At 62.4% G+C, this 56,262-nt stretch carries 56 protein-coding genes (1 of these 56 running past the window's edge); 31 read left to right on the top strand and 25 right to left on the bottom strand.

All coding sequences use genetic code 11. The features are described from left to right. The 6 genes from ABWV64_RS04305 to ABWV64_RS04280 form a co-directional block, all read left to right on the top strand. Nucleotides 1-358, top strand: partial view of a YcjX family GTP-binding protein gene (locus tag ABWV64_RS04305; RefSeq protein ID WP_353343040.1) — the final stretch only. It extends 1,058 nt beyond the left edge of the window; the window shows 358 of its 1,416 coding nt (coding positions 1,059-1,416); the start codon falls outside the window, past its left edge; its stop codon occupies nt 356-358. A 197-nt stretch (nt 359-555) separates the two neighbouring features. Next, the gene (locus tag ABWV64_RS04300; RefSeq protein ID WP_353343039.1) at nt 556-1,065 is read left to right on the top strand and encodes a GNAT family N-acetyltransferase; all 510 of its coding nucleotides are present in this window, start codon (nt 556-558) and stop codon (nt 1,063-1,065) included. A 74-nt stretch (nt 1,066-1,139) separates the two neighbouring features. After that, nucleotides 1,140-2,189: a YcjF family protein gene (locus ABWV64_RS04295; RefSeq protein WP_353344504.1), complete on the top strand. Its 1,050-nt coding sequence runs from the start codon at nt 1,140-1,142 to the stop codon at nt 2,187-2,189. 35 nt (nt 2,190-2,224) lie between these two features. Further along, on the top strand, nt 2,225-5,515 hold the full coding sequence (locus tag ABWV64_RS04290) for a DUF2339 domain-containing protein (RefSeq protein ID WP_353343038.1): 3,291 nt from the start codon (nt 2,225-2,227) through the stop codon (nt 5,513-5,515). Between the two features lie 192 nt (nt 5,516-5,707). Further along, entirely contained in the window at nt 5,708-8,671 is a 2,964-nt protein-coding gene (ileS, locus tag ABWV64_RS04285) for an isoleucine--tRNA ligase (RefSeq protein ID WP_353343037.1), read from the top strand. Nucleotides 8,672-8,817: 146 nt separating this feature from the next. Then, nucleotides 8,818-9,297 (top strand): methylated-DNA--[protein]-cysteine S-methyltransferase, encoded by a 480-nt coding sequence (locus tag ABWV64_RS04280; RefSeq protein WP_353343036.1) that lies wholly within the window; start codon nt 8,818-8,820, stop codon nt 9,295-9,297. Nucleotides 9,298-9,361: 64 nt separating this feature from the next. On the opposite strand, the gene ABWV64_RS04275 is transcribed toward ABWV64_RS04280, so the two are convergent. Genes ABWV64_RS04275 through ABWV64_RS04265 form a run of 3 tightly spaced genes read right to left on the bottom strand, consistent with a single transcriptional unit; the run spans nt 9,362 to nt 11,725 of the window. Further along, nucleotides 9,362-10,060, bottom strand: a complete 699-nt coding sequence (locus ABWV64_RS04275) for a CDP-alcohol phosphatidyltransferase family protein (protein WP_353343035.1) — start codon at nt 10,058-10,060, stop codon at nt 9,362-9,364. Nucleotides 10,061-10,091: 31 nt separating this feature from the next. Continuing rightward, a complete protein-coding gene (locus ABWV64_RS04270; protein ID WP_353343034.1) occupies nt 10,092-11,021 on the bottom strand; it encodes a tyrosine recombinase XerC in 930 nt (309 codons plus the stop codon). Beyond that, the gene (locus ABWV64_RS04265) at nt 11,018-11,725 is read right to left on the bottom strand and encodes a DUF484 family protein (RefSeq protein WP_353343033.1); all 708 of its coding nucleotides are present in this window, start codon (nt 11,723-11,725) and stop codon (nt 11,018-11,020) included. The genes ABWV64_RS04270 and ABWV64_RS04265 overlap by 4 nt, the downstream gene beginning before the upstream one ends. A 217-nt stretch (nt 11,726-11,942) precedes the next feature. On the opposite strand from ABWV64_RS04265, the gene ABWV64_RS04260 reads away from it, so the two are divergent. Further along, nucleotides 11,943-14,150, top strand: a complete 2,208-nt coding sequence (locus tag ABWV64_RS04260; protein WP_353343032.1) for a primosomal protein N' — start codon at nt 11,943-11,945, stop codon at nt 14,148-14,150. Between the two features lie 80 nt (nt 14,151-14,230). Here the strand turns inward: ABWV64_RS04260 and ABWV64_RS04255 are convergent, their stop codons facing one another. After that, a complete protein-coding gene (locus ABWV64_RS04255; RefSeq protein WP_353343031.1) occupies nt 14,231-14,536 on the bottom strand; it encodes a DUF6958 family protein in 306 nt (101 codons plus the stop codon). 58 nt (nt 14,537-14,594) lie between these two features. After that, a complete protein-coding gene (locus ABWV64_RS04250; protein WP_353343030.1) occupies nt 14,595-15,653 on the bottom strand; it encodes a YeeE/YedE family protein in 1,059 nt (352 codons plus the stop codon). A 289-nt stretch (nt 15,654-15,942) separates the two neighbouring features. On the opposite strand from ABWV64_RS04250, the gene ABWV64_RS04245 reads away from it, so the two are divergent. The 4 genes from ABWV64_RS04245 (at nt 15,943) to ABWV64_RS04230 (ending at nt 20,357) form a co-directional block, all read left to right on the top strand. Beyond that, on the top strand, nt 15,943-17,175 hold the full coding sequence (locus tag ABWV64_RS04245) for an MFS transporter (protein WP_353343029.1): 1,233 nt from the start codon (nt 15,943-15,945) through the stop codon (nt 17,173-17,175). Between the two features lie 162 nt (nt 17,176-17,337). Beyond that, nucleotides 17,338-18,921 (top strand): MATE family efflux transporter, encoded by a 1,584-nt coding sequence (locus tag ABWV64_RS04240; RefSeq protein ID WP_353343028.1) that lies wholly within the window; start codon nt 17,338-17,340, stop codon nt 18,919-18,921. Nucleotides 18,922-19,021: 100 nt separating this feature from the next. Continuing rightward, on the top strand, nt 19,022-19,894 hold the full coding sequence (locus ABWV64_RS04235) for a 50S ribosomal protein L11 methyltransferase (RefSeq protein WP_353343027.1): 873 nt from the start codon (nt 19,022-19,024) through the stop codon (nt 19,892-19,894). Between the two features lie 118 nt (nt 19,895-20,012). Beyond that, the gene (locus tag ABWV64_RS04230; RefSeq protein WP_353343026.1) at nt 20,013-20,357 is read left to right on the top strand and encodes a hypothetical protein; all 345 of its coding nucleotides are present in this window, start codon (nt 20,013-20,015) and stop codon (nt 20,355-20,357) included. Between the two features lie 150 nt (nt 20,358-20,507). Here the strand turns inward: ABWV64_RS04230 and ABWV64_RS04225 are convergent, their stop codons facing one another. Next, the gene (locus tag ABWV64_RS04225; protein WP_353343025.1) at nt 20,508-20,711 is read right to left on the bottom strand and encodes a DUF1127 domain-containing protein; all 204 of its coding nucleotides are present in this window, start codon (nt 20,709-20,711) and stop codon (nt 20,508-20,510) included. Nucleotides 20,712-21,083: 372 nt separating this feature from the next. On the opposite strand from ABWV64_RS04225, the gene ruvC reads away from it, so the two are divergent. The 16 genes from ruvC (at nt 21,084) to ABWV64_RS04145 (ending at nt 35,275) form a co-directional block, all read left to right on the top strand. Further along, entirely contained in the window at nt 21,084-21,602 is a 519-nt protein-coding gene (gene ruvC, locus ABWV64_RS04220) for a crossover junction endodeoxyribonuclease RuvC (RefSeq protein ID WP_353344502.1), read from the top strand. Then, complete coding sequence (gene ruvA / locus ABWV64_RS04215) at nt 21,599-22,285, top strand: Holliday junction branch migration protein RuvA (protein WP_353343024.1); 687 nt, start codon at nt 21,599-21,601, stop codon at nt 22,283-22,285. Before ruvC ends, ruvA begins: the two co-directional genes overlap by 4 nt. Nucleotides 22,286-22,288: 3 nt before the next feature. After that, on the top strand, nt 22,289-23,317 hold the full coding sequence (gene ruvB, locus ABWV64_RS04210) for a Holliday junction branch migration DNA helicase RuvB (RefSeq protein WP_353343023.1): 1,029 nt from the start codon (nt 22,289-22,291) through the stop codon (nt 23,315-23,317). Then, nucleotides 23,310-23,636: a pyrophosphohydrolase domain-containing protein gene (locus ABWV64_RS04205; RefSeq protein ID WP_353343022.1), complete on the top strand. Its 327-nt coding sequence runs from the start codon at nt 23,310-23,312 to the stop codon at nt 23,634-23,636. The genes ruvB and ABWV64_RS04205 overlap by 8 nt, the downstream gene beginning before the upstream one ends. 98 nt (nt 23,637-23,734) lie before the next feature. Further along, entirely contained in the window at nt 23,735-24,364 is a 630-nt protein-coding gene (locus ABWV64_RS04200; protein ID WP_353343021.1) for a hypothetical protein, read from the top strand. A gap of 103 nt (nt 24,365-24,467) precedes the next feature. After that, nucleotides 24,468-24,860: a tol-pal system-associated acyl-CoA thioesterase gene (gene ybgC / locus ABWV64_RS04195; protein WP_353343020.1), complete on the top strand. Its 393-nt coding sequence runs from the start codon at nt 24,468-24,470 to the stop codon at nt 24,858-24,860. 113 nt (nt 24,861-24,973) lie between these two features. Next, nucleotides 24,974-25,669, top strand: a complete 696-nt coding sequence (gene tolQ / locus ABWV64_RS04190; protein WP_353343019.1) for a protein TolQ — start codon at nt 24,974-24,976, stop codon at nt 25,667-25,669. Nucleotide 25,670: 1 nt separating this feature from the next. Beyond that, nucleotides 25,671-26,147 (top strand): protein TolR, encoded by a 477-nt coding sequence (gene tolR, locus ABWV64_RS04185; RefSeq protein WP_353343018.1) that lies wholly within the window; start codon nt 25,671-25,673, stop codon nt 26,145-26,147. Nucleotides 26,148-26,157: 10 nt separating this feature from the next. Further along, on the top strand, nt 26,158-27,369 hold the full coding sequence (gene tolA / locus ABWV64_RS04180; protein ID WP_353343017.1) for a cell envelope integrity protein TolA: 1,212 nt from the start codon (nt 26,158-26,160) through the stop codon (nt 27,367-27,369). Further along, nucleotides 27,366-28,691: a Tol-Pal system beta propeller repeat protein TolB gene (tolB, locus tag ABWV64_RS04175; protein ID WP_353343016.1), complete on the top strand. Its 1,326-nt coding sequence runs from the start codon at nt 27,366-27,368 to the stop codon at nt 28,689-28,691. Before tolA ends, tolB begins: the two co-directional genes overlap by 4 nt. Before the next feature lie 203 nt (nt 28,692-28,894). Next, nucleotides 28,895-29,416, top strand: a complete 522-nt coding sequence (pal, locus tag ABWV64_RS04170) for a peptidoglycan-associated lipoprotein Pal (protein WP_353343015.1) — start codon at nt 28,895-28,897, stop codon at nt 29,414-29,416. 13 nt (nt 29,417-29,429) lie between these two features. Next, nucleotides 29,430-30,284 (top strand): tetratricopeptide repeat protein, encoded by an 855-nt coding sequence (locus tag ABWV64_RS04165; RefSeq protein WP_502902612.1) that lies wholly within the window; start codon nt 29,430-29,432, stop codon nt 30,282-30,284. Further along, nucleotides 30,281-31,612: a tRNA lysidine(34) synthetase TilS gene (gene tilS / locus ABWV64_RS04160; RefSeq protein WP_353343014.1), complete on the top strand. Its 1,332-nt coding sequence runs from the start codon at nt 30,281-30,283 to the stop codon at nt 31,610-31,612. The genes ABWV64_RS04165 and tilS overlap by 4 nt, the downstream gene beginning before the upstream one ends. A gap of 230 nt (nt 31,613-31,842) precedes the next feature. After that, complete coding sequence (ftsH, locus tag ABWV64_RS04155; RefSeq protein WP_353343013.1) at nt 31,843-33,756, top strand: ATP-dependent zinc metalloprotease FtsH; 1,914 nt, start codon at nt 31,843-31,845, stop codon at nt 33,754-33,756. Then, nucleotides 33,756-34,535, top strand: coding sequence for a methyltransferase domain-containing protein (locus tag ABWV64_RS04150; RefSeq protein WP_353343012.1), 780 nt, complete (start codon nt 33,756-33,758; stop codon nt 34,533-34,535). The genes ftsH and ABWV64_RS04150 overlap by 1 nt, the downstream gene beginning before the upstream one ends. Before the next feature lie 131 nt (nt 34,536-34,666). Continuing rightward, nucleotides 34,667-35,275: an MOSC domain-containing protein gene (locus ABWV64_RS04145; protein ID WP_353343011.1), complete on the top strand. Its 609-nt coding sequence runs from the start codon at nt 34,667-34,669 to the stop codon at nt 35,273-35,275. A 141-nt stretch (nt 35,276-35,416) separates the two neighbouring features. On the opposite strand, the gene ABWV64_RS04140 is transcribed toward ABWV64_RS04145, so the two are convergent. Next, nucleotides 35,417-35,542, bottom strand: coding sequence for a hypothetical protein (locus ABWV64_RS04140; protein WP_353343010.1), 126 nt, complete (start codon nt 35,540-35,542; stop codon nt 35,417-35,419). A gap of 276 nt (nt 35,543-35,818) precedes the next feature. On the opposite strand from ABWV64_RS04140, the gene folD reads away from it, so the two are divergent. Beyond that, nucleotides 35,819-36,736, top strand: coding sequence for a bifunctional methylenetetrahydrofolate dehydrogenase/methenyltetrahydrofolate cyclohydrolase FolD (gene folD / locus ABWV64_RS04135; RefSeq protein ID WP_353343009.1), 918 nt, complete (start codon nt 35,819-35,821; stop codon nt 36,734-36,736). Between the two features lie 108 nt (nt 36,737-36,844). Further along, a complete protein-coding gene (locus ABWV64_RS04130) occupies nt 36,845-37,612 on the top strand; it encodes a LytTR family DNA-binding domain-containing protein (protein WP_353343008.1) in 768 nt (255 codons plus the stop codon). A 26-nt stretch (nt 37,613-37,638) separates the two neighbouring features. On the opposite strand, the gene ABWV64_RS04125 is transcribed toward ABWV64_RS04130, so the two are convergent. Next, nucleotides 37,639-38,088, bottom strand: coding sequence for a PaaI family thioesterase (locus tag ABWV64_RS04125; protein WP_353343007.1), 450 nt, complete (start codon nt 38,086-38,088; stop codon nt 37,639-37,641). A 174-nt stretch (nt 38,089-38,262) separates the two neighbouring features. Here ABWV64_RS04125 and ABWV64_RS04120 point away from each other — a divergent pair, with 174 nt between their 5' ends. Next, a complete protein-coding gene (locus ABWV64_RS04120) occupies nt 38,263-39,111 on the top strand; it encodes a LytTR family DNA-binding domain-containing protein (RefSeq protein WP_353343006.1) in 849 nt (282 codons plus the stop codon). A gap of 9 nt (nt 39,112-39,120) precedes the next feature. Here the strand turns inward: ABWV64_RS04120 and ABWV64_RS04115 are convergent, their stop codons facing one another. The 15 genes from ABWV64_RS04115 to ABWV64_RS04045 form a co-directional block, all read right to left on the bottom strand. Further along, nucleotides 39,121-39,945: an NAD(P)-dependent oxidoreductase gene (locus ABWV64_RS04115; protein ID WP_353343005.1), complete on the bottom strand. Its 825-nt coding sequence runs from the start codon at nt 39,943-39,945 to the stop codon at nt 39,121-39,123. Nucleotides 39,946-40,072: 127 nt separating this feature from the next. After that, nucleotides 40,073-40,675: a VPLPA-CTERM sorting domain-containing protein gene (locus tag ABWV64_RS04110; RefSeq protein WP_353343004.1), complete on the bottom strand. Its 603-nt coding sequence runs from the start codon at nt 40,673-40,675 to the stop codon at nt 40,073-40,075. Between the two features lie 71 nt (nt 40,676-40,746). Beyond that, complete coding sequence (locus tag ABWV64_RS04105) at nt 40,747-42,066, bottom strand: DUF8689 domain-containing protein (protein ID WP_353343003.1); 1,320 nt, start codon at nt 42,064-42,066, stop codon at nt 40,747-40,749. Between the two features lie 195 nt (nt 42,067-42,261). After that, the gene (locus ABWV64_RS04100; RefSeq protein ID WP_353343002.1) at nt 42,262-42,780 is read right to left on the bottom strand and encodes a prepilin peptidase; all 519 of its coding nucleotides are present in this window, start codon (nt 42,778-42,780) and stop codon (nt 42,262-42,264) included. A 9-nt stretch (nt 42,781-42,789) separates the two neighbouring features. Continuing rightward, nucleotides 42,790-43,641 carry a tetratricopeptide repeat protein gene (locus ABWV64_RS04095; protein WP_353343001.1) on the bottom strand — a complete coding sequence of 284 codons (852 nt, stop codon included), beginning with the start codon at nt 43,639-43,641 and terminating at the stop codon, nt 42,790-42,792. A 33-nt stretch (nt 43,642-43,674) separates the two neighbouring features. Beyond that, the gene (locus ABWV64_RS04090) at nt 43,675-44,244 is read right to left on the bottom strand and encodes a tetratricopeptide repeat protein (protein WP_353343000.1); all 570 of its coding nucleotides are present in this window, start codon (nt 44,242-44,244) and stop codon (nt 43,675-43,677) included. Then, entirely contained in the window at nt 44,245-45,228 is a 984-nt protein-coding gene (locus tag ABWV64_RS04085; protein ID WP_353342999.1) for a type II secretion system F family protein, read from the bottom strand. 12 nt (nt 45,229-45,240) lie between these two features. Next, nucleotides 45,241-46,209, bottom strand: coding sequence for a type II secretion system F family protein (locus ABWV64_RS04080; protein ID WP_353342998.1), 969 nt, complete (start codon nt 46,207-46,209; stop codon nt 45,241-45,243). Nucleotides 46,210-46,214: 5 nt separating this feature from the next. Beyond that, nucleotides 46,215-47,648 carry a TadA family conjugal transfer-associated ATPase gene (locus tag ABWV64_RS04075; RefSeq protein WP_353342997.1) on the bottom strand — a complete coding sequence of 478 codons (1,434 nt, stop codon included), beginning with the start codon at nt 47,646-47,648 and terminating at the stop codon, nt 46,215-46,217. A 19-nt stretch (nt 47,649-47,667) separates the two neighbouring features. Beyond that, entirely contained in the window at nt 47,668-48,903 is a 1,236-nt protein-coding gene (locus tag ABWV64_RS04070) for a CpaE/TadZ family protein (protein ID WP_353342996.1), read from the bottom strand. 452 nt (nt 48,904-49,355) lie between these two features. After that, complete coding sequence (locus tag ABWV64_RS04065; RefSeq protein WP_353342995.1) at nt 49,356-50,009, bottom strand: OmpA family protein; 654 nt, start codon at nt 50,007-50,009, stop codon at nt 49,356-49,358. A gap of 16 nt (nt 50,010-50,025) precedes the next feature. Continuing rightward, nucleotides 50,026-51,450 (bottom strand): type II and III secretion system protein family protein, encoded by a 1,425-nt coding sequence (locus ABWV64_RS04060; RefSeq protein ID WP_353342994.1) that lies wholly within the window; start codon nt 51,448-51,450, stop codon nt 50,026-50,028. Between the two features lie 231 nt (nt 51,451-51,681). Next, the gene (cpaB, locus tag ABWV64_RS04055) at nt 51,682-52,542 is read right to left on the bottom strand and encodes a Flp pilus assembly protein CpaB (RefSeq protein WP_353342993.1); all 861 of its coding nucleotides are present in this window, start codon (nt 52,540-52,542) and stop codon (nt 51,682-51,684) included. A 388-nt stretch (nt 52,543-52,930) separates the two neighbouring features. Beyond that, nucleotides 52,931-53,107, bottom strand: coding sequence for a hypothetical protein (locus ABWV64_RS04050; protein ID WP_353342992.1), 177 nt, complete (start codon nt 53,105-53,107; stop codon nt 52,931-52,933). A gap of 152 nt (nt 53,108-53,259) precedes the next feature. Further along, nucleotides 53,260-53,445: a hypothetical protein gene (locus tag ABWV64_RS04045; RefSeq protein ID WP_110795703.1), complete on the bottom strand. Its 186-nt coding sequence runs from the start codon at nt 53,443-53,445 to the stop codon at nt 53,260-53,262. A 374-nt stretch (nt 53,446-53,819) separates the two neighbouring features. Here ABWV64_RS04045 and ABWV64_RS04040 point away from each other — a divergent pair, with 374 nt between their 5' ends. Beyond that, nucleotides 53,820-54,662 (top strand): lytic transglycosylase domain-containing protein, encoded by an 843-nt coding sequence (locus ABWV64_RS04040; protein WP_353342991.1) that lies wholly within the window; start codon nt 53,820-53,822, stop codon nt 54,660-54,662. Between the two features lie 119 nt (nt 54,663-54,781). Here the strand turns inward: ABWV64_RS04040 and ABWV64_RS04035 are convergent, their stop codons facing one another. Further along, nucleotides 54,782-55,411, bottom strand: coding sequence for a CoA transferase subunit B (locus tag ABWV64_RS04035; RefSeq protein WP_353342990.1), 630 nt, complete (start codon nt 55,409-55,411; stop codon nt 54,782-54,784). Beyond that, nucleotides 55,411-56,115 carry a CoA transferase subunit A gene (locus tag ABWV64_RS04030; protein ID WP_353342989.1) on the bottom strand — a complete coding sequence of 235 codons (705 nt, stop codon included), beginning with the start codon at nt 56,113-56,115 and terminating at the stop codon, nt 55,411-55,413. Before ABWV64_RS04030 ends, ABWV64_RS04035 begins: the two co-directional genes overlap by 1 nt. Nucleotides 56,116-56,262: the final 147 nt, after the last annotated feature.

Genomic DNA, 56,262 nt, shown 5'->3' with positions numbered 1-56,262 from the left:
CCTGCTGCGTGAGGCCGAGACCCGCGCCTCTTTCGCCGGTGCGCGCTGCGAAGCCATGTCGATTGCCGCCCTGCGCGCCACCACCGAGGAAACCGTCACCCATGAGGGCCAAGACCTCGATTGTGTGCGCGGCACGCTGCTCGGCAGCGGCAAGCGCGCTGCCTTCTATCCGGGCGAACTGCCCGAAGACCCCGCGCGGCTGATGTCGGCGGCGCGTCAGAGCGCGCAGGCGTGGCTGGATGCGCAGTATGAGGTCATGCGCTTTGCCCCCGCGCCGCTCACCTTGCGCGCGGGCGAGGGGCCGCCGCATATCCGGCTCGACCGCGCCGCGCAATTTCTATTGGGGGATCGGTTGTGATCGGGGCGCGCGCCCTTGCGCCGTTGCGCCGCGTGATCTCTGCGTCTGCGCCTGCGCGCAGGTCCGGCCCCGCGTCCGGCCCCGCGTTTGGTCCTGAGTCTGGCCCCGCGTCTGCCCCTGCGCCCATCCCTGCTACCATCCCTCTATCTGTGCCCGCGCCCCAGCCGATGCGCGCGGCGCTATGGGATGTGCCCGCCATGGCGCGCATCTTGTGGCAGTTCGAGCGCGAGGCCGATTGGTTGCCGCGCGTGCGCAGCCCTTTGACCGAATTGCGGGTTCTGGCTTGGGCGGTTTTGCGCGGCACGGTGCGGGCGGTGCGCGTCCCCGATGCACGCGGCAAGCTGCGCGCGCAGGCCTTTATCATCCGGCGCGGCGAGCGGATTTTGGCGCTCTATACGTCGGGGGCGGCGCGGCGCGCGGGCTATGGGCGGATGCTGGTCCAAGAGGCGCAAAGGCAGAGCGCGCGCTTGCAGCTTTTCGCCGCCCAAGACAACGCGGGCGCGCGGCGGTTCTATGCGGCGATGGGCTTTGCCGAGGCGGCGCGCAGCGACGGGCGTTACAATGACGAGGGCCTGCCGGATATTCATTTCGTCTGGACCCGCGCGCCCAGCGGCATCGCGCGGGCGCAGATCGGACAGGCCGCATCGGCAGGCCAGGGCGCAGAGGCACCGCCCCAAGCGGGTATGGGGCACAGGAGCGGATCATGAGCACCTCGGACAACAGCAATAGGGGTAAAAGCGGCGCGGGCAAACGCAGCGCGGGGCCGAAAACCGGACCGGTGATGATTGAGGAGGCCGCGAAGCGCGCCGCGCCGCCGCCCGCGCGCGGGCCGGTTTTGATCGAGATGCAGACCCCCGCCGACGAGGGGCCGGAGCGCGCGCCGCCAGTCCCCGATGCGCCCGATGCATCCGATGCGCCCCAAGACGGGGCCTATGAGGGGCAAGCCATGCAGATGGCGGCGACATTGGCGGCGCGCAAACCCTCGCGTTTGGGGCGGTGGTTTTGGGCGCTGGCGGGGATGCTCTTGACCACCCTCGTGTCACTGGCGGCGTGGAATTACGTCACCGGATTGATCGCCTCTGTGCCGCTGTTGGGCTATGCGGTGAGCGTGATGCTGGCGGCTTTTGTGGTGGTTCTGGCGGCGATGGCCCTGCGCGAGCTGGCGGCCTTCGGGCGGCTGGGGCGCATTGATGCGCTGCGCCGCGCCGCCGATGAGGCCTTGGCCGCGCAAGATATGAGCGCCGCCTCACAGCTGTGCGACAGGGTGCTGGCGCTCTATGCCCGCCGCCCCGATACCGAATGGGGCCGCGCGCGATTTGCCGAGCGGCGCGGCGATCTCTTCGACGCCGAGGCGGTTTTGGGCCTTGCCGAGCGCGAGGTGATGGCCCCGCTGGACGCGCAGGCCCTGCGCGAGGTCGAAGCCGCCGCGCGCCAAGTGGCGACGGTGACCGCCTTGGTGCCGATTGCCTTGGCCGATGTGGTCGCGGCGATGACGGCCAATCTGCGGATGATCCGCCGCATCGCCGAAGTTTACGGCGGGCGCTCGGGCACATTGGGCAGCTGGCGGCTTTTGCGCGCGGTGATGACGCATCTGGTGGCGACGGGGGCCGTGGCGGTGGGCGATGACATGCTTGAGCCGATCATCGGCGGCGGGATTTTGGCCAAACTCTCGCGCCGGTTCGGCGAGGGCATGGTCAACGGCGCCCTGACCGCACGGGTCGGCGTGGCCGCGATCGAGGTCTGCCGCCCCTTGCCCTTCACTGTGGCAAAACGGCCAAGCGCGGCGAGCATCGTGCGCCGCGCGCTTGCGGGATTATTTAGCAAGACCTAGGCTTTGCAAAATTTTTGCAAAGGATTTGATGCGCGATGGGCGGTTTGATTGTTCTGGTTATCTGTGTGCTTGTGGCGATCCCGCTGATGAGCATCATTGCCCTTGTGCGCGCCGGCGGCGCCAAATCCGACGTCTTGCGGCTTGAGGAAAAGCTCAAGGCGCAAAGCCGGATGCTGGAGGGGCTCGAGCGCCGTTTGCGCAAGCATGAAAATGCCGTGGCGGCAGGGCCTTCTGGCGCGGCGGATCAGACCGAAGCGCCCCAAACGCCCGCAACGCCCGCAACGCAGGACAGCAAACCCGCCGATCGGGCGGCGCAGGCCGAAGAGGTCGTTGTTGATGCGCAAGCGGGCGATCCGCAAGCCGATGATCCGCAAACGAATGATCCCTTAGGGGACGCGCCGAAAGAGGACGCGCCGCAGATCGCCGCCGCCCGCGCCGAGGCGGGGGATGCGGTGCAGGTCTTTGATGTGTGGTCCAGCACGCCGAGCGCGTCGGCGTCGGCGACCTCCGGCTCTGGCGGCCCCGATGGGCCCGCTGCTCCCTCTGGACCCTCTGGCCCTTCCGGTCCGGCCGAACCCGCAGGCCCCACATGGTCCGATCGCGCGATGGAGTGGCTGGCGGCCAATTGGTTCTTGGCGGCGGCGGCGGCCTCTTTGGCGCTTTCGGGGCTGTTTCTCATTCAATACAGCGCGCAACACGGGCTTTTGTCGCCCTCGATGCGGATTTTGGGGGCGCTGGGCTTGGGGCTGGCCTTGATCGGCGGGGGCGAGGTGATCCGCCGCCGCATGGGCGCGGGCGAGCAGGACGCGACGGGCAGCGCCGCCGATTACCTGCCCTCGACCTTTGCGGGGGCGGGACTGTTTACGCTCTTCGGGGCCGTGGTGGCGGCGCGGCATATGTATGAACTGATCGGTGCGCCGCAGGCCTTTGCGGGGCTGATTGCCACGGCGCTTCTGGCGGTGCTTTTGGGGTGGTTCTACGGGCCGTTTCTGGCGGCTGTCGGGATCGTCGCGGCGGCTTTGGTGCCCTTTGTGGTTGGCGGCGGGACGGGGGCGGAGCCATTGCTTTTCGTCTATTACGCGGTGCTGGCGCTGGCGGCTTTGGGGGTCGATAGCTTGCGCCGCTGGGTCTGGGTGTCATGGACCGGTGTGGCGGCCTGCCTCGGGGCGAGCGCCCTGCTTTGGGCGCTATGGAACGGCGCGCGCGACAGGGCGCAGGCGGTGGATGTCTCCTTGTGGTGGCTGGCGGTGCTTTTGGTTATTGCGGCAGGGGCGGCGATCATTCCCAAACGCCGCCTGACGCCTGTCTTTGGCGGCGCGTTGGCGCGCGATCCGCAGGCGTGGCTTTTGGGCGCGGCGATCTTGGCGGCAAGCTTTGGCACGGTGGCGGTGCGGATGGCGGTCGCGGATGTCGGGCTTTACTGGATGGCCGTTGCGGCGCAGGTCTTGATCGCGCTGGGCCTGTTGGTCTGGCTGCGCCGCTCGGAGGGGCTGGCATGGCTGGCGGCTTTGCCGATGGCGGGGTTTGCTTTGGCGGCGCTGACCTATCCCGAGCGCGCGCCGCGCTATACGGCACTGACCGCCGGTGAGGGCGAGGCTATTGCGCGCGAGGCCGTGGGCGCGGTGCAGCTTGGCCTGCCCTATCCGGCGGCGCTGCTGCTGGTGGCGGCGTTTTACACGGCGCTGGCCTTTTGGCGGATGCAGCGCGCGGCGGCAGGGGCGCGGCCCGTGATCCGCGCGCCGCAGCCCCAGATCGACGCGGCACCCGAAGGCGCAATGTTGCATGAGGTGATCGACCGGCTTGCGCGCCGTGCGCGATCGGCGCTGGCGGGTATGGACGGCGCAATGGTTTGGGCGCTGGTCGCGGCGGGGTTTGCGCCCGTGATCGCGGGGCTTGTCGAATTGCGCTGGCTCCCTTCCAAAGTCATGGGGCGCGAGATTTGGGCGCTGTCGGTGATGGCGCTGGCGGCGTTGATGGTGCTTTTGTGTGAGCGCGCGATGCGCGGCACGGCTCAGGAGGCGCAGGGTCAAGACGGAGAGGCCAGCGCAGAGGCGGGCCAAGGCGCCCGTGCCCGCGCGGCGCTCTTTGCCGTGGCGGCGGGGTCGATGATGTCGCTGGCGCTGACGGTGATGCTCTCGGATCTGGCGCTTTCGGTGGCTTTGGCGGTCATGGTGGTCTTGGCGGCGCTGACCGACCGCAAATTCAACCTGCCGGCCTTGGCGGTCTTTGGCCAGATCGGCGCATTGATCGTCGGCCTGCGGCTCATTGCCGAGGCGGCGGGCGCGGGGGTGATCATCACCTCGCCGCAGGTGCCGTTGATCGAACTGTGGCTCTGGGCGGGCGTTTCTATGGGGCTGCTTTGGGCGGGCTGGCAGATGTTCGGCGCGGCGCAATCGCGTGCCGAGCGCAGTGGCGCTCGCATCACCATCGAAAGCGTGATTTGGGTGATGACCGGCGTGTTGATCATCGAGAGCATCGGGCGGATTTGGGGAGATGTCTTGCCCAAGCACGCGCAATCGGGCCTTGGGGCGGCGGTGCTGTTTTGCCTCATGGGCGGGCAATTGTGGCGGCTGCAAAGCGGCGGCGCGATCATGCAAATGGTGCGGCAGATTTTAGCGGGGATCTTCGGGGTGTTCGGCGCCTTGGCCTATCTGGGCGTGGCGACGGGCGAGAACCCCTTGCTGACCCCGCGCGCGGCGCTCAAGGGACCGTTCATATTGGACAGCGCGCTTTTGGCCTTGCTGCTTCCGGCGGCGATCCTTGCGGTGATCGTCTGGCGCATGGCGCATTTGCCGCGCAGCGCGCGCCAAGCGGGCGCCGCCGTCAGCGCCGCAGGCGCGGCGATCTATGCATGGATCGAGTTCCGCCGCCTGTGGCACGGGCAAAATGTGGCCTTGACCGGCGGCTTCGAGCAAAGCGAGATTTACGCCTATACGGTGTTGATGCTGATCGCGGCGGCGGGGATGTTCTATGCGGCCTTCGCGCGCCGCTCGGTGATGTTGCGCAAGGCGGCGACGGGGATCGTGGCGGTGACCATCGCCAAGGTGTTTTTCCTTGATGCGGGGGGGCTGGACGGGTTGTGGCGCGTGGCCTCCTTCCTCGGGCTTGGCCTTGCGCTGGGCGCTTTGGCGTGGCTGACGCGGCTGATGAGCGCGCAGTGGGAGCGCGGCGCGGCGGGCGCGGATGACGGCGAGGATGCGGGCGATGATCGGGGGGCGGATAGCGGCGTGGATGACGGCAAGGATCGCGGCGCGGAGCAGGGCGATGACACGGGCGATGACACGGGCGACGACGAGGGCGATCCACCCGATCCACCCAAGGCGTAATCCGCGCTTTACGCCCCATGCGCGCGGGCCTATAACGCGCCCATGACATGGCTGTTTTCGACATGCGACCGCGCGGCGGGCATTATTCGAATTACTGGCCCGGCGCTCTGAGACGAGCCGCCGGGACAAGGCGCATGAGCGATCCGCGCCGCCTGCCATCTTGAACATCCGACCATTCGAAGGACGCCCCATATGTGCGCCGATACGACCGACACGACCGCCGATCTTCCCGATTATAAATCCACGCTGAACCTGCCGCAGACCGATTTCCCGATGCGCGCCGGATTGCCCAAACGCGAGCCGGAATGGCTCGAAAAATGGGCGCGCATCGGCATCTATGACCGCCTGCGCGAGACCGCAGGCGAGCGCAAACCGTTCATCTTGCACGACGGGCCGCCCTATGCGAACGGGCATTTGCACATCGGCCATGCGCTCAACAAAATCCTCAAGGATTTCATCACCCGCTCGCAGCAAATGCTGGGCCGCGATGCGCGCTATGTGCCTGGGTGGGATTGCCACGGCCTGCCGATCGAATGGAAGATCGAAGAGCAATACCGCGCCAAGGGCAAGAACAAGGACGATGTGGATGTGGTGGATTTCCGCCGCGAATGCCGCGCCTTTGCCGACAGCTGGATCGACGTGCAGCGCAGCGAATTCAAACGCCTTGGCGTGACGGGCAATTGGGCCGATCCCTATTTGACGATGGATTACCACGCCGAAGCGGTGATTGCGGGCGAGTTCCAGAAGTTCTTGATGAACGGCACGCTCTACCAAGGCTCCAAACCCGTGATGTGGTCGCCGGTCGAGAAAACCGCATTGGCCGAGGCGGAGATCGAATATCACGATCATAAATCGCACACCATCTGGGTGCCGTTCCGTATTTGGATGAGAGGACAAGATGACAATCTTGACCTGAACGAGACGGCTTACCTTGACGATGCTCGTATCGTGATCTGGACCACGACCCCTTGGACGATCCCGTCGAACAAGGCCGTCGCCTATAACCCCAAGATCAACTATGGCCTCTATCGCGTTGACAGCACAGAAGAAGAAAGCTGGACCGCGGCGGGCGATCTTTATGTGTTTGCCGACACGCTGGCCGAAGAAGCGCTCAATAAAGCACGTGTAACGGCGTTTACGCGCGTTCGCGATGTTCCCTCCGAGCATCTCGCGGGACTGGGCCTGCGCCACCCGTTCAACGGTCTGGACGGCGCGGAGGGGTTTTGGGACTACGACGTGCCGATGATCGACGGCGATCATGTCACCGATGATGCGGGCACGGGGTTTGTGCACACGGCCCCCAGCCACGGCGCCGACGATTACGAATGTTTCGTCAAGCGCAACTGGATCGACCGGATGACCCATAACGTGGGCGAAGAAAGCGAATTCCTGCCCCATGTGCCGTTCTTTGCGGGGCTGCAAGTCTTTGACCGCAAAGGCAAAGAGGGCAAAGCCAACAGCGCCGTCATCGCCAAACTGGTCGAGGCGGGCGGCATCATCGCGCGCGGGCAGGTGAAACATTCCTATCCGCATAGCTGGCGCTCCAAGGCCCCTGTGATCTTTCGCAACACGCCGCAATGGTTTGCCTCGATCGACCGCGAGGTCGGCGACGGGCAGGATACCTACGGCAAGACGATCCGCACCCGTGCGCTGACCTCGATCGACGAATTGGTGGAATGGACGCCGAAAACCGGCCGCAACCGTTTGCATTCGATGATCGAAGCGCGGCCCGATTGGGTGCTCTCGCGCCAACGCGCGTGGGGCGTGCCGCTGACCTGTTTCATCAAAAAGGGCGCTTTGTCGACCGATCCGGAGTTTTTGCTGCGCGATGCGGGCGTGAATGCGCGGATCATCGAAGCCTTTGAGGCGGACGGCGCCGATGCGTGGTATCTGGACGGGGCGAAAGAGCGCTTTATCGGCGATGCCGCCAATCCCGACGATTACGAGCAGGTTTTCGACGTGCTCGACGTGTGGTTCGACAGCGGCTCGACCCATGCTTTCGTGATCCGCGACCGCGCCGACGGCAGCCCCGACGGCATCGCCGATCTCTATCTGGAGGGCACGGACCAACACCGCGGATGGTTCCATTCGTCGATGCTTCAGGCCTGCGGGACCAAGGGGCGCGCGCCCTATCGCGGGGTGCTGACCCACGGGTTTACGCTTGATGAAAAGGGCATGAAAATGTCCAAATCCATCGGCAATACCATCGTGCCCGAAACCGTCGTCAAACAATATGGCGCCGATATCTTGCGCCTGTGGGTGGCGCAAACCGACTATACCGCCGACCAACGGATCGGGCCGGAAATCCTCAAAGGGGTCGCCGACAGCTATCGCCGTTTGCGCAATACCCTGCGGTTCATGCTGGGCGCTTTGTCGGCCTATACGCCCGCCGACGAGGTGGATGTCGCCGATATGCCGGAGCTGGAGCAGTTTATCCTGCACCGTTTGGCGGAATTGGACAAGATCGTGCGCGAGGGATACGAAGCCTATGACTTCCAAGGCGTTTTCCAAGCGCTCTTCCATTTCTGCACCATCGATCTGTCGGCGTTTTATTTCGATATCCGCAAGGATGCGCTTTATTGCGATGGCGACACATTGGAGCGGCGCGCCGCGCGCACGGTGATGATGCGGCTTTACGAGCGGCTGACCACATGGCTGGCGCCGATCCTGACCTTTACGATGGAAGAGGTCTGGCTGGAGCGCAATCCTGGCGATGATAGCTCGGTCCATTTGCAAGACATCCCGAGCACGCCCGCCGCATGGCTCAACCCTGCGCTGGCCGAGCGGTCGGTCAAGGTGCGCATGGTGCGCCGCGTGGTCACGGGCGCGCTTGAAGAGCATCGGCGCGACAAGACCATCGGCTCTTCGCTGGAGGCCGCGCCGGTGGTGCATTTGAGCGCGGAACTGGCGCAGATCATCACAAATCCCGCCACCTTCGCCGATCTGTGCATCACCTCGGGTGTGACATTGACCACCGATGCGGCGCCGTCGGGGGCCTTTACCTTGCCCGACGCCGATGGCGTGGCGGTGGTCTTTGCCAAGGCCGAGGGCGAGAAATGCCAACGCTGCTGGAAAATCCTGCCCGATGTCGGCACCCATAGCCATGCGGCGACCTGCAAGCGCTGTGATACGGCGCTGAGCGAGGCGGGGGCGTAAATCACGGGGCCTGCACGGTTCATACACTCTTAAGATTTGAGTCGAAGAAGGCGGGGCAAGCGATTGCTTCGCCTTCTTTTTTCGCGCCTACGGGCGCGCGCGGATGCGCTCTTGATTGGAGGGGCGCGCGGGCGCAGACTGGCGCGATGAAACGGCATTCTTTTGACACGCCCTTGGGGCATATGCACATCGCGTGTGAGGCGGGGGCGATCACGCGGCTGTCTTGGGGCTGCGCGGCAGATTTGGGCGCCGAGCAGGGCGCAGGTGCCGCGCCGGAGCCGATTGCGGCCGAGGCCGAGCGGCAAATCCGCGCCTATTTTTCCCATGAGTTACAGGTGTTTGACCTGCCCCTGCGGGTGGCAGGCAGCGACTTCCAAGGCGCCGTTTGCGCGCAGATCTCCGCCATCCGCTTTGGCGAAACGCGCACCTACGGCGATCTGGCGCAGGTGCTCGGCGCGCCCGCGCAAGCGGTCGGGCAGGCCTGCGGCGGCAATCCGATCCCCTTGATCATCCCGTGTCACCGGATTTTGGGCGCAAACGGGCTAGGCGGTTTCTCCGGTTCGGGCGGGGTGGAGAGCAAGGTCCAGCTCTTGCGCCATGAGGGGGCGGCGGGCCTGCTCATTTGAAGATATGTTCGATTTGGATAAGCCAAGGCTTGATTTCTGTGGGTAAATATCCGCAGAGGGTCGACTAATCCTTGCTCCGCATGGGGATGATCTGTTGTGCAATTCCCGCAAACAGCAGGTAAATGCTGGTCACCACGAGGCCCCAATGCGCCCAGCTTTGCGGATGAAAGGCGACCCAAGCGGCCCAACCGGCAAAAAACGTCCACGCCAGCGCCATGGGCAGCGAGACCACGCGCCAGCGTTCGGTGCGCACCGGATGGATGAATTTGAGCGGCAAGAACATTGCCACCGCCAAAAGCGCGACCAAAGCCAGCGTGATCCAGTAATTGGGGTCCGTGGCAAAGAGAACCAGCACCAGCATATTCCAGCATCCCGGAAAGCCGGAGAATGAATTGTCCTTTGTTTTCATGCGTGTATCGGCGAAATACATCGCACTGGCAAAGGTGATGATGATGATGGCGAACCATCCCGTCCATCCGGGCAAAAGCCCTGATTCAAACAGGGCAAAGGCGGGGATGAAGACATAGGTCAGGTAGTCGATGATCAAATCGAGCAACACCCCGTCGAAGGTCGCCGCATGGGTTTTCACGTCGTATTTGCGCGCCAAAGGCCCGTCGATTCCATCCACCGCAAAGGCGATGACCAGCCACAAAAACATCATCGGCCAATCGCCCTTGACCGCTTCGAGCAGCGCCAGCATGGCGAAAACCGCCCCCGTGGCGGTGAGAAGATGCACCGATAAGGCTTTCATTTCTTTGGTCATTTTTTGTCCTTACCGAATGATCTGCCGCGCCCTATCGGCGCTGTGCGCGCGGGTGGCTGGCTTCGTAAACCTCCATCAGGCGGGCGGTGTCAACCGCTGTATAGGCCTGCGTGGTCGAAAGCGAGGCATGACCCAAAAGCTCTTGGATCGCGCGCAGATCGCCGCCCGCGTTGAGCAGATGCGTCGCAAAGCTGTGGCGCAAGGCATGGGGCGTGGCGGAGGCGGGCAGGCCAAGCTGCGCGCGGGTGTCGGCCATGACCTGTTGGATGATGCGCGCGCTGAGCTTGCCGCCGCGCACACCGCGAAACAGCGGCAGATCATCGGCGAAAATATGCGGGCACAGGCGGGTATAGGCCTCGACGGCGGCGCGCGCGGCGGGGATGACGGGCACGATCCGCTCCTTGCCGCCCTTGCCGGTGATGCGCAACACCTGCGGCAGCGGCGCGTCGCGCCCCATCAGGCCAAGCGCCTCGGAAATCCGCAAACCGCAGCCGTAAAGCAGGGTCATCACCGCCGTATCGCGCGCCGAAACCCACGGTTCGCGCGATTGGAACTCGGCGGTTTGCAGCACCTGACGGGCCGCATCCTCGGCCAAGGGGCGGGGCAGTTTGCGTTGGAATTTCGGGCTGCGGGTGGCCAAAACGGCGGTGGCGTCAAAGCCTTCGCGTTCTGACAGCCAGCGGAAAAAACTCTTTACTGCCGATAGTTTACGCGCCAAAGACCGCGCGCCGATATCGCCCGATCGCATGTCGGCCATCCATGCGCGCATGTCCGAGATGCCGATTTGCGACAGCGGCGCAAGGCCTTGCGATCCGCCTTTGTGCAGGTTCAAGAACCCCAAAAACCCCGCCACATCGCGCCGGTAGGCCTCGATGGTGTTATCGGCCGCGCCTTTGAGGGCGCGCTGCGCCTCAAGCCAGTCAAACAGCGCGGCGCTGGCGGCCTCGGAGGGCTGGCTCATGACAACCAGCGGCGCATCGCTCTTTCAAAGACGCCGCCGAAAAATCCAAGCAGGTCAGTGCCTTGCTGGGGTGTGAAGTGATGCGGATCCTCGGAGCCCATGACCAGCAAACCGGGCAGGCGGCCATCGCCGAAATCGAGCAGCAGGCAGGCTTCGGAGCGCATGAAGGGCGCGGCCTCGCCGTAGATCGGCTCGGTGCCTTCGCTGAGCTGGCGCAGGGTGACTTGCCGCGCCGGATTGCCGCGCGCCGCGCCCAGATAGCTTTCGATATAACCCGGTTCGGCCACGGACAGCACATCGCCCAGCCGTTGCACCGCAGGGTCTTCTTCGTTTTGCAGCGATTCCAGCACCAGTTTGACGCTGTCGACGCGCAAAATCTCGGCCACTTCGCCGCCCAGATCGCGCAGGAAATCTTCGAATTGCACCGGATCGAGCATGCGCAAAATCGCGCGGTGCACCTGATTGGTGCCGGCAAGGTTTTCATAGGCGGCGGCGATCACGCTGCGGTGCGTGTCTTCGAGCCGGTCGAGCCGCGCCTCCAAACGCTCCATCGCGATGCCGCGCAGATCGACGATATTGCCGCCCATCGCGCGTTCGTTCGCCGCGATGAGCGCCTGCATAACGGCTTGATTTTCAAGAATAAGGTCGGGTTGCGAGATGATTTTTTCGCGCAATTGGTCGTCGATTTCGGGGCTGCTGCTCATCATATGCCTCTTTATGCTTTATGCGTTTTTGAGCAGTTTATAACATGGGCCAAGGATAATTTGAGGCTTTTTTCCGCCTCGGCGGGAATTGTCTTATCGGGTGTGGCTTTGGCGCGGGGCGCGCGCGGGCCATCGCGGCGATTGGGGCTTGGGATTTGCCGCGCCACGCTTTACCTACAAGGGCCAATACCAACCCCATTGCCTTGCGGAGCCGCCCTTGTCCGATCGCCTACACGATCCTGATGTCTTTCCCGAAGGGGCGCTGGTGGGCGTGTTGACGGCGCAGCCCTTGGACCGGCTTCTCGATTACAAATCCCCCGTGGGCGCGTGCCGTTTGGGGGATTTTGTCGAGGTGCCGCTTGGCCCGCGCAAGGTGCTTGGCGTTGTGTGGGGCAAGGGGCGCGGGGAGTTCGACATCACCAAGGTGCGCTCGGTTCTTCGGGTGCTTGATGTGGCGCCGATGCGCGCCGAGATGCGCGAATTCTTGCGCCGCGCCGCCGATTACACGCTGACGCCGATGCCTTCGATGCTGCGTCTGGCCAGCCGCGCGCCGGGGCTGGGCGATGCGCCGTCAATGCGCAAGGTCTACCGTTTGGGCCATGGCAAGGTCAGCCGCGAGACCGAAGCGCGCGCCCGCGTGATGGCGGCGCTGCGCGATTATGGCAACCTGTCCTTCACCTTGGGCGAATTGTCACAAATGGCGGGCGTGACCGCCTCGGTGGTCAAGGGATTGGTCAAACAAGGCGCGGTGACCGAGGAGGACAGCCCGCGCGATCTGCCCTTTGCGCGGCTTGATCCGTCTTACGGCGGCAAGGAATTGACCGCCGATCAAGCCGCAGGGGCGCAGGCTTTGGCCGCAGGGGTGCGGGCGCAAACCTATGCAACGACGCTGTTGCGCGGGGTGACCGGATCGGGCAAGACCGAGGTTTATCTCGAAGCGGTGGCCGAGGCGATCCGCATCGGGCGGCAAGCCCTTGTTATGTTGCCCGAAATTGCCCTTACGGCGGAGTTTTTGACCCGCGTCGAGGCGCGGTTTGGCGTGCGCCCTGCCGAATGGCACAGCGGCGTCACCATGACCGAGCGGCGGCGGGTGTGGAAGATGGTCGGGCAGGGCGAGGCGCAATTGGTCGTCGGCGCGCGCTCGGCGCTGTTTTTGCCCTACCGCGATCTGGGGTTGATCATCGTCGATGAGGAGCATGACACCTCTTATAAACAAGAGGACGGCGTGCTTTATAACGCCCGCGATATGGCGGTTTTGCGCGCCTCGATCTGCGGCGCGCAGGTGGTTTTGGCCTCGGCCACGCCGAGCCTCGAGACATGGGCCAATGCCGAGGCGGGCAAATACAGCCGCATTGATCTGGCCTCGCGCTATGGCCCTGCGGTGATGCCTGCGATGCGCGCGATTGATATGCGTGATGAAAGCCTGCCGTCGAACCGGTGGATTTCGCCCAGCTTGCAGCGCGCCGTCGAGACGCGGCGCGCGCGCGGCGAGCAATCGCTCTTGTTCATCAACCGGCGCGGCTATGCGCCTGTGACGATCTGCCGTGCCTGCGGGCATCAGATCGGATGCGATCATTGCGATGCGCGCATGGTCGAACACCGGTTTCTCAAACGCCTTGTGTGCCACCAATGCGGCGAGACGAAACCCATGCCCGAGGCTTGCCCGTCCTGCGAGGTCGAGGGCAAACTGGCCGCCGTCGGGCCAGGGGTGGAGCGTTTGTCCGAGGAGGCGGCGCAGGTTTTCCCCGAGGCGCGGATTGCGACGCTGAGCTCAGACATGTTCGGCTCGGCCCGCGCGCTCAAGGCCGAGATCGAGGGCATCGCGGCAGGGGCGGCGGATATCATCATCGGCACGCAACTGGTGGCGAAGGGGCATAATTTCCCGCTGCTGACGCTGGTCGGGGTGATTGATGCGGATCTGGGCCTGCAAGGGTCGGATTTGCGCGCCGCCGAGCGGACCTTTCAATTGATGCGGCAGGTCGCGGGGCGGGCAGGGCGCGCCGAAAAACGCGGCGAGGCGATGCTTCAGACATTCCAGCCCGACCACCCCGTCATTCGCGCCATTCTGGCCGGCGATGAGGAGGGGTTCTGGAGCGCCGAGGCCAGCGGTCGGCGCCATGCGGGCGTGCCGCCCTACGGGCGTTTGGCGGGGATCATATTGTCCTCGCCCGATGCGCAGGAAGCCTTTGATTTCGGGATGGAACTGGCGCGGCGCGACGGGCCGCTGCGGCAGGTCGGCGCACAGGTTTTCGGCCCCGCGCCCGCGCCGATTGCCCGTGTGCGCGGGCGGCACCGCGTGCGGCTTTTGGTCAAGGCGCCCAAGGGCGCGGCTTTGCAAGGGGCGGTAGCGCAATGGATCGGGCAAATGGCGGTGCCAAACCGGTTGCGGCTGGCCGTCGATATTGACCCGCAGACGTTTTATTAGCGCCGCCGCGCGCGGCTGCGGCGCCTGTTGCGTCCCGCTCCGTCATGCCTCGCCGCCGTGGGGGCGGTTCACGCAGAGGGTTAGCGTTTGGTGCGGCTAAAGGTCAGCGGCTTGGTGTCGTGGCGCTGCATCACGCCTTTGGCCTCAAGGTCAAGCTGCACGCATTTTTGCCACCAGCCTGCGGTCTTGCCCTCGGGGAAAAACAGCTCGTCCAGATGCGGCAGAAGCGCCTCTTTCAAATCCGCCGCCGTCATTGGCGCGCTGCCTTCGGGCAGGGCGGCAAAGATCGCCGCGCGCATGACATAGTATTTGTCCTTGTCGACCATATGGGTTTTGCCCGGATGGTTGATGTTTTCGACTTCGATGGTTTCGGACGCTTTGGCCATGATGCGCTCTCCTGTTTGGATCGGTGTAGGGCGCGGCGGCGGGCGGTGCAAGCCTTGCCTAGGCGGGGGCAAGGCGGCGTTGGTCGAGCAGCAGATCGGTCGCCATCGCGCCGATCCACATGCACAAGAGCGCCAGCCATGCGGTGCCCGCAAAGATCGACCCGCCGGTGACGCCCGCGCCAATCGCGCAGCCCCCCGCCAGCATGCCGCCAAATCCCATCAGCGCCGCACCGATCATCGCGCGGCGCATGTTGCTTTCGGTCTCGAAGCCTTGGAATTGGAATTCGCGCGTTATGGCCGCCGCGAGGAAAGAGCCGATCACCACCCCCGGCACGAGGCCGATGTCGAATTCAAGCACCGCGTTGCGGTCGAGGAAATACATCAATGTATGCGCCGAAGGCCCTGTAAAGGTTGCGCTTTCGATCTGCACGGGGTCAAAAGCGATCTGGCTGAGCGAGAAGGTCAAAACCCATCCGACCGCCACGGCAAAGCCGACGCCGGAGGCAAAGACCAGCCGCGCCGCGCCGATGCGGTTGCACCGCGAGATCTCCAAAGCCAGCGCCGCAATCGCCACTCCGATCAGCAGCCCCGTAAAGGGGGGCAATCCGGCGGCGGCGAGCAGGTTCATATTGCGCCCGCCCGAGGTGATCCACAGGCCCGCCAATTGGTCGCGCAGCGGCGAGAGCACGCCGCCAAGGCTCATCTGCGCCACCACCGCAAAGATCAGCCCAGAGACCACAGAACGCAGGTTCCCCGTCGCCGCCAGAACCAAAAGCCGCCCCGAACAGCCGCGCGCCATCACCATGCCCACGCCAAATACCAGCCCGCCGATCACCGCCCCCGACCAGCTTCCCGAAACGGCCATCATCCGCGCGTCTTGGCTTTGCATCAGTCCCAACAACTGCGCCCCTTGGACCCAGACCACGGCGGTGGAAAAGGTCAAAAGCCAGACCGCCACGCGCTCGCCCATCTGCCCGCGGGCAAATTCCACCGTCGCGGCGCGCAGGCAAAACCGCGAACGCTGTGCGGCGATGCCAAAGATCAATCCGGTGACAAGCCCCATGACCGCCGCCGTCGGGGCTTCGCCGATCCGTTCGACGAGAGAGAGGATATCCATCAGCGGACCTTTCATTGAGAGGCCAAAGGGCAGGTAATACAAAGCGCCGCCATGATCGCAGGGCGGGCGGCGTCTTGATAACAACAACATATTCGAATTTCATTGATTCAGATCAGATGCGGGTGATCCGGCTCTGCGTCGCTCGGGGAATGGCGGGAGTGGCGGGGCGGCGGTGGGGGAGTGGCGGTGCTGGGCAGAGCAGGGCCATGCCCGAGGCGCGCCCCCGCCCGCTGCGGCTTGCGGAAACTACGGCCTCGCCTTAGGCGCGCTTTGGGCGTAATCAATCCGCATGACACAGTCTTACCCCCTTGAGCGCGCTGCGGATTTACCGCTGTGGCGCCGCCCGATGACCTTGCTGTTTGTGATGGCGGCGCTGATGCCTGTGGCCTTTGCCACGTGGTCGGCGCTGCTCAATAATTTTGTGATCGAGGCGGCGCATTTCGACGGGCAGGACATCGGATGGCTGCATTTTGTGCGCGAGATTCCGGGGTTTTTGGCAATCGGGGTGATCGCGATCATCATCTTCATCCGCGAGCAGGTGGTGGGGTTGGTCTCGCTGGTTCTGTTGGGGGTAGCGACGGCGTTGACGGGGTTTTTCCCTTCCTTGGGCGGCATCCTCACCCTCACGATGCTCAGCTCGATCGGCTTTCATTATTACGAGACGGTCAACCAGTCCTTGCAATTGCAATGGCTGCCCAAAGAGCGCGCGCCGCAGATTTTGGGGCGGCTTTTGGCGGTTGGCTCGGCGGCGACGGGCGTGGCCTATGTGCTGATCGTGATGACGTGGAAGGCGTTCGATCTGAGCTATAGCAGCGTCTATATGGTCGCGGGCGGGGTGACGGCGGCGGGCGCCTTGTTTTGCCTGATCGCCTATCCGGTCTTCGAAAGCCCGCATCCGCAGGTCAAGAAGATGGTGCTCAAGCGCCGCTATTGGCTGTATTATGCGTTGCAATTCATGGCTGGTGCGCGGCGACAGATTTTTGTGGTCTTCGCCGGTTTCATGATGGTCGAGAAATTCGGCTATGAGGTGCATGAGCTGACTTCGCTTTACCTACTGAACCTTGCGGCGAATATGGTGCTTGCGCCGGTCTTTGGCCATGCGGTGGCGCGGTTCGGCGAGCGGCGGACCTTGATGTTTGAATATGCCGGATTGATCGGCGTGTTTTTGGCCTATGGCGGGGTGTATTATTTCGGCTGGGGCGTGTTGGTGGCGGCGGCGCTATATGTGATCGACCATATGTTTTTCGCGCTGGCTTTGGCGCTCAAGACCTATTTCCAAAAGATCGCCGATCCGCAAGACATCGCGCCGACGGCGGCGGTGGCCTTTACCATCAACCATATCGCCGCCGTGGGCCTGCCTCCGGTCTTGGGCTTTATGTGGATGATTTCTCCGGTTTCGGTCTTTGTGATGGCGGCGGCGATGGCGGGAGGATCGTTTGTTTTGGCGCTGCTCATCCCGCGCCACCCCGAAAAGGGCAACGAGACGGTCTTTGCCAAATTCCGGCCCGCGGCCGCCGAATAGGGTGCGCGCGGGCGCGGCGGGCGGCTTTGCGCTGTGCGCCTCTGCGCAGCTTTGCGCCGCGGGCGGGTTTTGTGCATTTGCGCACAGGGCAATCTGCATGGGGCGAATTTCGTAAGTTTTCTTCCGCTCGGCGGAATTTGGCGGCGCTCGGGGGCAAACTAATTGCGCCGCAACCCTGTTCGCGGCGGATTTGGCGGGCTAGATTTCAAAACCAGATACAAAGCGGACCGCCAGTTTTCGGCGGCAGGACCCGAATTGAATACCCAAGCCAAATTCCTCACCGGCTCGACCATGCGCCATGTGATCGTGATGACGCTCACCGGCTCGCTCGGTCTGAGCTTTATGTTCCTTGTGGAGTTTCTGGCCCTTTGGTGGGTCAGCCAGCTTGGCGATGAATTGCTGATCACCGCCATCGGCTTTGCTGGCACGATCCAGTTTTTCGTGGTCTCGGTCGCCATTGGCATGATGATCGGCGCGGTGGCTTTGGTCAGCCGTGCCTTGGGATCGGGCGACGGGGCCGAAGCCAAACGCATCGCCAGTTCGGCTTTGGTCTTTGCGGTGACGATCCTTACGATCCTGTCGGGGGCGATGTTCGTGTTTCGCCACGAGATATTGGAGATGACGGGGGCCTCGGGCGAGGCGCTCGAAGTGGCTTCGGATTTCCTTGCCATCACCTTGCCGTCGTTGCCGTTCGTGGCGGCGGGCATGTGTTCGTCGGCGATTTTGCGCGCCATGGGGGATGCGTGGCGCTCGATGATGGTGACGATGGTGGCGGGGCTTTTGGCCTTGGTGATTGACCCGATTTTGATCATCTGGATGGATCTGGGGGCGGTGGGCGCGGCGATTTCCATCGTGATCTCGCGTTTGGGCATGACGGTTTTGGGTCTGTATTGGGTGATCCACACCCATAAAATGTTCGGCCGTCCCAGCCTTGTGGATATGAAATTCTATATGCGGCCCTATCTGGCGATTGCGATTCCGGCGATTGCGACGCAGGTCAGCACCCCTTTTGGCAATTGGGTCGCGGTGCGCGCGATTGCAGAGCACGGCGACAGCGCCGTGGCGGGATTGGGCGTGGTGATGCGGTTGACGATGTTGCTGTTTGGCGGGATTTTCGCCCTGTCGGGCGCGATCGGCGGGATCATCGGACAGAACTACGGCGCGCGGCAAATGGACCGCGTGGCCTCGGCCTACCGCGATGCTTTGGTGTTTTGCTTTGTCTATACGGTGGTGGTCTGGGCGGTCTTGGCCTTGTCGGCGGGCTTTGTGGTGCGCAGCTTTGGCTTGCATGATGACGGGGCCGATGTGGTCTATCTCTTCTCCTATTATATGGCGGGAGCCTTTGTGTTTACCGGCGCGCTGTTTGTGTCCAACGCGGCCTTCAACAATCTGGGCCGTCCGCTTTGGGCGACGGTGGCCAACTGGCTGCGTGACGGGGTGTTGATGTTCCCGCTGACCTTCGGGCTGGGCGCCGTTATGGGGGCGGGAGGCGTTGTCACGGGCAATGCCCTCGCCAATGTCATTGCAGGCGCCTTTGCAGGGCTTTTGGCGTGGCGCTTTATCCAGCGCAAGCGCGCTGGCATGGCGCCGGAGGGCGGCGTAGCGCCCCATAGCCCTGCGATGGGCGCGGCGGGGGCCAAGGCGGCGACCATGGCCGCGCATGTCTCGATGCCGCCCGCCGCCGCGTCGTCCGCCGCCGCGCCGCCCGCCGCCCAATCGCACGGGACGGATGCGCCAAAGTCATAAGCGCCGCGCGGTTTTTCGCCCCGCGCAGGTCACGACAGTTGACGCTGCGCCCGCATCGTCCTAGGCGGGCGCTACATGCTTGCAGATGCCGGAGAGACCGATGCCGACCTATACCGCCCTGACGACCCTGTTTGGAAAAGAGCCTGCCGAGGCGTTGGGCCTTGCGATGGAGCGCCTGAGCCCCGAACCCACCGGCATCGGGGTGTTCGAGATCGAGGATGACACCGGTCTTTGGGAAGTGGGCGGCTATTTCACCGATGCGCCCGACGAGGCGGGGCTGGCTTTGCTGGCGGCGGCTTACGGGGCAAAACCGTTTTTGGTGTCGCAACTGCCCGAAACCGATTGGGTGGCCAAGGTCAAACGCGACCTGTCGCCGGTCGCGGCGGGGCGGTTCTTTGTCTACGGCAGCCATGATGCCGAAAAGGTGCCGCAGGGGAGCGAGCCTCTGTTGATCGAGGCGGCGATGGCCTTTGGCACCGGCCATCACGGCACAACGCGCGGCTGTCTGGAGGCGCTGGACCGTTTGGACAAAGGCGGGTTTATCGGCCAGAGCGTGGCCGATATCGGATGCGGCACCGCCGTTCTGGCGATGGGCGCGGCGCGGATCTGGCCCCAGACGGTGATTGCCTCCGATATCGACGAGGTCGCCGTCGAGGTGGCCGAGGCCAATGTGATCGCCAATGATCTGGCCGGACGGGTGATTTGCGTCGAGGCGGCGGGCTTTGACCATCCCGATCTGGCGGCGCGCGCGCCCTTTGATCTGGTCTTTGCCAATATCCTCAAAGGCCCGCTGATCGACCTCGCGCCCGACATGGCGGCGCATATGACGTCGGGGGGCTATGCGATTCTCTCGGGGATTTTGCACGCGCAGGCTGATGAAGTGATCGAGGTTTATGCACGATCCGGCATCAATCTGGTCCATCGGGCCGAGATTGGTGACTGGACGACGCTAACGCTACAACAAAACGCCTGACAGAAACCCGTTTTGGGTCTAACTCGGCTGCCGTGACACAATGCTGCCTCAATCGTGGTTTACCTATGGTTAAGTAACCTGTGTGTGTAAGTCCGAATTTTTGTTACGGGAGAGAACGATGGCTGATAGCTTTGCAGACTTTGACAACCGACTAAAGAATATCGACCGCGCGCATCGCAAGATGGATGGCGGCTATACCACCCATGTGGGCAAGGACGGGTTGATCGTCGTGCGCCCGCGCCGCGGCGGTGTGCGCTTGCCGGTCAAGGGGATGATGATACTCGCTCTGGGGTTTTTCGGATTCAAGGGCGCGCTTTTGGGGCATCTTGGCCCGCAGACCTATACCGACAAAGTGGCCGTGCTTGCGGCCGGCTCAGCGGTGGAACAATTCGGTGCATGGGCGATGTCGCCCGATCCTGCCACGCAGGTGATCGCCAAAACGCTGGCGCCCTATCTGCGCTAGGGCGCCGCGCTCGATACCCCGCTGCGATCCCTCCAGATCACCCAAAAAAAGAACCGCCCTGGCCGGATGCCGAGGCGGTTCTTTGTTATTTGCACTCCGAGACGCATTCCCATCAGCGCGGCCCGCAACGGGGCCCGCGAGGGGCGCGCGTTAGAAAACGGTGGTGCGGGCGCGGACGTCGGCGCGGTTCAGGCCGATGTCTTCAAGCTGGGCATCGCTCAGCGCCAAAAGCATCGCGCGGGTTTTGCGCGCGGCGAGGGTCTCGCGGATCAGGGCAACGCTGCGCACGGCGACATAGGCCGCGCGAGAGATGGACCCCGACAGGGCGGGGGTGTTTGTGTGCATGGCCGACATGGGACAGCTCCTTTGGAATATATGCGAAAACGCGCCTCGGATGGTGCGTGACGCCCACATAGGGGCGCGTTCTGCGCCGCACCACTCCTTGTTTTCGCATATCGCCCATGCAATATGCGCAATGCTTAAAAATGTAGCAAACTGGCGCCCATGGCCCTGTTTTAAAGGGGTTTGCGCAAAGCGACGGATCGCGGCCCGCGCGCGACAGTTTTGCGCATTTTTGCCGCCTCGCGCGCAATTTTCTTGGCCTATGTTCTTGTTTCGTGCTAATCCGCGTTAACAAAGCCCTCCGGCGCGCGCATCGAATATGCGGCGCGTGCAGGCGGGGCCAGCAAAAACACGCGTCAATCGCGGCGAGGGTAGGGCAGAATGATCAGGGTTTTGGGCATCGATCCGGGGCTGCGCAACATGGGCTGGGGCGTCATTGACGTGGACGGCTCGCGGCTGAGCCATGTGGCGAATGGCACCTGTCATTCGCTGGGCAAGGATCTGGGGCAAAGGCTTTTGTCGCTGCATGAACAGTTGACCGATATTGTGCATCGCTATCGCCCCGATACGGCGGCGGTGGAGCAGACCTTTGTCAACAAGGACGGCGCGGGCACGCTCAAGCTTGGCCAAGCGCGCGCCATCGCGCTTTTGGTGCCGGCGCAGGCGGGGATCACCATCGGCGAATATGCTCCAAATTCGGTGAAAAAAACCGTGGTGGGCGTCGGTCATGCGGCCAAGGAGCAGGTGCAGCATATGGTGAAAATGCAGCTTCCGGGGGCCGATCTGACCGGCCCTGATGCGGCGGATGCTTTGGCGATTGCGATTTGTCATGCGCATCACACGGCCTCGTCGGGGGCCTTGGCGATTGCGATGGCGGCGGCGGATGCGAGGGCGCGGGCATGATTGGCAAACTGTCGGGCCGGATCGAGTATCGCGCCGAGGACCATATTTTGATCGATGTGCGCGGGGTGGGCTATCTGGTCTATTGCTCTGACCGCACCATGGCGGCGTTGCCTGCCGTGGGCGAGGCCTGCGCGCTTTTTACCGATCTGGTGGTGCGCGAGGATTTGATGCAGCTTTTCGGCTTTCCGACGCTGCTGGAGAAGGAATGGCACCGTTTGCTGACCTCGATTTCCGGCATTGGGGCCAAGGCCTCGCTGGCGATTCTCGGCACGCTCGGCCCCGACGGTTTGGGCCGCGCCATTGCCTTGGGTGATTGGAACGCGGTCAAGGCGGCCAAGGGCGTCGGCCCGAAAACCGCGCAGCGGGTGGTGCTGGAACTCAAGGATAAAGCGCCCTCCGTCATGGCGATGGGCGGCACGTTGATGGCGGCCCAAGGCGAGCAGCAGGCCGAGGTCATCGATGCAGGGGATGCGCCCGCACGCGCGCCCGCCGCCGCGCCCAAACCCGCCGCCGCCAATGCCAGCGCGGCGGCGCAATCCGAAGCGCTCTCGGCGCTGACCAACCTTGGCTATAGCCCCTCCGAGGCTGCAAGCGCCGTGGCCGAAGCGGCAGGCGCAGCGCCCGAGGCCTCCACGGCGGAATTGATCCGCGCGGCGCTGAAGCTTTTGGCGCCAAAGGGGTAGGACATGGAGGCACCGGACCCGACATTGCGCCCCGAAGGATTGGCCGACGACAATGACCGCGCCCTGCGCCCGCAAGAGCTTGACGCTTTCATCGGCCAAGAAGAGGCGCGCGCGAACCTCAAGATTTTCATCGCCTCGGCCAAGCAGCGCGGCGTGGCCATGGACCACACGCTGTTTCACGGCCCGCCCGGATTGGGCAAAACCACATTGGCGCAGATCATGGCGCGTGAATTGGGGGTCAATTTTCGCATGACCTCGGGGCCGGTTCTGGCCAAGGCGGGCGATCTGGCGGCGATCCTGACCAACCTTGAGGCGCGCGATGTGTTGTTCATCGACGAAATTCACCGGCTCAATCCGGCGGTCGAAGAGGTGCTCTATCCCGCGTTGGAGGATTTCGAGCTTGATCTGGTGATCGGCGAGGGGCCTGCGGCGCGCACGGTGCGGATCGAGTTGCAGCCCTTTACCTTGGTCGGGGCGACGACGCGGATGGGGCTTTTGACCACGCCTTTGCGCGACCGGTTCGGGATACCGACGCGGCTACAGTTCTATACGGTTGATGAGCTGCACGAGATCGTCTCGCGCAATGCGGTCAAGCTGGGCGCGCCCTCGGATGAGGGCGGCGCGCGCGAGATCGCCAAACGTTCGCGCGGCACGCCGCGGATCGCGGGGCGTTTGCTGCGCCGTGTGGTGGATTTCGCCATCGTCGAGGGCGACGGGCGGGTGACGCGCGAGATTGCCGATCATGCGCTGACGCGGCTGGGGGTGGATCATCTGGGTCTTGATGGGGCCGACCGGCGGTATTTGCGATTGATTGCCGAGGCTTATCAGGGCGGGCCGGTGGGGATCGAGACCCTGTCGGCGGCTTTGTCGGAGAGCCGCGATGCGCTCGAAGAGGTGATCGAGCCGTTCTTGTTGCAACAAGGTCTGATCCAGCGCACGCCGCGCGGGCGGATGTTGGCACAGGCGGCTTGGACGCATCTGGGCATGGCGGCGCCGCAACCGCGCGGCGGGGGGGATTTGTTCGATGGCTGATCGGGCGGTCGGTGGACCCGATGCGGGGCCTTCGATGGCCGAGATGACGCGGATGGCGGTGCAGGTGGCCGATATTTATGCCGCACGCTTTGGCACGCCCAAAGATACGGGATGGGTCTTGCACAAGATCACCGAAGAGGTCGGCGAGTTGACGGGCGCGTGGTTGCAAGCGCGCGGCGCAGGGCGCGGCGCGGCGACACAAGACGACGTGGCGGATGAATTGGCCGATGCTTTGGGGTTCTTGCTGGTCTTTGCTGCGCGCGAGGGGATCGACCCTGCGCAGGCCTTGGCGCGCAAATGGGGCAAATATCTGGACTAGCGCAGGCGCCCGCCGCTCGGGCGTGATCTGAGCGGCGCGGCTGCAGCCACTTGAAGCGCGGCGCGGGTTTGCGGTAGAGGGCGGGCATGGAAAACCTGATGACACCCGCCCAGATCGAGAGCCATTTCACCCGCAGTGATGGCAGTTTTGCCTTTGCCCGTTGGGGGCGGCCGATTGTGCCGATTGTTTTCGGGGTGGATGATGCCAGCCTGTCGGTGATCAAGGGCGCGGTGGAGGCGGTGGTGGCCTTGGCCGGTCACAAGATGGCCGAGACCGACCCCGAGCTTGGCGCAAACCTGATGGTGTTTTTCGTTGCCGATTGGGGCGAGCTGACCGGTGTCAAAGACCTTGGCGAGATGATCCCCGATTTGCCGCAGCGGGTGGCGCGGCTGCAGGCGGCGGGGGCGCGCCAGTATCGGGCGTTTCGGTTCGACGCGGACGGGGCGATCCGCGCCTGTTTTGTATTTGTGCGCATGGATGAGGCGATGGCGCAGGTTCCGGCGGAGGATCTGGCGCTTGCGCAGGCGGCGCAGGCGCTGTTGCTGTGGTCCGATCAGGCCTTTGCCGAGCGCTCGCCTTTGGGGCGGCTTGAGGACGGGCGGGCGGTGTTGCGCCCCGAGGTCGGCGCGATGATCAAGGCGGCCTATGATCCGTTGTTGCCCAATGCGGATGGCGACAAAAGCTTTGCCTTGCGGCTTTATGCGCGCATCGCGGCGGGCGCGGCCTAGGGCAGGGCGCCTGCGCGGGCGGCTTTGGGCGGGGGCGCGCGGCTGGACATGGGGCGGGGGGCGTCCTATGGCTTGGTCGTTACAACCTTGAGGCCCAGCGATCATGCCCCTTCACCGATTTGCGATCCGTGTCTATTACGAGGATACCGATATGGCCGGTATCGTCTATTACGCCAATTACCTCAAATACATAGAGCGTGCGCGCAGCGATTGGGTGCGCGAGGTGGGCGTTGATCAAAATGCCCTGCGCGAGGGCGAGGGATTGGTTTTTGCGGTGCGCCGCGTCGAGGCCGATTATCTTTTGCCCGCCAAATTCGACGATGTTCTGGAGGTCACCACCGCCACGGTGCAGGTCACCGGCGCGCGGATGGTTCTCGAGCAGCAGGTGCTGCGCGACGGCGAGGTGTTGTTTTCGGCGCAGGTGACGCTTGTGGTGATCAATGAGGCGGGCCATGCGGCGCGCCTGCCGGCAATTATCCGCCGGATGGTGCATTAGGCAGGGCGCTTTGGCGCGCCGATGACGAGATCGTGTTGGCTTTCCCCTGTGACATGCGCTAACCTGCCCGCATAAAAAGGCCCATAAACGAGGCCGCAAAAAAGAGCAGGCAGATGGAAGCAGAAACTCTGGCTTTGGCGCAGGAGATTGATTTCTCCATGTGGGCCCTATTCGCACGCGCCACAATCACCGTTAAACTTGTCATGCTGATGCTGATCGCGGCCTCTTTTTGGTCTTGGTCGATCATTGTGCAAAAATGGATTCTCTACCGTAAGGCGCGGCGCGAGGCCGAAAGCTTTGATCGCGCCTTTTGGTCGGGCGAGCCTTTGGACGCGCTTTATGACGAGATCGGCGCCGATCCGGACGGGCATGCGCAAAAGGTTTTTGCCGCCGGTATGACCGAATGGCGCCGCTCGCACCGCGAGGACGGGGCGATGATTGCGGGGGCCTCGGCGCGGATCGACCGCTCGATGGATGTGGCGATCGCCAAAGAGGCCGAGAAACTGCAAAGCGGTTTGCCGGTTCTGGCCACGGTCGGATCGACCGCGCCTTTTGTCGGTCTGTTCGGCACGGTGATGGGGATCATGAACGCCTTTGTCGAAATTGCGGCGCAGCAAAACACCAATCTGGCCGTGGTCGCCCCCGGCATTGCCGAGGCGCTCTTGGCCACGGGGCTCGGGTTGCTGGCGGCGATTCCGGCGGTGATTTTCTATAACAAGCTCTCCTCGGATGCGGATCGGTTGATCGCGGGCTATGAAGCCTTTGCCGACGAGTTCTCCACCATCCTCAGCCGCCAGTTGGACAGCTGATATGGGCGCCGGAGTGATCCAGAAAACAGGTGGCGGCGGGCGTCGGCGGCGTGGGCGCGGGCGTTCGCGGCCCATGGCCGAGATCAACGTCACACCCTTTGTCGATGTGATGCTGGTGCTGCTCATCATCTTTATGGTGGCCGCGCCCTTGATGACCGTGGGCGTGCCGGTGGAATTGCCCAAAACCGCCGCCAAAGCCTTGCCTGGCGAGACCGAAGAGCCTTTGACCGTGACCATCACGGCAGCGGGCGAGGTGATGTTGCAAAAGACCCCTGTCGCGGTGGGCGATCTGATCACCAAGCTGACGGCGATTGCCGCCGAGCGTGAGGGCGACCGCGTGTTTTTGCGCGCTGACGGGGCGGTGCCCTATGCGCAGGTGGTCGAGATCATGGGCGCGATGAACCGCGGCGGGTTTTCCAACATCGGTTTGGTGACGGAAACCGGCGGGCCGACCTTGACCGGCGGCGCGGGAAACTGAGGCGCAAGGCGTGCTGCATAAAGAGCATATCGGGCATTACGTCTCCGGTGCGGGCCATTTGGGTCTCATCGGCTGGATGCTCTTTGGCGGCTGGCTCAGCCCCAATCCCGACCCTGTCGAGGTTTCCGAGGTTTCGGTGATCTCGGGGGCGGAATATGCGGCATTGGTGGCCGAGGCCGCTGCGCCCAAAGCGACGAGCGAAGCGCCGCAGGTCCCGCAGGCCGCCGCGCCCGACGAGGCCCCCGCGCCGCCGCAGACCGAGCAGGCCGAGCAGGCAGAGCGGCCAATCACCCCGCCCGATGCGGTGCCCGAGCCGCGCGCGGAAACCGCGCCCGATGTGTCGCAACTTGCGCCGCCGCCGCAGGCCGAGGCGCAAGAGGAAGCGCCCGATGCGCCGCCTGCGCCGCACACCGATATTGCCGTTCTGGCCCCTGAGGTCTCGGCGCGCCCGCAGCCGCGCCCCGCGCCGCGCGTAGCCCCGACCCCCGTGGCGCGCCCTGCGCCCGAGGCCAAGGTCGATGATGCGGTTCGCGAGGCCGCAGAGCCAGCGCCGCAAGCCGATGCGCCGCCGCAGGAAAAGCAGCAAACCACCGCGCCGCAGGAGGCTGCGGTCGAGACGGCCTTGGAGAACGAGCAGGCCAAGGCCGCGCCGTTGACCTCGCTGCGCCCCAAATCGCGCCCTGCGCAGGCGGCGCCAAAGCCTGCCGAGGCCGAAAAACCCGTTCAAACCGCCGAAAAGCCCGCCGAGAAACCTGCTGAAAAACCAGCGGCAAACCCCGCGCCCAAACCCGCCGTCAAGGATGCGGTCAAGGATGCTTTGGCCGAGGCTCTGGGCGCGGCGGGCGCGGCGGAGGGGGCCACCTCGCAAAGCGGCGGCAACGGCACGGCCGCCTCCGGCCCGCCCCTGACGGCGGGCGAGCGCGACGATCTGCGCGTGGCGGTCTCGGCCTGTTGGAATGTCGGCGCGCTGTCGTCCGATGCGATGCGCACGACCGTCACCGTGGCCATGTCGATGGGCGAGGACGGCAGGCCGATCACCAATTCGATCCGCCTTGCCGGTTTCGACGGCGGCAGTTCGGCCTCGGCGCAGCAGGCTTTTGACGTGGCGCGGCGGGCGATTATCCGCTGCACCAAGGACGGATACAACTTGCCACGGGACAAATACGCCCAGTGGCGCGACATTGAGATGACCTTCAATCCCGAGAAGATGAGGCAAAGATGAGTAGACTGATTGCGATGTGTTTGATGGCCTTGGGCGCGTTTCTGGCGCCTGCGGCCCATGCGCAAAACGGCCCGCTGAAGATCGAGATCACCGATGGGGTGATCGAACCTTTGCCCTATGCGGTGCCCGATTTCATTGCCGAAAGCAGCGCGGCTGCGGGCATGGCGGCGCAACTGGCGCGGGTTGTGGCCGAAGACCTGAGCGGCACGGGCCTGTTTCGCGAAGTGCCCAAAGAGGCCTTTATCAGCCAGATCACCTCTTTCGCCTCGCCGGTGGAGTTTTCCGACTGGAAGGCGATCAATGCGCAGGCCTTGATCACCGGCGCTGTCGATCTGGCGGCGGGCGGCAGATTGGTGGTGAAATTTCGCGTCTATGATGTCTTTGCCGGTCAGGAGATCGGAACGGGATTGCAATTTGTCGGCACGCAGGACGGATGGCGGCGCATGGCCCATAAGGTCGCGGATGCGGTCTATAGCCGGATCACCGGCGAGGGCGGATATTTCGACAGCCGCGTAGTGTTTGTCGCCGAAAGCGGCCCCAAGAACGAGCGCAAAAAGCGCCTTGCGATCATGGATTACGATGGCGCGAATGTGCAATATCTGACCGACAGCCGCTCTATCGTTCTGGCGCCGCGGTTCTCGCCCACGGGCGACCGTGTGCTTTATACCAGCTACGAGAGCGGCTTCCCGCGCATCTATGTGCTTGATGTGGCCTCGGTGGGCAAACGCGCGCTCGAAAGCCAAGAGGGCACCATGAGCTTTGCGCCGCGCTTTGCCCCTGACGGGCGCACGGTGGTCTATTCGCTGACCCAAGGGGGCAATACCGATATCTATGCGATGGATGTCGCCTCGGGCGCGGCGCAGCGGCTGACCTCTGCGCCCTCGATCGAGACCGCGCCGAGCTTCTCGCCCGACGGGCGCCAGATCGTATTTGAAAGCGACCGCAGCGGCGCGCCGCAGCTTTACATCATGCCCGCGGGCGGCGGCGAGGCCAAACGCATCAGCTTTGGCCAAGGCCGTTATGGCACACCGGTCTGGTCGCCGCGCGGCGATCTCATCGCCTTTACCAAGCAAAGCAAGGGCCGGTTCCATATCGGCGTGATGCGCACGGATGGCTCCGAAGAGCGGCTGCTCACGGCTTCGTTCCTTGACGAGGGTCCGACATGGGCCCCCAATGGCCGCGTGATCATGTTCACCCGCGAAACCCAAGGCGCGGGCGGGCAGGCGAGCCTTTACTCGGTCGATATCACGGGGCGCAACGTCAAACGCGTGCGCACCGAGGGCGGGGCCTCCGATCCGGCATGGTCGCCGTTGCAAAACTAATCTCGCCCGCGCCTTTGCAATAAGGCGCGGGCAGATCACATATGCGGAGGTTGTGTTTTGAATGCACCGCTATATGTGGTAGAAAAGAACAAACCGGCGCGGCGCAGATCGGCGCAGACGGCGGAAGCAGACGAAAACAGGCGGCGCGCCGGTGGGGCAAGCCGCGACAATGACAGAGCAGAACATATATGTGGGGCAAAGACATGACATTCCTGAGCAAAGCGCTTCTCCTGACGGCGGGGCTTTCCTTGGCCGCCTGCACCAATCCCAACCGGTTTGGCGGCGGTGACACGGTCGATTTGAACGGCGCGGGCAGCGCCAATAGCGCGGCCATGGCCGGTTCGGCCTCCGATCCGACCTCGCCGCTGTATTTCCAGCAAACCGTTGGCGACCGCGTGTTGTTCGAGGTGGACCAATCGACCCTGAACGCGGGCGCGCGCGTGACCTTGGACGGGCAGGCCGCGTGGCTTGCGTCAAACGTCGATTACGTTGCCGTTATCGAGGGCCATGCGGACGAGCAAGGCACCCGCGAATATAACCTTGGATTGGGGGCCAAACGGGCCGAAGCGGTGCGCGCCTATCTCGTCTCCAAAGGGGTTTCCAACGCGCGGCTCAAGGTTTTGTCTTACGGCAAGGAGCGCCCGATCGAGATTTGCAGCGCCGAGTCCTGCTATGCCAAGAACCGCCGCGCCGTGACGATCCTGTCGTCCGGCCTGTCGAGCTAAGAGGCCTGCGCGTATGACCCGTTGTTTTGGCCGTGTCGCTGCTTTGATGTTGGGGGCGGCTGTGGCCTTCTCCTCACCCTCGGCGATCATCGCACAGCAGGCAGACCCGCAAACCCTTGCCGATATTCGCCAAGAGCTCACGGTTCTGCATGTGGAGATGCAAAAACTCAAGCGCGAGTTGAGCACCACGGGCACCGCCGGCACCGCGCTGTCGGGCAGCGGTGTGTTGGAGCGGGTCGATGCGATCGAGGCCGAGGTGCAGCGCCTGACCGGCAAGACCGAGGAGTTGGAATTTCGCATCAATTCGGTGGTCAAGGATGGCACCAACCGCATTGGCGATCTCGAATTTCGCTTGGTCGAGCTTGAGGGCGGCGATGTGAGCAAATTGGGCGAGACCACCACATTGGGCGGCGCCTTGCCCGAAGCTCCGGTCGTGGATACGGGCGGGTCGGGCGATGCCACGGTTGATGAGGGCGCGCAGATGGCGGTCGGCGAAGTGGCCGATTTCGAGCGCGCCGAGGCGGCTTTGGCGGAGGGTGATTTTGCCAAGGCGGCCGAGCTTTTCACCGCCTTTGGCGAGGCCTATTCGGGCGGGCCGCTCGGCCTCAAAGCGCAGGTCCTTTTGGGCGAGGCGCGCGAGGGTAATGACGATCTGACCGGCGCGGCGCGGGCCTATCTGGCGGCGTTTTCTGCCGCGCCTGAAGGCGCAGATGCGCCCGATGCTCTGTTCCGGTTGGGCCGCACCTTGGGCCGTTTGGGGCAAACCCAAGAGGCCTGCGTGACCCTCTCCGAGGTCGGCCTGCGGTTCCCGAATGCGCCCAGCGTGCTTGAGGCGCAATCGAGCATGCGCAATCTGGGGTGTCCTTGACGGGCACGGACCAGCTCCTCGTCGAGCGGGTGCGATCTGCCTTGCAGCCGCGCCCGCCGTCGATCATTGGCGTGGCGGTCTCGGGCGGATCCGACAGCGCGGCCTTGCTGCATCTTTTGCATGATTTTGCCAATGACGAGAGCGCCCACGGGCGGCGCATCGCCCTGCGCGCGGTGACCGTCAACCACGGCCTGCGCCCCGAAGCGCTAGACGAGGCCCGCGCGGTGGGGCAGATGGCGGCGGATTTGGGCGTGGCGCATGATATCGTCGATTGGACCTCATGGGACGGCAAGGGCAATCTGCAAGACCGCGCGCGGCGGGCGCGTTATGAATTGATGTCGGCATGGGCGGCGCAGCACGGCATCGGGCATATCGCATTGGGCCATACGGCGGATGATCAGGCCGAAACCGTTTTGATGCGCCTTGGCCGCGCGGCGGGGGTGGACGGGCTTTCGGCGATGTCGCCGCGCCGCCGGATGGGGCCTGTGACCTTGCTGCGGCCCTTGCTGGCGGTGCGCCGCGCGGCGCTGCGCGCGCATCTGGAGCGGCGCGGTGTGGCTTGGGTCGAGGACCCCAGCAATGACAATCCGGCCTATGCGCGGGTGCGGCTGCGCGCCTCTCTGGCGGCGGGCGAAGCGGGGCTGAGCGTGGAAGCTTTGTGCACCGTGGCGCAAAATATGGCCAGCGTGCGCGAGGCGCTGGGATGGCAATGTTTCATGGCGGCGCGCACCAATGTGCGCATCGATGCCGATACGGTTGTGATCTCGCGGCGCGGCTTTCGCACCCTGCCCGCCGAGGTGGCGCGGCGGGTGTTGCAAGAGGCGCTGCGGTGGGTTTCGGGGGCGGAATACGGCCCGCGCGGATCGGGTTTGACGCTGCTGCTTGAGGCGCTGCGCGGCGGCACGGCGATGACGCTCCACGGCTGCCAGATCGTGCCAAGTGGTGATGAAATCAGGGTTTTTCGCGAATACCAAGCGGTCGCGCATCTTGAGGCGGGCTTTGACGGCGCGGGGCGTGCGCTTTGGGACGGGCGGTGGGAATTGCATCTGCCTGATGGCGTATCGGGCGAGGGGCTGTCCTTGCGCGCCTTGGGCGAGCAGGGCGCGGCCGAGTGCCGTGCCTGCCGCGCGCGGGCCGAAATCGAAGCGCAAGCCGCAGGGCGCGAGGTGCCGCCCGCTCCGGCGCGCCCGAGCGCCAGTCTGGCGGCAACCCCCGCCGTTTGGCGCGGGGCGCAGCTTGTCTCGGCGCCCTTGGCGGGCTGCCCCGAGGGATGGGCGGCCACGCTTTGCCGTGATGCCGAAGCCTACTTTGGCGGATTTCTCGACTAATCCGCGCGCGCCTTCGCAAGACCCGCATCCGGACTATTTGTGCCCCGCCGCCGCAGATTCATCATTGGTTAACCCTCTGGGCGCTCTACTGATGGCAGATTGAGGCCCATTGAGGGGTAAATTGCCGCGGCCAACCGCGCAGCGCATTGAAGATGGCGCGATGATCTCTATTTATCATCCAAGCCCCATGTGATAGGCGCAGGGCTGAGAGATTTCTGAGGAGAGTGTCGTTGGGCAACGCGAAAAATATCGCCTTCTGGTTGGTCCTGTTCTTGCTGATATTGGCACTGTTCAACCTGTTTAGCGGGTCGGGCAATACATTGCAGAGCCGCGAGAAGGGCTATTCCGAATTTGTGACCGCTTTGGACAGCGGCAATGTCGCCCGCGCGGTGATCGACGGCGAGCAGGTCCGATGGACCGGATCGGACAATTCCGATTACGTCACCATCGTGCCCGAAGGCACTGATGTTGCTGATAAATTGCTGGCGAAAAACGTGACGGTCACGGCGAAAAGCCAAGAGCAATCGACCTTTCAAGCCTTCCTTTTGTCGATCCTGCCGTTCCTTTTGCTGATCGGGGTCTGGATCTATTTCATGAACCGGATGCAGGGCGGCGGCAAAGGCGGGGCGATGGGCTTTGGCAAATCCAAGGCCAAGATGCTGACCGAGAAATCGGGCCGCGTGACCTTTGATGATGTGGCCGGTATCGACGAGGCCAAGGAAGAATTGGAAGAGATCGTCGAATTCCTGCGCAATCCGCAAAAATATTCGCGCCTTGGCGGCACGATCCCCAAAGGCGCTTTGCTTGTCGGCCCTCCGGGCACCGGTAAAACCCTTTTGGCGCGGGCCATTGCGGGCGAGGCGGGCGTGCCCTTCTTTACGATTTCCGGCTCGGATTTCGTCGAGATGTTCGTCGGCGTTGGTGCAAGCCGTGTGCGCGATATGTTCGAGCAGGCCAAGAAAAACGCGCCTTGCATCGTCTTTATCGATGAAATTGACGCCGTTGGCCGCCACCGCGGCGCCGGATATGGCGGCGGCAATGACGAACGCGAACAAACGCTCAACCAGTTGCTGGTCGAAATGGACGGGTTCGAGGCCAATGAAGGCGTGATCATTCTGGCGGCGACCAACCGCCGCGATGTGCTCGACCCTGCGTTGCTGCGTCCGGGCCGGTTTGACCGTCAGGTCACGGTGCCCAACCCTGATATCAAGGGGCGCGAGAAGATCCTGTCGGTCCATGCGCGCAAAACGCCGCTTGGCCCTGATGTGGACCTGCGCCTGATTGCGCGCGGCTCTCCCGGATTTTCCGGTGCCGATCTGGCCAACCTTGTGAACGAGGCGGCCTTGATGGCCGCGCGTGTGGGTCGCCGTTTTGTCACCATGGTGGATTTTGAAAACGCCAAGGACAAGGTGATGATGGGGGCCGAGCGCCGCTCGATGGTGTTGACCGCCGATCAAAAGGAAAAGACCGCCTATCACGAAGCGGGCCATGCGATTGTGGGTCTGGCTTTGCCCAAATGCGATCCGGTTTATAAGGCGACGATCATCCCGCGCGGCGGCGCTTTGGGCATGGTTGTGTCCTTGCCCGAGATCGACCGGTTGAACTGGCACAAATCGGAATGCGAGCAAAAGCTGGCGATGACCATGGCCGGTAAGGCCGCCGAAATCCTCAAATATGGCGAGGGTGACGTGTCGAACGGTCCGGCGGGCGATATTCAACAAGCCAGCAGCCTCGCGCGTGCCATGGTCTTGCGTTGGGGCATGTCGGATAAGGTTGGCAACGTCGATTACGAGCAGGCCCACGAAGGATATAGCGGCAATGGTGCGGGCGGTTTCTCGATCTCGGCAGCGACGAAAGAGCTGATCGAGGAAGAGGTCAAACGCATGATCGACGAGGCTTACGACGAAGCCTGCCGCATCCTGAACGAGAAGAAGGACGAATGGGAGCGTTTGGCGCAGGGGCTTTTGGAATACGAAACCCTGACCGGCGAAGAGATCGAGCGCGTTGTGCGCGGCGAGCCGCCGCACAAAGGCTCGGACGAGGATGACAGCGGCAATGCGCCTTCGGTCACCGCGATCCCGAAGACCAAATCCAAACCCAAGGCGACGCCGCCCTCCGGCGATCTGGAGCCCGATCCGGCCTGATGAGCGGATCTGCGAATAACGACTGGAATCCCGGGGCCTATAACAGGTTCCGGGATTTGCGTTTGCGCCCTGCGCTGGATTTGATCGCGGCTGTCGGGCAGGTGCCGCAAGGCACGGTTGTTGATCTGGGCTGCGGTGCGGGGGCGGCGGGGGATGCGCTGCGGGCGCGGTTCGGGGCGCGTATCTGCGGGGTGGACCTGTCGCCTGCGATGCTGTCGCAAGCCGAGCAGACCGGTGCCTATGAAGGTTTGAGCCAAGCCGATATGGCGACATGGGCGCCCGATGCGCCCCCCGCGCTGATCTTCTCCAATGCGGCGCTGCATTGGGTCGCGGATCATGCGCAGGTGATGCCGCGTCTGGCGGGCAGCTTGGCCAAGGGCGGCACATTGGCGGTGCAAATCCCGCATCAAAACAACGCGCCCTCGCACCGCCTGTGGACCTCGCTAATGGGCGAGCATTTCGCGGGCCGCGTCGATCTCGAGGCCGGACCGCGCGCTTTGGAGCCTGCGCAATATTACCATATGCTTGAACCCTTGGGCGATCTGACGCTTTGGGAAACCGACTATTACCAGCTTTTGCCCAACAGCGATGACGGCCATCCCGTACGCCGCTTTACCGAAAGCACCTTTGCCAAACCGCTGCTTGATGCGCTGGAGGATGCCGAGCGCGCGCATCTGATCCAAAGCTATGAGGCCGCTGCGGCGAAAATCTATCCCGCCGATGCGCAGGGGCGGGTGCTTTTCCCGTTCAAACGGTTGTTTTTCACCCTGACGGTGTGACCTTAGCCCCCTCATATTTGGCCCGCATTTACGATCTGTCATAGAGGCCATCAAAGATGGTGATTGGCCTGCGCTGCGCCGCTGGGTTAGCGTGAGCCCATCCCTTCGTTTTGATATAAAGGATGCTGCTCATGCCCGCGCTACTGCCGACCGATTTTACCGCCCGCATCACATGGCTTGGCCGTGTGGCGAACCGCGACGCCGCCCTCAAATCCGAAAGCTTGCAGGCGGCGCAGATCGTCTTTGGCGGTATCGAGGGCGAAGCCCATGGCGGGGTCACGCGCCTGTCGTGCAGCCGCGTTCTGTCGCAATATCCGCGCAATACGGTGATCGCGAATGTGCGGCAATTCTCGGTCGTCTCGGCGCAGGATTTGGCGATGATCGCCGACGCGATGGGGGTGGAGCGGCTTGATCCGGCATGGCTTGGCGCCTCGATCTGCCTTGACGGGTTGCCCGATTTGACCAGCCTGCCGCCCTCGTCGCGGTTGCAGGCGCCTTCTGGGGCGACGCTTGTGGTGGATATGGAAAACCGCCCCTGTATGCTCCCGGCCAAAGAGATCGAGGCGATCTATCCTGGCAAGGGCAAAGCCTTCAAAGCCGCAGCCCAGCGGCGGCGCGGGGTGACGGCTTGGGTCGAGGCGGAGGGCGCTTTGAGCGTAGGCGACGAGATGCGCTTGCATATCCCCGATCAACCGGTCTGGCCTCATCTTGAGGCGGCGCGGGCAGGGGCGTCAAAATAGCCGATCCGCCAAAAAAAACGCCGCAGCACCGAGGGATGGCGGGCTGCGGCGTGACAGGCGCGGGGGATATACGCGATGTGGTCGGGACGGGACAGGCCCGCACATCATCCCCGCGCAGGCAACGGCATTAGGTAAAAAGCATCAGGTCAAAAGCACCAAAGCAGAGGCGCCGAGGCCCAAGGCAAATCCGGTAAAGATCGTGACGGTCGCGGAAGACATGCTGTTTCCTTTCGTGTTGCGGCGCGCCCGTTTGGGGCGCTGTTGCATAAGTAACGCCTTCGCTGGGCAAAAAGTTTCATGACGCTGGCAATAATTTTTGGCGCAGGGGTCATGCATCGGCGCGGCGCTTGTCGTAGGGGCGTCGAAATTGGCCGTTTGCAGCCCTGCGGCGGGCGCGGCTCAAGCGTTAAGTCTGCCTCAGCCTTGCGGGTTGATTAGCGGCGCGTGATGGCGCAAAAGAGCGGCGTGCGCGCACCGATGTCGGGCGCGTATTGCTGCCGCCGATTTGCCCGCCAAGCTGCGCGGGCCGCCAAGGAGATGCCGATGACCGAGACTGCCCAAAGCGCGCGCAAGATTGACGGAAAGGCCTTTGCCGCCACCTTGCGCGAAAAGATCGCAACCCATGTGGCGCGCCTCAAGGAGGTGCATGGTCTGACCCCTGGTTTGGCGGTGATCTTGGTGGGCGAGGATCCGGCCAGTCAGGTCTATGTGCGCAACAAAGGCGTGCAGACGGTCGAGGTCGGGATGAACAGCTATGAGCATAAACTGCCCGATGATGTCAGCGAAGAGGTGCTTTATGCGCTGATCGACAAGCTCAACGCCGATCCCGCTGTGCACGGGATTTTGTGCCAGTTTCCGGTGCCCGCGCATTTGAGCGAGACCGAGATCGTGGCGCGGATCGATCCGGCCAAAGACGTGGACGGGCTGAGCGTGATCAACGCGGGGCTTTTGGCAAGCGGGCAAAAGGCGATGGTGTCTTGCACGCCTTTGGGATGTTTGATGCTGCTGCGCGATGAACTCGGGTCGCTGTCGGGTAAATCGGCGGTGGTGATCGGGCGCTCTAACCTTGTGGGCAAACCCGTGGCCCAGCTTTTGCTGCGCGACAGTTGCACCGTGACCATCGCCCATAGCCGCACAGCGGATTTGCCCGCCGTGGTGCGGCAGGCCGATATCGTTGTCGCCGCCGTGGGGCGCGCGCAGATGGTCAAGGGCGATTGGCTCAAAAAGGGCGCGACGGTGATTGATGTGGGCATCAACCGCATCCCCGCGCCCGAACGCGGCGAGGGCAAAATGCGCCTTGTCGGCGATGTAGATTACGACAGCGCCTTGGCGGTCGCTGGGGCGATTACGCCGGTGCCAGGCGGCGTGGGGCCGATGACCATTGCTTGCCTCTTGGCCAATACGGTCACCGCCTGTTGCCGCAGCAACGGATTGCCCGAACCCGAAGGGTTGACTGCCTGAGCGGGCGGCGCGGTGGCGTAAGCTGCCTATCGACCGATAGGGGCGGCGCGGCTACTGTATTGCAATTGGCCCGTGTCGGGCCGCCAAGCAGCCAATAGGGCAGAGCGTATGAGTGCAATGATGACACGGATCAAGGAGCGGGCGCAGCGGCATTTCGTGCCTTTGGCGGCTTGGGCCTTGGTGACGGTGGTGGCGAGCATGGCGGGGCCGTTCGGCACATTTGAGGCGCTGGCCGCACCTGCGCGCGTGCTCTATTGGGCCGCTGTGGTCGGGGCGGCGATCCTCTTGTCGCGGCTGGTGCGCGATTGGTATCGCGGCAAGGCGCTGCGCCGCCGTCTGCTTGGGCGCGCGGGATTTGCCTTGGGGCTTGGCACATTGCTTTTTGCGCTCAATGCGGCGCTGTTCGACGGGATGGGGACGCCGCGGCACTGGCTGTTTTTGGTGCTGGCGGTGGCCGTCGTGGACGGATTGATCGACGCGATGCTTTACCTCATGCGCCATAGTTTCGCCGGACCGGACGCCGAAAACAGTCGCGCTGCCGAGGCCGCCGCGCGGTTTTTGCGGCGCCTGCCGATTGACCGGCGCGGGCCGCTGATCCGGCTGGAGGCGCAGGACCATTACCTCAAGGTGGTGACCGAACGCGGGGCCGAGATGATTTTGATGCGGATGGGCGACGCGGAAGAGGAGCTGCGCGCGCTTGGCGGGGTGCGGGTGCATCGCTCGCATTGGGTCAACCCGCCCGCCGTGGCCCGACACCAGCGCGCCGAGGGGCGTGATGTGCTGCAAATGCGCGACGGATATGATGTGCCGGTCAGCCGCAGCTATCGCAAAGCGGTGATCGAGGCGGGATTGATCGCCAAGAACATCGGCGCCTGACGCGTCTTGGCGGAGTGCCCGCGCGGCTACTTAGGTTTGACGGGTACCAATGTGCCTTGCAACAAGGCGATCATCACCTCTTGGCCGTCTTGCTGCGCGAAGACCTCTGATTGGGCAATCACCAAACGTCGGCCCGCTTTGATCACACGGCCAGCGGCGCGCAATGGCCCGCCGGTGCAGGGCGCGATGAGGTTGATCTTCATCTCGGCTGTGAGCACCTCCATCCCGTCATCCATCATGCTCAGCGCGGCGTAGCCCGCCGCCACGTCCCCCAAAGCAAAGGTCAAAGCCGCATGGCCGAACCCGTGTTGCTGGCGCAGGCCTTCGGCGATCGGCGCGCTCAGTACACAGTGGCCCCGCGTCACCTCTTCGATACGCGCGCCGATGGTCGCCATCATGGTTTGCGCGGAAAAACTGTCGGTGATCTCGCGGCGTTTGGCGGGGGAAATCGGTGCAAAGGCGGCGTGGTCGGGCATGTTTTGTGGTGCTCCTTGTGGCGACGGTTTGCCGCTTATAGGCCGAAGCCTACCGTTAGGTCATCGCAAAAAGCACAATAAAATTATGCGGCAGTGGGTTGTATCTACTTAGCGTCAGGTGCAAATTAACCAATGTGAATGTTTGTGGGGCTTCCGGTCAATGATGTCGCTGGTATGAAGAGCTTTCGGTCCGAATTCTTAGGCCATGTCAGGTCTCGGTTGACCTTGGCAATCTGGTTGGGACTGTCGTTTCTGGCGGCGCTTACGGGTCCTTTCGGGACGTTTTTGGCGATGGGCCCCGCCCGCCGGAGCGTCTATTGGTTCACCGTCATCGGCGTTGCGATCCTCATTGCGATCACCATCCGCGCGCTGGCGCAGAGGTGGCTTGGCCCGCAGCGGCGCAACTTGCGCGATCTGGCGGTGGTCTGCGGCAACTTGTTCATTTTTGCGCCGCTTTTGGTGAATTTCAATCATGCGCTATTTCCCGACGCGACTCCGCCGTTGATGAATTGGAGAAATCTTGTCGTCTATGTTCTGGTGATCAGCCTCGCAGTGGTGGTGATGCGGCGGATGCACGAAAATCGTGCGTTTCGGCAAAATGAATCCGGCAGTGTGAGCCTCGGGGACGCGCGCCGTTTTGCTGTCGATCAGGCGTCGGATTCTCTGGTGGGCGTCCCGTCTGCCGTGCCTGTTCGCGCGCCCTCCGCGCTGCCGCGCCTTGCCGAGAGATTGCCGAAGGGGGAGGACCTTGGCGGGATTTTGCGGCTGACGGTCAAGGACCATTTCGTGGATGTTGTGGGCCGCTCGGGGCGCGAGCGGCTGCGGATGCGCTTTGCCGATGCGATCAAGGAAATGGAGCCTGTCGAAGGTTATTGTATCCATCGCTCGCATTGGGTTGCGGCAGGTGCGATTGACAGCGTGCGGCGCGAGGGCGGCAAGGTTTACCTGTGTTTGACCAATGGTGACGAGGTGCCGGTGAGCCGCAAATACCGGCCGGATCTGGAAGCGGCGGGCGTGCTTTAGAACGTCGGTCTATCCGCGTCTCGGGCGCGGTTTGAGCGCGGCAATTGCGCTTTGCACTTGGCGCGGCAGGGCGGTATCGGCCCCCTCTGGCGCACCATCCAGCGCGCTTTCGACGTCCTTGACCAAAATGCCGATGGAATTGTCGTCTTGCAGCCCGTCGCGGGCAAATTCGATCTCGTCGAAGCCCGAGGCCAGCCAGTTTTGCCCCGAAGAGGTATGGATCAGGTCAAGCAAGGCGCGCTCGTCCAACCCCGCCGCATCGCCCCAATCGAGCACAAGGCGGGTCATGGCGGTGTTTGAGGCGGCCAGAAGGTTGTTGAGCACTTTGGCCTGCATACCGCTGCCGAACGCGCCCATATGATGGAAATGCGCGCCCATGGCGTCAAAGAGGGGCTGCTGCGCTGCGATATCGGCCTCAGCGCCACCGAGCATAAACGATAGGCGTGCTTCGCGCGCGGCGATACTCGCTCCCGACATGGGCGCGTCGATAAGTGTAATAGAATTCGCTATCCTCGCGCGCAGCCCTTTGACGTATCGCGGGCTCAGCGTCGAGGCGACGATGAGGCAGGACAGGTTCGGGGCGTCCAAGCAGCTTTGCGGTCCAAATAGGAGCGCTTCCGTCTGGCTCTGGTCGCGCACCACCGTGATCAGCGTTTCGATAGCCGGCTTGAAAGAGGTTATGTCGGCGGTAACATGTGGGGAAGTCTTGGGGGCGATATCGAACCCGATCGCGGGAAACCCCGCTTGGATCAGCGCCTCCAGCATCGGCAGGCCCATCCGCCCGCAACCCGCGATCCCGATAGAGTTCGGCGTTTGGTGTGACCTTTTGCTCATCGCGCAATCCCTTTGGCAACGCCGGAACAATGGCGCGGCAGGACCGGAAAGAAAAGTGGGAAAGATCCGACATCTATTGGGCTCCTGTGTCCAAAGGGGTTGCGAGACGGGCGAAGGTCATTTCGGGTTATGCGCGTTTTTTGCGCCGCGCCGCCCAACCGAGCGCCCCGAGGCCAAGCGCCAGCGAGGGCAGCGAGGCGGGCAGGGGAACCGGCGCGTAAAGCTCTTCGGCATAGGTGAAATTGTCGGCGATCAGGTAGGGGCTGCGCCCGCCCGTGATGCGCATGTCGATTTCGATTTGCGCGGTGTCAAAGATCACCCCGAAGAAACCGGACGGGGCCGAGGCGCGCTCGCCCCCGACGCGCAAGCGCGCGCCCGAAAAGCTGCCGGGTTGGGCGTAATCAAAGCCAAAGCCGACCACAGCGGTGTCGAAGGTAAAGGTCTGCCCGCCGCGGTAGAACCACAGGTAGCCGGGGTAATCGAAGCCTGCGGCGCTGTTGTCATAGCAACCGCCAAGGACGCAGCCGTAGGTATTGCCGTCCAGCGTGTAATCGCCGCGGTCGATCGATCTGGTATAGCCCTGCGCAATATCGCCGAGCGTGTCGGTGGTCTCGCCTGCAAGGGCGGCTTCGAAGGCCGCGCGGTCGGTATAGGTCACGACGGCGGCATTGGCGGCGCTGGCGGCAAGGCCAAGCGCGGCGGCGAGGGTGAGGTTGGTAAGCTTATTCACTGGTATTCTCCTAAAATTTTACAGATCGGGGCTGGCAGCGCCCGTGTTGAGGGTTGAGTTCAAAATTTGCGTTATTTGACGATGACCTCGTCCTTGACGAACATATTGGCCCATGCGCGGTCGATCAGATCGGGGGTCATCTGGTATGGGATGCCCTCGAATTCGCAAATCGAGCGCATCTGGTCGATCAAGAAGATCGGTTGATAGTTCGCATAGACGTTGTCGATGGTGGGGTATTTGGTTTGCAGCAAATGGATGAGCGATGCCTCGTCCAAAGGCACATTGCGTTTGCGCGCCACCATGGCGAAAATCTTCAGGAAGTTTTCCTGATCCGGCCCGTCGATCTTGATCTTGAAGAAAATCCGGCGCAGGGCGGCGTTATCGAAAATCTCGTTCGGGTGGAAGTTGGTCGAGAAGATAACCAGCGTGTCGAAGGGCACTTCGAATTTCTCGCCCGATTGCAGGGCAAGGATATCCTTGTTTTCTTCGAGCGGCACGATCCAGCGGTTGACCAAAGCCTGCGGCGGCTCGGCCTGACGGCCAAGGTCATCGACGATGAAGATGCCGCCGGTGGACTTAAGCTGTAGCGGCGCCTGATAGGTGCGCGCGGTCGGGTTATAGACCAGATCAAGCATCGACAGCGACAGCTCGCCGCCGGTGATCACGGTGGGGCGTTCGCAGCGCACATAGCGCGTGTCAAAGGTGCGCTTGCGGCGCAGGGAATTGGGGTCGTCCACCTCGACTTCGGCGGCGCTATGCACGATCGGGTCATAGACGGTGATCACCTGACCGGCATATTCAATGGCGCGCGGGACAAAGATTTTATCGCCCATGGCGTCGCGGATGCCGTTGGAGATCGAGGATTTCCCGTTGCCCGGAGGGCCATACATCAAGACCGAGCGCCCCGCCGAAACCGCAGGCCCCAGTTGGTCCAAAAGGTCCGGAGGCAAGATCAGATGCCCCATGGCATTGGTCAATTGATCGCGGGTGATTTGCAGGTTGCGGATCGATTGGCGCTTGATCTGCTCGCGGTAGACATCAAGCGGCACCGGCATGGCGCCGAAATATTCCGATTGCGCCAAAGCGTCGAGCGCGCGCGATTTGCCCGCATCGGTCAATTGATAGGCCATCTCATTGGTGGTCGCCGTCGCGTTGAGCGTGCCCATCGCTTCGAGAAGGCGCTGTTCGCGCGCCATGTCGATCAGCTCTTGCGTGACCTGTAGCGGCAGGCAAATCGCCGCGGCCAGATCGGAGGCATAGTTGATATTCTTGCGAAACAGCGTCTTGAGCAAAATATCCCGCATCATCACGGCAGGCAGCTGCATCTCGCCCAAGGTCTTTGGGGGAGGGGGGGGCTGCACGCCGGTGGGCGGTGTCACTTGCATGTTCATCGTTTCGCTCCGTTACTTGCTCGGCCACATAGGCACAGGCCCCTGCAAACGGGGGCTCTTGACGCTATTAGAGCGATGAAGCATGGCCGAATAAGGGCAAGACGGGGGAAGCATGGCGGCAGTATCGGGGATTTTTTGCGAGATGTGTGCCGCATTACCGGCCGGATCACACGTCAAGCGCGGCGGCTAACCCCTTCAGGCACCGTAATAAATACCCAACAAAAGGTAGATCGCCAAGGTGCCGCCAAGGCACAGGCCCATAGGGAATTTACCATGGCGTTTCCAGCTTTCCCATTCGGGGGCCAAACGCGAGAGGGCCGAGTATTTGACCGCGCGGTGGGTGGCGATGCCCGCCGCCACATTGGCCATAAAGAGCCACAACAGCAGGTTCAGATCGCCCAAGGCGATAAAGGGCGCGGCGGCGGCGGCGAATTTGGCATCGCCCGCCCCCAAAAGCCCCGCCGCATTGGCGAGAATGCCGATCAGCAGCACCACGACCAGATGCACCAGCCGAAAGCCGTAATCGGGCAACGGCAGCACGAAAAGACCCAAGAGTACAAAGATCAAGGCCAGCACGAGGACCGATTTGTTGGGGATTTTCATCCGGCTCAGGTCGCTATAGGCGGCCCAAACGCAGACAGGCAGGACGAAGGGCGCAAACAGCGCCGCTTCGCCCTTGGTGATGGCCATCGACAGATCAATGATCACCGTCATGCCATCAGATCAGGTGTTTTTTTCCAGCGCGCGCAGGGAGCGCACGGCGGATTCGAAATGTTGCGGATGGGTGTCGATCGCTTCGCGCAGCAGACCCTTGCCGGTTTCCACATCGCCTTGTTTGATCGCCGACAGGCCCAGCGTGTGCAACAGTTGCGCGCGCTCGATCTGGCTCATCGGGATCACGGGAAGGTTGTAATTGCGCTGTGCGCCGCGCGCGAGGATCATGTTGTTCTTGGCGGTGAAAAGCGTGTCGTCTTGGGCAATCGCCTCGGAGAACATGCGCTCGGCCCCCGCGAAATCGCCGCGCGTCAGCTTGGAATAGCCCCAGTTGTTCATCACTCCTGCCGGACGGGTGGTCAGGCCCACGGCGGTCTCGTAGAAGCTGTCGGCTTTCTTCCAGTCCTTATTGCTGTCCGCCACCATGGCTTCGAGGCGGTAGCGTTTGAAGGTTTCGACCGTCGGCGGGATGGTGTCGAGTGTGGCTTTTGCGTCCTTCCAATTGCCCGCGCGGATCAAAGCATCGGCATAATCGACCTTATCGTCGGAGGTGCTGTCTTTGTGCTTGACCACATCGGCATAGGCTTTGGCGGCCTCGTCCATACGTTTGGCGCGCACCAAGGATGCCGCCAGACCGCGGGCCAGATCAATGCGATCAGGGTTCTCGCCAAGGGTGCGGCGGAAGTAGACCACGGCCTCGTTCGGGTCCGCGACGGTCAACATGATGTCACTCATATTGCTTTCATCGATGACGTTAACTGCTTGAAAAGCCCGAGAAACTTCCTTGTCGCCCGCTTTTTGGCAACCGCTCAGTGCAACTGTGCCGGACAGGCACAGGGTAAGAAAGATAGATTGGCGCATTTTGCTGCGTCCTTTTACTGCCTTCGCCTCAGATCACTGGATTGAGCGGATAAGGTAGGTGCTACTGCCCCGCCGGACCAGTTTGTAGTCTTGTTCTTGGTCCTCATCATATGACGGATTTTCCGTTTTTGCGAGTGCCAAGCGTAAATTATCACGAATTGAGTCACTTTGGCCATTATCAAGCGCATAGGCGCGCTCGAGGATCTTGGCGGCCTCGGGGGCCTTACCCCGTTCCATGAGCACAACGCCAAGGTTGTTCCATGCCTCGGGGCTGGCTTCGTCGGTCTTGATGGCGCGGCGCAGCAGGCTCTCGGCCTGTCCCAAACGGCCAAGGCCGAGATTGGCGGTGCCAAGCGCCGAAAGCGTGTCCACGGTCAGCCCCTCGCGCGCGGCGGCGCGGGTGAACGCATCGAGCGCCAGCTCATATTCGCCCGCCTCCATCAACCGGTGCCCGACAAGCAATCCATCCACCGGTTCGGCGTCGGCCAGACCAGGGGCAAAGGCACCGCGCGGCGCGTTAAGGCCGCCTGCGGAGCAAGCGGCCAGAAACGGTATCACTGTGAGCAGCAGCGCCCATCGGCGCGCCGGTCTTGCGGGCTGCATCTATTGCAGGCCTCCCATGTTGCCCATCTGGGTAATCCCTTGCACGGACGGGCCGACCAGAATGATCAAAAGCGGCGGCACCGTGAACATCATTGTGGCAAGTGTCATCTTCGTAGGCAACTTGTTTGCGGCCTCTTCGGCGCGCATCACGCGTTTGTCACGCATTTCCCCAGCGTAAACCCGAAGCGCATCGGAGATCGAGGTGCCGAAGGTGGCCGATTGCACGAGCACGGTGACAAAGGAGCTGACGTCTTGGACGCCGCAACGCTCGGACATATCACCCAAAACGCTGATCTTGTCCTTACCGGCCTTCATCTCATGGGCGACCATTTGAAATTCATCGGCCAATGAAGGGTAGGAGGCGCGCAATTCGCCCGCCACGCGGTTGATCGACTGGTCGAGCGATTGACCAGCCTCCACGCAAACCAGCATCATATCGAGCGAGTCAGGAAAGCCGTTGGTGATCTCTTCTTGGCGCGTCTGCACGCGTTTGGTGATCCAGTATTTCGGAAGCATATAGCCCAAGCCGCCAGGGCCGAGGATATACATCGCCATCTGCTGGGTGTTGGTTTCGCCGCCCGATTTGGTGGCGATATAATAGGCGACGCCGGCGATCAAAAAGCCCAGCCCAAGCGCGAATTGCGCAAAGTGGAAATAGCGCACCGCGTCCTTGGAGCGATAGCCCGCGCGGATCAGCTTGAGCCGGACCGCAGAATATTCCTCTTCGGATTTGGGCTCCAAAAAGGAGGCATAACGGTCAAGCTTTTGGTTGCGGCTGTCCACACGCAGGCGTTCGTCGGCCTTGGCGGATTTGGCCGAAACCTTTTGCGCCTTGAGCCGGTCCAGAGGGTCGGCCTTTTTGTTGAGCATCACCGGAAGGGTGATGATGATCATCACCAGCCCGACAAACCCGACCGCCATCAAGGGGCCGAATTCACCGAATTGAGCGACGAGCAGCTCGTTGATCGGGGCAAGAATCTCCATGATTTCGGTTCCTTAGACTTTGATGTTAACGAGCATGCGCATGACGAACAGGTTGGTGGCCAAAAAGCCCCCGACCGCCAGACAGGCCGGAATGAACAGCGCGTGGTCCTTGACGTCGTCATAGTAATGCGGGTCGAGAATGTTGATCACGATCAGAGCGACGATCGGGAAGGCCGACAGGAATTTGCCCGACCATTTCGCCTCGGCGGTGATCGCTTTCACGCGGCGGAAGAGGCGGAAGCGGGCGCGGATCACCTTGGCCAGACCGGCGAGGATCTCGGCCAAGTTACCACCCGATTGCTGTTGAATGGTCACGGCCACCGCAAGGAAGCGCAAATCCTGCATGTCGATGCGTTCGGCCATATCCTTGAGCGCCTCGCCCATGTCGCGGCCATAGGCGGCCTCATCCGCGATAAAGCCGAATTCGGAGGCCAAAGGATCACCGACCTCTTTGGCCACGATGGAAATGGCCGAGGAAAACGGGTGCCCCACGCGCAAGGAGCGCACCATAAGCTCGACCGCATCGGGCAATTGCTCTTCGATCATCGAAATGCGTTTGTTGGCCTTCATCGAGACCCACATATAGACACCGCCGACCCCCATGCCGACGCCGACCAGCGCGCGCACGGGCACCGAGGTTTCGGTGCCGATGGTCATGCCAAGGAAGGCCACCACCGAAAGGCCGGCCATCACCAACATCAATTGCTTGGGTGTAAAGGCGATGGCCGCCTTTTGCGCTTTATCCGCGAGCAGTGAATAAAGCGGGATCGTGCGGTTTTTGCCGTGCTGGTTCATCTCTTTGCGCAGCTTGGCCATGACCTCTTCGCGCCGGTTGCCCTTCTCGATCATTTCGAGACGGCGATTGACGCGGTTGTTGAGGCTGATGGATTTGCCGAAAACCGTCAGATACAGGCCTTCGACGAGCGCCAGCACGCCCAGAAAGATGAGCGCATAGATAATGGGGGCTGAGCTGATGACCATTGTGGTTACTCCGCAGCGATGGGTTCAAAAATGGCAGGGGGCAGATCATAGCCCCACATCCGGAAGCGTTCGGAGAAATGCGAACGCACGCCGGTTGCGGTGAAGTGACCGATGATCTTGTTGTCCGGCGTCAGGCCGACACGTTGGAAGCGGAAAATCTCCTGCATCGAAATCACGTCACCCTCCATGCCGGTGATCTCGGTGATCGAGGTCATGCGGCGCGAGCCGTCTTGCAAACGCGAGGCCTGCACGATCAGGTTCACAGCCGAGGAAATCTGGCTGCGCACGGCTTTGAGGGGCATTTCGATCCCCGCCATGGCAATCATGTTTTCCAGACGCGAGATCCCGTCGCGCGGGTTGTTGGCGTGGATGGTGGTCATCGATCCGTCGTGGCCGGTGTTCATGGCCTGAAGCATGTCGATGACTTCCTCGCCGCGGGTTTCCCCGACGATGATCCGGTCCGGACGCATCCGCAGCGCGTTTTTCAAACAATCGCGCGGGCTGACCTCGCCCTTGCCTTCGACGTTGGGCGGGCGCGATTCCATGCGGCCCACGTGGATCTGTTGCAATTGAAGTTCCGCCGTATCCTCGATGGTCAGGATGCGTTCGGCATTGTCGATGAAAGACGACAGGGCGTTGAGCGTGGTGGTTTTACCCGAGCCCGTCCCGCCCGACACGATCACATTGAGACGCGTGGCGACAGCGGCCTGAAGATAGGCGGCCATTTCCTCGGTGAAGGCCCCGAATTTGACCAGATCGTCAATCCCGAGCTTGTCCTTCTTGAATTTCCGGATCGAGACCAGCGAGCCGTCCACCGCCACCGGCGGCACCATGGCATTGAAACGCGAGCCGTCTTGCAAGCGCGCATCGACGTAGGGGTTGCTTTCGTCAACGCGGCGGCCCACGGCCGATACGATCTTGTCGATGATCCGCAGCAGGTGCTTTTCATCCTTGAAGGTCACATCGCTCAGCTCCAGCTTACCGGCGCGTTCGACGAAAATCTGCTGCGGGCCGTTGACGAGAATATCGTTCACCGTGTCGTCTTGCAGCAAGGTTTCAAGCGGGCCAAGGCCGCGCACTTCGTCGTATAGCTCTTTGGTCAGCTGGGTGCGCTCGTCGCGGTTCAACACGATGCTTTGCGCCTCAAGGTATTCGGCGGCAATGGCGTTGATTTCGCCGCGCAATTCAGCCTCGCTGGCCTTGTCCAGAGCGGCAAGGTTGAGGTTGTCGAGCAATTCGCGATGCAGGTCCAATTTGACCTCGCCCATCCGCTCCTTGCGTTTAAGCTCTTTGTCGGCGGGCGCCACGCGGGCGGCCACCGGCATCGGGCGGCGCATGGAGGCGGCTTGCTCGACGGGGGCGGTTTTGGGGGGCGGAGCCGCCGCAACCGGTTTGGCGGCGGGGCTGGCGGTTCCGTCTTTTTTGTAACGCGAGAACATCTATATAACTTTCTCTTTCTTACGCCGCGGCGGCTTCGGTTTGACCAAGCTCATGCAGCGATTGCGCCAGTTTGGCGATTTCCTTGCGCAGCGGGTTCTTCGGTGTCGAACTTGCCAAAGGCAGGCCGTGATCCGTGCCCTGTGCGACGGGTTTGCCGCCATCGGGCAATTGCAATTCAAAGCTGACCTCAAGGCTTTCGGCCATGCGTTTGACGCGGGCCTTGCCGTTCAGATCGGTGAATTTCGGCGCGCGGTTGAGGCAAAAGCGCAGGCGCTCGACCGGCAGGTCTTCGGCCATAAGCGCGCGTTTGAAGCGCAATGTGTTCTGGGCCGAGCGCATGTCGAGCTCTGTGGTGCAGAAGTAGACATGGGCGGCATGCAGCACGGCCTCACTCCACTGCACGAGGGTCTTGGGCATGTCGATGACGACGTAGTCGAAATTCTGCCGCGCCATTTCCAGCACGCGGTTGATGTCGTCGGCGGTGACCAGATCCAGCGGCAGCATATCCGAGGGCGCGGTGAGCACCTGCAACCGGTCCTCGAAGGACAAGAGCGCCGAGTTGAAGACATCCGAATCCATCGATTCGGTGTCCGAGAGCATTTCATAGACCGCCTCGCGGCAGGGCAGGTCGAGGAAGGTCGACACCGCCCCGAATTGCAGATCGAGATCAATCAGGCAGACCTTCGGCGCGTTGTCCTTGCCCAGAGAGGCCAGCTCCCACGCGAGGTTCACGGCCAAAGTGGTCGCGCCGGTGCCGCCTGCCAATCCGTGCACGGCGAGGATCACCCCGTCATGATCGCCGCTCGACGCTTTGGGTTTCAAAGGGGCTTCGACGGGCGCGGGGGGCGGGGCTTGCAGGCGTTCGATCGCTGCGGCCAATTCGCCCTCGGGCAAAGGATAGGGGACAAATTCATCCGCGCCTTGGCGCAGCAATTGGTGCAAAGCGGCGGGGCTGACGTCCTCGGCGATGAGGATGACCTTGATTTTATGGGCGCGGGCGGCGGCGATAATTTCGCCGAGCATCACCAGCTTGCCCTCGTCGCTGTCATCGATGGCAAGGGCGACAAATTCAAGATCGGCGGCCTCCGGTTGGCTGAAGAAGGCCAAAGCCTCGCCAAACCCCAGATCGCCCCAGCTTTCACCCAAAGCCGTTTCCATGTCCTCGATCAGCAGGTCGAAGTTTTGCACATCACGGCTGATTGTGCAGGCCTTCAACGGATGCGGATCCGATTGTAGTGTTGCTGTACTCGTCATAGCCTCAGTCCTTTTTCAAATCAGGCCCAGCAGGTTTCTTATGCGCCGCAGCGAAGGGCTCGATCCTCCGGTTGCGACACTGTCCTGCGCTGGCCTGCATCCGACTCGCATCGGACGCACTACTCCCATTGACGTTAGAATTGCCGCCAATCTGGGCAACATTTGGGCCAGAATACTGCCTTTGTTTGGTTTATTGAGACAGAGTTAAGCTCTTGCTGAATCGCGCGCCCATGGATGGGGTTTTTGCTATCGCGTTGCTTTTATTCGGTTTTCTTGATCGCTGAGTGTGGTCTGCCGAGGCGAAGGGCGGTTTTGCGGCGCTTTGCGGGGGGCAATAGGCCCGCCGGGTGATCCATATGCGTGAACACAAAGCGGCGCTCAAACGAAAACCGCCGGAGGCGATGCTCCGGCGGTTTTGTAGAGGTCTTGCCGCTTTGGGGCAGGGCCGCGGATCAATCGGTTTTGAACGAATCGCCGGAGATGCCGGTCAGGCCAGAGCGCGGAACGCCCGAATTGACATATTCGCGGTAGACGATCGCCGCGTAGCGGCCGTCGAGAACCGAGGGGTGGTCTTTCACGAAACCAGACACTTCAGTCACGGTGCGCCGGTTGCGCCGCTCGCGGCCTTCGGTCACCACAATCGGCTGCGTCTCGCCAAAGGAGGCGACGGCCTCCAGACGGCTGCGCGAGATGCCCTGGCTGGTCAGATAGCTGACCACAGCCTGAGCGCGGCGCAGACCCAAAGATTTGTTATAGGCGTTCGATCCCACCGCATCCGTATGGCCGTAAACGCGGAACCGCGCTTCGGGGAATTGGCGGATCCATTGCGCCTGTTCGCGCAATGTGTCGCGGGCGCCAGCGTCCAACTGTGAGGAGTTAAAGGCGAAATTGACGTTTGTGAGCACTTCTGCGGCAAAGCGGGAGGCGAGCTCGTAAGTGTAGCTGCGCTCGCCCGACATGATCATCGTGTTGTTCATGGTGGCGTTGCCAAAAGGTCCGGCGGCGGCGACAAAGCCCGCCTCACCATAAAAGGTGTTGGCGACCTGCGAGCCTTGCCCGCAGGCGGCGAGGGCCGTAAGAGCCGCTGTTGCCAGATATTTTTTCATATGCCCACGCATCGTATCAATCCATCACATACCCATAAGAACCGCTGAAGTCCTGTTTGGCAACCTCTCCTGCAGCACCGCGGGTCGGGGTGCGGCTCTTGGCGACTTTGCCAAAGAGGAACAAATCCTTCTCGGTGGGAGGTTTAACCCGATCTGTGGGCAGTGCAAAGGCCTCGCCGCGTTTCGGGGTCACAAGATGGGCGGTCACGATGATGACAAGCTCGGTCTGCTCGCGCTGGTAGTTGGCCGAGCGGAACAATGCGCCCAAGACCGGCACATCGCCGAGCCAAGGGATCTGTCCGTTCACGTCCAAGAAGTCGTCTTGCAACAGGCCCGCGATGGCAAAGCTTTCGCCGTCGCGCATCTCGACCGTGGTCGAGGTCTCGCGGCGGGTGAAGGCGTCGATCTTGAAGGCGTTGATTTCAAAGCCATTATTGGGATCAATCGCCGAGACGGAGGCGTTGAGCTCAAGGTTGATCAAATCGCTGTCAACGACACGCGGGATAAAGTTCAGCGCCACGCCGAAGGGTTTGAATTCCACGGTGATCGCGCCGTTGTCTTGCGCCACGGGCACCGGATATTCGCCGCCTGCGAGGAATTTCGCCTCTTGGCCCGACAGGGCGGTCAGGTTCGGCTCGGCCAAGGTGCGCACAACGCCCTTGGTTTCGAGCGCTTCGAGCAAAATGCCGACCTCGACCGCGCCGGCGTCAAAGCCGAACAGCATCGCGCCGTTGTTTTCGTTGGTCGCGGGGATGTTGCCGCCCAGCGATGTGCCCGCCGCGCCGGAGTTGTTGTTGGTGCCGTTGCCGCCGTTTACGCCGACGTTGCCGCCAAAGATCGACCCGTTCAGCGCCAGCGAAGAGCTGAGCGATTTCGAGACGTTACGCTGCATTTCGGCAAAACGGACCTTGAGCATGACCTGCTGCACGCCGCCCACGCTCATCAAGTTGGAAACGCGCTCTGGCGCGTAGCGTTCCGCCAGATCAAGGGCCCGTTGCAGGCGCGCGGACGAAGAGACCGTGCCCGACAGAACGATGCCGTCATTGGCGGTGCGCACTTCGATCTTCTCGCCAGGCAGGATTTGGCGCAGGCGCTCTTTGAATTCGCTGACATCGGCAGACACGCGGACATCGACGTTGGTGATCAATTGCCCGTTGCCGTCAAGCAGCGTCAAAGTGGTCAAACCGGGCGATTTGCCCAAAACATAGATCGAACGATCCGAGAGCGAGGAAATATCGGCAATCGCGGGGTTGGCGATGCTCAACTCGGCAAAGGGGACATCGCTTTCGACGACCACGGCTCGGTTCATCGGAACGTCCAAGGAAGAGGACATACCGCGTTGCACGACATGGAGATTTTTGGCTTCGGCCATAGGAGCGGCGGCACCAAAACTCAACGTCAGGCCCATCAGGGCCGCTTTCAAGAAACTGCTCTTATACATGTGACCTGCCTTTCTGATCACGCCTCATTTTCGGGTCTTATTGCCCGGATTTTGTCGCTACCATGCGTTAACTTGGCTTTTATTGCAAGAATCAAAGGCTTCGCAGCGAGAGTTTATGTGGATAAGTGGCAACAGCTGCAAAGACGTTGCCCGTTTGCAATAGACAAGGGCGCCCCGATTTGCGGAACGCCCTTGCCCTCTCCCAAAGGGAAGCGGGAGGTGATGTGCCGATCAGTTGGTGCAGGGGATCGGAATTTCGACCACATCCGCGCCGCGGCGTGTGCGGATGGTGCAGACTTTCTCTTCCTCGGCCTGCACGACAACCGGCGCCGCTTCGATGCCCAAAAGCGAGCGCTGGTCGACTTCGATGGCCTCGGCCACGGTGTCGTCCTCATTGCCCACCAAGGACAGCGACAGACGGCCCGAGGATTGCGCTTGCGCGAGGGCCGCGACTTGCTGTGGGGTGGCGGCCACGGTGACGGTGCGCGCGATCATGGTTTCGGAGGCTTCTCCGCTGCTGTCTTGGTCGACGGCAATCAGCTTGATGCCCGCTTCGATCAATTTGGTGACGTCGCCGCGATCGCCGCCTCGTGCACCTGTTTCAATCGCGCCGGTCCAATAGACGTCGACGCGGTCACCAGGGCGCAAGAAGCCGGACACGCCCGAGGCGACATCGACCTTGATCGCAAAGGCGCGTTTGCCGCGCTCAAGCTGTGACGTCAGGCCCGCGCTCTCGCCCGGCTCGGTGACTTTCACGGCGCTCATGGCTTCGTTTTTCTCGATCGTGCGCAAGGCGGTGCGCAGCACATTCTCGCCTTGGGGGAAGAAGGCGGCTTTGCTGGTAAATGTGCCTTCCGGCATGGCGTTTTCTGGGAATTTGACGACGCGGAGGTCTTCTTCCTTGATCACATCGCCGTATTTTAGCTGTTTGTCGGCCACGTAAATGTCGATCATTTTCGCGACAGAGGCATTCATCGCGCGCTCTTGGGCGAGGGCGGTTTGATAGGCGGTCACGTAGTTCTTGACCATATAGGTGGCAAAACCGGCCAGCCCGAGGCCAACGATCAGCACCAGTCCAAAGACCATACGCATTTGATTTCCCTTTCGTATGTTTCCTGCGCGCGTGCCAACAGGCCCAAACGCACAGAGCGACGCATTGGCCGCAAATCTGCTCTAGGGGGAGATTGCCCGAGAAATGTGGCCAAATCTGGGAAGGGGTGTGAATTGTTCATGATTTGGTGACGAAGAGGGCCTCGCAGGGCGGATTGGACCATCTTCGCGGGGCGTAAAAAAACTTCCGGCGCGCGGGGCGAGGGAGGCGTAATCGTAATAACCAAAACAAATATCGCGCCCTATGTGGCGCGAAGGGGAACGGGCTAAGGCTGATCGGCGCGTTCTGCGCCTCCCGAAAACGAGCGGGGCCTTTGGATTGTGAGCAAGGGCCGGGTTGGCGCTTACCTTTGGTATGGCGAAAGTTGGATCAGAAGGTCCAGCTTTGCATATAGGTGGCGGTCCCACCTGCAAGATCGACTGCACCTTGACGCATCAAGTAATAGCCGCCAGCCATCAGGCCCACGACGGCGGCGGTCAACACCACCCAATCAACGGTGACAGCGCCATCTTCGCGCTTGGAAAAACGTGTAAAAATAGACTTCATGAGTGACCTCGATGTTCAGTCAGGGGCATCCGACAATCGGGAGGAGAGCGTCCTGAAACGCAAACCTTTTGCCATAAGAAAGGGGCCGCATCCGCGAAGGACACGGCCCACTTTTGAACTCGCGTGGCTCGAAGCCGAGCCGTCAGGTCAACTTAGAAGCTGCCCGGAGTTTGTGCGGCCATGTATGTGTTGGTCGCTGCGGTCATGTCGGACGCGCCGGTTTTGATCGACGAGTAAGCTGCAACAGCCAAGCCAACAACGGCGGCGGTCAGAACAACCCAGTCAACAGTCACGGCACCGTCTTCGTCTGCGCGGAAGTTTTTGATAAAGTTAAGCATGTTAGTCCCTCCAAAGGATCAGTAGTTTGTTACGTTAAACCGCGTCGTCAACTTGCTGGGCCGTTCTCTCTCATTGGCCCGCTGCCGTCGTGGTATGAACATATATAGCCCCTTGATTGGGGCATGAATTTGGCACGAATAGTGCCTTTTCAGGTCTCTTAATTTTTCTTGCGAAATTCTGCTTAGGTCATTGTTTTTACTGACTAAGTTTATGAATTTATTTTTGCCTGCCGTCGGTTTTGGCAGGTTTGAGCGGCAATTATGGCGCATTTGCCCCCAAATCCGCGCCCGATTCTAGCCGCGCAGGGGCGTTTCATGCGATAAGCGGGTTAAGAAACGTAAAAAAGAACAGGCAGCAGGGCAGGTTTTAAATCATGCGCAGCTTTGCAGTATCTATAGCGGTGGTTTGCGCGGTCTCGATACTGGGCGCTACTGCCGCCCTTGCCGATTTCAAACGGGTCACGCCGCCCAAACCGGGCAGCACGCAAAAACGCATCAACATCCAGATCGATCCGGTCGAACAGGCGGCGATTTTGTCGCGCTCGCCCAAGCCCTCCGAACGTGCGGCCCCCGCCGACGACAGCGGCGAGACCAAAGCCGCCGCGCGGGCTGCGGTGCCGATGGGGCGCTATACATGGTTTTGGGACAGTATTTCGCCGGAGCTGGCGCAAAGCGGGCCAGGACGGCTGCGCGTGGCGCTCGACAAGCTCGGCAATCCGCCCTCGGGTCAAAGCACACCCAACCCGCGGCTCGCGTCCTTGGCGCAAATCGCCGAGGCGCGAGGATCGGCAATTTTGCGCGCGACCATCGGCACCGAGGTCTCTCCGGCATTGGCCTTGGCGGTGATCGCGGTCGAGTCGGCGGGGCGCGCCGATGCGGTCAGCGGGGCAGGGGCGCAAGGCCTGATGCAACTGATGCCCGATACGGCCACGCGGTTTGGGGTCGAGGATGCATTGGCCGCCGATGACAATATCAAGGGCGGCGTGGCGTTTCTTGATTTCCTAATGAAGAAATTCGAGGGCGATCCGATTTTGGTTCTGGCCGGTTATAACGCGGGCGAGAATTCGATCGGCAAACATGGCGGCGTGCCGCCCTATGCCGAGACCCGCGATTATGTGCCCAAAGTGCTGGCCGCCTTCAAGGTCGCGCGCGGATTGTGTTTGACGCCGCCGGAATTGGTCTCGGACGGCTGCGTGTTTGTAAAGGCGGGCGGGTAGAGCGCGCCTACGTCCCTCGGGGTATTGTTGAGCAACCCGCGCCGCGAGGCCCGATCAAAAAAGGCGCCCCGAACGGAGCGCCCTTTATCACTTTATATATAGGCCGCATTTGGGCCGGCTTAGTCGACGATCGTCGCCTCGGTCGCGGCGCGCAGCTCTTCTTCGCTGACACCATCGGCCAGTTCGACGATTTTCAAGCCGCCTTCAACCACGTCCAATACGCCCATTCCGGTGATGATCCGGTCGACAACGCCTTTACCTGTGAGCGGCAGAGTGCATTCCTTGAGAACCTTGCTCTCGCCGTGTTTGTTGGCGTGATCCATAACCACGACCACGCGGCCCACACCGGCGACCAGATCCATCGCGCCGCCCATGCCTTTGACCAGCTTGCCAGGGATCATCCAATTGGCCAGATCGCCGTTTTCGGCCACTTCCATCGCGCCAAGGATTGCCATGGCGATTTTGCCGCCGCGGATCATGCCAAAGGACATGGCGCTGTCGAAATAGGAGGTCTGGGGCAATTCGGTGATGGTCTGTTTGCCCGCGTTGATCAAATCGGGGTCCTCTTCGCCCTCATAGGGGAAAGGGCCCATGCCGAGCATGCCGTTCTCCGATTGCAGCGTCACTTCGATGCCATCGGGGATGTAGTTCGACACCAGCGTCGGAATGCCGATGCCGAGGTTCACATACCATCCGTCTTGAAGCTCTTGCGCCGCGCGGGCGGCCATCTGGTTACGATCCCAAGCCATTATACGGCCTCCTTCTTGCGGGTGGTGCGGTTCTCGATCCGCTTTTCATGCTCGCCCTGAACGATGCGATGCACATAGACACCGGGCAGGTGGATGTGATCGGGGTCAAGGGTTCCGGTCGGCACGATCTCTTCGACCTCGACAACGCAGACCTTACCGCTCATCGCGGCGGGCGGGTTGAAATTGCGCGCCGTTTTGCGGAACACAAGGTTGCCGGTCTCGTCGGCTTTCCATGCTTTGACGAGGGCCAGATCGGCGAACAGGCCGGTTTCGAGGATGTATTCCTCGCCGTTGAATTCCTTGACTTCCTTGCCCTCGGCGATCTGAGTGCCGACGCCGGTTTTGGTGTAAAATCCCGGAATGCCGCAACCGCCCGCACGTAGGCGTTCGGCCAATGTGCCTTGGGGGTTGAATTCCAATTCCAATTCGCCCGACAGGTATTGGCGCATGAATTCGGCGTTTTCCCCCACATAGGAGGAGATCATTTTCTTGACCTGCTTGGTGTGCAGCAAGATGCCGATGCCGAAATCATCGACGCCCGCGTTGTTGGAGGCAAAGGTCAAATCCTTGGTGCCCGCCTCCTTGATCGCTTGCAAAAGCAATTCGGGCAAGCCGCAAAGGCCAAAGCCCCCCGAGGCGATGAACATACCGTCGAACAGCAGCCCGTCGAGGGCCTCGGCGGCAGAGCCGTAAATCTTTTTCATATCAGTCTCCCTAAGTGACGTCTTGGCTTTGGTATTGAGCGCGGTGAATGCGCCTGTCAATCAAATGCCGCAGTCATAGGGTTACTACGTATGTTTTTACGCATTTTGGCCCGCGATGCGGGGCATAAAACGCAATCCGCCCTCCCC

The organism is Litorivita sp. NS0012-18 (assembly GCF_040371945.1).
In the GTDB taxonomy this organism is placed as follows: domain Bacteria; phylum Pseudomonadota; class Alphaproteobacteria; order Rhodobacterales; family Rhodobacteraceae; genus Litorivita.
This window is presented reverse-complemented; position numbering and strand designations above follow the sequence as displayed.

Coding starts and splice junctions, on each gene's coding strand:
- ABWV64_RS04250 (WP_353343030.1), bottom strand. CDS start 15,653: ATGGATATCCTCTCTCTCGTCGAACGGATCGGCGAAGCCCCGACGGCG.
- ABWV64_RS04225 (WP_353343025.1), bottom strand. CDS start 20,711: ATGTCGGCCATGCACACAAACACCCCCGCCCTGTCGGGGTCCATCTCT.
- tolR (WP_353343018.1), top strand. CDS start 25,671: ATGGGCGCCGGAGTGATCCAGAAAACAGGTGGCGGCGGGCGTCGGCGG.
- ABWV64_RS04100 (WP_353343002.1), bottom strand. CDS start 42,780: ATGACGGTGATCATTGATCTGTCGATGGCCATCACCAAGGGCGAAGCG.
- ABWV64_RS04115 (WP_353343005.1), bottom strand. CDS start 39,945: ATGAGCAAAAGGTCACACCAAACGCCGAACTCTATCGGGATCGCGGGT.
- ABWV64_RS04130 (WP_353343008.1), top strand. CDS start 36,845: ATGAGTGCAATGATGACACGGATCAAGGAGCGGGCGCAGCGGCATTTC.
- ABWV64_RS04200 (WP_353343021.1), top strand. CDS start 23,735: ATGACACCCGCCCAGATCGAGAGCCATTTCACCCGCAGTGATGGCAGT.
- ruvA (WP_353343024.1), top strand. CDS start 21,599: ATGATTGGCAAACTGTCGGGCCGGATCGAGTATCGCGCCGAGGACCAT.
- ruvB (WP_353343023.1), top strand. CDS start 22,289: ATGGAGGCACCGGACCCGACATTGCGCCCCGAAGGATTGGCCGACGAC.
- ABWV64_RS04090 (WP_353343000.1), bottom strand. CDS start 44,244: ATGCAGCCCGCAAGACCGGCGCGCCGATGGGCGCTGCTGCTCACAGTG.
- ileS (WP_353343037.1), top strand. CDS start 5,708: ATGTGCGCCGATACGACCGACACGACCGCCGATCTTCCCGATTATAAA.
- ABWV64_RS04245 (WP_353343029.1), top strand. CDS start 15,943: ATGACACAGTCTTACCCCCTTGAGCGCGCTGCGGATTTACCGCTGTGG.
- ABWV64_RS04080 (WP_353342998.1), bottom strand. CDS start 46,209: ATGGTCATCAGCTCAGCCCCCATTATCTATGCGCTCATCTTTCTGGGC.
- ABWV64_RS04125 (WP_353343007.1), bottom strand. CDS start 38,088: ATGCCCGACCACGCCGCCTTTGCACCGATTTCCCCCGCCAAACGCCGC.
- ybgC (WP_353343020.1), top strand. CDS start 24,468: ATGCCCCTTCACCGATTTGCGATCCGTGTCTATTACGAGGATACCGAT.
- ABWV64_RS04140 (WP_353343010.1), bottom strand. CDS start 35,542: ATGCAACAGCGCCCCAAACGGGCGCGCCGCAACACGAAAGGAAACAGC.
- ABWV64_RS04030 (WP_353342989.1), bottom strand. CDS start 56,115: ATGAAAAAGATTTACGGCTCTGCCGCCGAGGCCCTCGACGGGCTGCTG.
- pal (WP_353343015.1), top strand. CDS start 28,895: ATGACATTCCTGAGCAAAGCGCTTCTCCTGACGGCGGGGCTTTCCTTG.
- ABWV64_RS04255 (WP_353343031.1), bottom strand. CDS start 14,536: ATGGCCAAAGCGTCCGAAACCATCGAAGTCGAAAACATCAACCATCCG.
- ABWV64_RS04165 (WP_502902612.1), top strand. CDS start 29,430: ATGACCCGTTGTTTTGGCCGTGTCGCTGCTTTGATGTTGGGGGCGGCT.
- ABWV64_RS04265 (WP_353343033.1), bottom strand. CDS start 11,725: ATGAGCAGCAGCCCCGAAATCGACGACCAATTGCGCGAAAAAATCATC.
- ABWV64_RS04050 (WP_353342992.1), bottom strand. CDS start 53,107: ATGAAGTCTATTTTTACACGTTTTTCCAAGCGCGAAGATGGCGCTGTC.
- ABWV64_RS04035 (WP_353342990.1), bottom strand. CDS start 55,411: ATGGCTTGGGATCGTAACCAGATGGCCGCCCGCGCGGCGCAAGAGCTT.
- folD (WP_353343009.1), top strand. CDS start 35,819: ATGACCGAGACTGCCCAAAGCGCGCGCAAGATTGACGGAAAGGCCTTT.
- ABWV64_RS04270 (WP_353343034.1), bottom strand. CDS start 11,021: ATGAGCCAGCCCTCCGAGGCCGCCAGCGCCGCGCTGTTTGACTGGCTT.
- ABWV64_RS04205 (WP_353343022.1), top strand. CDS start 23,310: ATGGCTGATCGGGCGGTCGGTGGACCCGATGCGGGGCCTTCGATGGCC.
- ABWV64_RS04120 (WP_353343006.1), top strand. CDS start 38,263: ATGAAGAGCTTTCGGTCCGAATTCTTAGGCCATGTCAGGTCTCGGTTG.
- ABWV64_RS04280 (WP_353343036.1), top strand. CDS start 8,818: ATGAAACGGCATTCTTTTGACACGCCCTTGGGGCATATGCACATCGCG.
- ABWV64_RS04065 (WP_353342995.1), bottom strand. CDS start 50,009: ATGAAAAAATATCTGGCAACAGCGGCTCTTACGGCCCTCGCCGCCTGC.
- ABWV64_RS04235 (WP_353343027.1), top strand. CDS start 19,022: ATGCCGACCTATACCGCCCTGACGACCCTGTTTGGAAAAGAGCCTGCC.
- ABWV64_RS04230 (WP_353343026.1), top strand. CDS start 20,013: ATGGCTGATAGCTTTGCAGACTTTGACAACCGACTAAAGAATATCGAC.
- tolQ (WP_353343019.1), top strand. CDS start 24,974: ATGGAAGCAGAAACTCTGGCTTTGGCGCAGGAGATTGATTTCTCCATG.
- tolB (WP_353343016.1), top strand. CDS start 27,366: ATGAGTAGACTGATTGCGATGTGTTTGATGGCCTTGGGCGCGTTTCTG.
- ABWV64_RS04290 (WP_353343038.1), top strand. CDS start 2,225: ATGGGCGGTTTGATTGTTCTGGTTATCTGTGTGCTTGTGGCGATCCCG.
- ABWV64_RS04075 (WP_353342997.1), bottom strand. CDS start 47,648: ATGTTCTCGCGTTACAAAAAAGACGGAACCGCCAGCCCCGCCGCCAAA.
- ABWV64_RS04105 (WP_353343003.1), bottom strand. CDS start 42,066: ATGAACATGCAAGTGACACCGCCCACCGGCGTGCAGCCCCCCCCTCCC.
- ABWV64_RS04095 (WP_353343001.1), bottom strand. CDS start 43,641: ATGCGCCAATCTATCTTTCTTACCCTGTGCCTGTCCGGCACAGTTGCA.
- cpaB (WP_353342993.1), bottom strand. CDS start 52,542: ATGCGTATGGTCTTTGGACTGGTGCTGATCGTTGGCCTCGGGCTGGCC.
- ABWV64_RS04040 (WP_353342991.1), top strand. CDS start 53,820: ATGCGCAGCTTTGCAGTATCTATAGCGGTGGTTTGCGCGGTCTCGATA.
- ABWV64_RS04070 (WP_353342996.1), bottom strand. CDS start 48,903: ATGACGAGTACAGCAACACTACAATCGGATCCGCATCCGTTGAAGGCC.
- ABWV64_RS04045 (WP_110795703.1), bottom strand. CDS start 53,445: ATGCTTAACTTTATCAAAAACTTCCGCGCAGACGAAGACGGTGCCGTG.
- ABWV64_RS04300 (WP_353343039.1), top strand. CDS start 556: ATGGCGCGCATCTTGTGGCAGTTCGAGCGCGAGGCCGATTGGTTGCCG.
- ABWV64_RS04085 (WP_353342999.1), bottom strand. CDS start 45,228: ATGGAGATTCTTGCCCCGATCAACGAGCTGCTCGTCGCTCAATTCGGT.
- ABWV64_RS04145 (WP_353343011.1), top strand. CDS start 34,667: ATGCCCGCGCTACTGCCGACCGATTTTACCGCCCGCATCACATGGCTT.
- ABWV64_RS04150 (WP_353343012.1), top strand. CDS start 33,756: ATGAGCGGATCTGCGAATAACGACTGGAATCCCGGGGCCTATAACAGG.
- ABWV64_RS04060 (WP_353342994.1), bottom strand. CDS start 51,450: ATGTATAAGAGCAGTTTCTTGAAAGCGGCCCTGATGGGCCTGACGTTG.
- ABWV64_RS04275 (WP_353343035.1), bottom strand. CDS start 10,060: ATGACCAAAGAAATGAAAGCCTTATCGGTGCATCTTCTCACCGCCACG.
- ABWV64_RS04295 (WP_353344504.1), top strand. CDS start 1,140: ATGATTGAGGAGGCCGCGAAGCGCGCCGCGCCGCCGCCCGCGCGCGGG.